This window comes from Pseudomonas rhizozeae (assembly GCF_031583775.1).
Taxonomy (GTDB): Bacteria; Pseudomonadota; Gammaproteobacteria; order Pseudomonadales; family Pseudomonadaceae; genus Aquipseudomonas.
The window spans coordinates 1-56775 of the sequence record NZ_JAVLSB010000019.1; the positions used below are offsets into that span (position 1 = coordinate 1).

At 61.7% G+C, this 56775-nt stretch carries 42 protein-coding genes and 1 rRNA gene; 8 read left to right on the forward strand and 35 right to left on the reverse strand.

All coding sequences use genetic code 11. From position 1 onward, the window contains the following. Window positions 1-817: 817 nt before the first annotated feature. The 6 genes from RG836_RS03625 to RG836_RS03650 form a co-directional block, all read right to left on the reverse strand. Window positions 818-1456: an NADH:ubiquinone oxidoreductase subunit N gene (locus RG836_RS03625; RefSeq protein WP_310843276.1), complete on the reverse strand. Its 639-nt coding sequence runs from the start codon at window positions 1454-1456 to the stop codon at window positions 818-820. Window positions 1457-1549: 93 nt separating this feature from the next. Further along, the gene (locus tag RG836_RS03630; RefSeq protein ID WP_310843278.1) at window positions 1550-2998 is read right to left on the reverse strand and encodes an efflux transporter outer membrane subunit; all 1449 of its coding nucleotides are present in this window, start codon (window positions 2996-2998) and stop codon (window positions 1550-1552) included. Continuing rightward, a complete protein-coding gene (locus tag RG836_RS03635) occupies window positions 2995-3885 on the reverse strand; it encodes an HlyD family secretion protein (RefSeq protein WP_310843279.1) in 891 nt (296 codons plus the stop codon). Before RG836_RS03635 ends, RG836_RS03630 begins: the two co-directional genes overlap by 4 nt. Then, a complete protein-coding gene (locus tag RG836_RS03640; RefSeq protein WP_310843280.1) occupies window positions 3882-4091 on the reverse strand; it encodes a DUF1656 domain-containing protein in 210 nt (69 codons plus the stop codon). The genes RG836_RS03635 and RG836_RS03640 overlap by 4 nt, the downstream gene beginning before the upstream one ends. Further along, entirely contained in the window at window positions 4088-6169 is a 2082-nt protein-coding gene (locus RG836_RS03645) for an FUSC family protein (RefSeq protein WP_310843281.1), read from the reverse strand. Before RG836_RS03645 ends, RG836_RS03640 begins: the two co-directional genes overlap by 4 nt. Then, a complete protein-coding gene (locus RG836_RS03650) occupies window positions 6166-6594 on the reverse strand; it encodes a MarR family winged helix-turn-helix transcriptional regulator (RefSeq protein WP_310843283.1) in 429 nt (142 codons plus the stop codon). Before RG836_RS03650 ends, RG836_RS03645 begins: the two co-directional genes overlap by 4 nt. A gap of 197 nt (window positions 6595-6791) precedes the next feature. On the opposite strand from RG836_RS03650, the gene RG836_RS03655 reads away from it, so the two are divergent. Further along, complete coding sequence (locus RG836_RS03655; protein ID WP_310843284.1) at window positions 6792-7070, forward strand: antitoxin of toxin-antitoxin stability system; 279 nt, start codon at window positions 6792-6794, stop codon at window positions 7068-7070. Window positions 7071-7075: 5 nt separating this feature from the next. After that, complete coding sequence (locus tag RG836_RS03660; protein ID WP_310843285.1) at window positions 7076-7351, forward strand: type II toxin-antitoxin system RelE/ParE family toxin; 276 nt, start codon at window positions 7076-7078, stop codon at window positions 7349-7351. On the opposite strand, the gene RG836_RS03665 is transcribed toward RG836_RS03660, so the two are convergent. The 18 genes from RG836_RS03665 to bcsQ form a co-directional block, all read right to left on the reverse strand. Further along, entirely contained in the window at window positions 7348-7599 is a 252-nt protein-coding gene (locus tag RG836_RS03665) for a DUF2789 domain-containing protein (RefSeq protein WP_310843286.1), read from the reverse strand. The two genes, RG836_RS03660 and RG836_RS03665, sit on opposite strands and share 4 nt — an antisense overlap. A gap of 106 nt (window positions 7600-7705) precedes the next feature. After that, window positions 7706-9139, reverse strand: a complete 1434-nt coding sequence (locus tag RG836_RS03670; protein WP_409078052.1) for an efflux transporter outer membrane subunit — start codon at window positions 9137-9139, stop codon at window positions 7706-7708. 26 nt (window positions 9140-9165) lie between these two features. After that, entirely contained in the window at window positions 9166-10230 is a 1065-nt protein-coding gene (locus RG836_RS03675; RefSeq protein WP_310843288.1) for an HlyD family secretion protein, read from the reverse strand. 20 nt (window positions 10231-10250) lie between these two features. Then, window positions 10251-11786 (reverse strand): MFS transporter, encoded by a 1536-nt coding sequence (locus tag RG836_RS03680; RefSeq protein ID WP_310843290.1) that lies wholly within the window; start codon window positions 11784-11786, stop codon window positions 10251-10253. A 277-nt stretch (window positions 11787-12063) separates the two neighbouring features. Next, window positions 12064-12984: a LysR family transcriptional regulator gene (locus RG836_RS03685; protein ID WP_310843292.1), complete on the reverse strand. Its 921-nt coding sequence runs from the start codon at window positions 12982-12984 to the stop codon at window positions 12064-12066. 197 nt (window positions 12985-13181) lie between these two features. After that, window positions 13182-14036 carry an ABC transporter permease gene (locus RG836_RS03690; protein WP_310843294.1) on the reverse strand — a complete coding sequence of 285 codons (855 nt, stop codon included), beginning with the start codon at window positions 14034-14036 and terminating at the stop codon, window positions 13182-13184. A 20-nt stretch (window positions 14037-14056) separates the two neighbouring features. Then, on the reverse strand, window positions 14057-14917 hold the full coding sequence (locus RG836_RS03695) for an ABC transporter ATP-binding protein (protein ID WP_310843297.1): 861 nt from the start codon (window positions 14915-14917) through the stop codon (window positions 14057-14059). Between the two features lie 5 nt (window positions 14918-14922). Beyond that, window positions 14923-15948, reverse strand: coding sequence for an ABC transporter substrate-binding protein (locus RG836_RS03700; protein ID WP_310843298.1), 1026 nt, complete (start codon window positions 15946-15948; stop codon window positions 14923-14925). A 15-nt stretch (window positions 15949-15963) separates the two neighbouring features. Further along, window positions 15964-16860 (reverse strand): TauD/TfdA dioxygenase family protein, encoded by an 897-nt coding sequence (locus RG836_RS03705; protein WP_310843300.1) that lies wholly within the window; start codon window positions 16858-16860, stop codon window positions 15964-15966. A 243-nt stretch (window positions 16861-17103) separates the two neighbouring features. Continuing rightward, on the reverse strand, window positions 17104-18243 hold the full coding sequence (locus RG836_RS03710; RefSeq protein WP_310843301.1) for an alginate O-acetyltransferase AlgX-related protein: 1140 nt from the start codon (window positions 18241-18243) through the stop codon (window positions 17104-17106). 11 nt (window positions 18244-18254) lie between these two features. Beyond that, on the reverse strand, window positions 18255-19670 hold the full coding sequence (locus RG836_RS03715) for an MBOAT family O-acyltransferase (protein WP_310843303.1): 1416 nt from the start codon (window positions 19668-19670) through the stop codon (window positions 18255-18257). An 18-nt stretch (window positions 19671-19688) separates the two neighbouring features. Beyond that, window positions 19689-20357 carry an alginate O-acetyltransferase AlgF gene (locus RG836_RS03720; RefSeq protein WP_310843304.1) on the reverse strand — a complete coding sequence of 223 codons (669 nt, stop codon included), beginning with the start codon at window positions 20355-20357 and terminating at the stop codon, window positions 19689-19691. Next, on the reverse strand, window positions 20354-20977 hold the full coding sequence (locus RG836_RS03725; protein WP_310843342.1) for an SGNH/GDSL hydrolase family protein: 624 nt from the start codon (window positions 20975-20977) through the stop codon (window positions 20354-20356). Before RG836_RS03725 ends, RG836_RS03720 begins: the two co-directional genes overlap by 4 nt. A gap of 54 nt (window positions 20978-21031) precedes the next feature. Then, the gene (locus RG836_RS03730) at window positions 21032-25042 is read right to left on the reverse strand and encodes a cellulose biosynthesis protein BcsC (RefSeq protein ID WP_310843305.1); all 4011 of its coding nucleotides are present in this window, start codon (window positions 25040-25042) and stop codon (window positions 21032-21034) included. Next, window positions 25018-26256, reverse strand: a complete 1239-nt coding sequence (gene bcsZ / locus RG836_RS03735) for a cellulose synthase complex periplasmic endoglucanase BcsZ (RefSeq protein ID WP_310843307.1) — start codon at window positions 26254-26256, stop codon at window positions 25018-25020. Before bcsZ ends, RG836_RS03730 begins: the two co-directional genes overlap by 25 nt. 10 nt (window positions 26257-26266) lie before the next feature. After that, window positions 26267-28537: a cellulose biosynthesis cyclic di-GMP-binding regulatory protein BcsB gene (bcsB, locus tag RG836_RS03740; RefSeq protein ID WP_310843309.1), complete on the reverse strand. Its 2271-nt coding sequence runs from the start codon at window positions 28535-28537 to the stop codon at window positions 26267-26269. Next, on the reverse strand, window positions 28537-30759 hold the full coding sequence (bcsA, locus tag RG836_RS03745; protein WP_310843311.1) for a UDP-forming cellulose synthase catalytic subunit: 2223 nt from the start codon (window positions 30757-30759) through the stop codon (window positions 28537-28539). Before bcsA ends, bcsB begins: the two co-directional genes overlap by 1 nt. Continuing rightward, window positions 30756-31994 carry a cellulose biosynthesis protein BcsQ gene (gene bcsQ, locus RG836_RS03750; protein ID WP_310843313.1) on the reverse strand — a complete coding sequence of 413 codons (1239 nt, stop codon included), beginning with the start codon at window positions 31992-31994 and terminating at the stop codon, window positions 30756-30758. The genes bcsA and bcsQ overlap by 4 nt, the downstream gene beginning before the upstream one ends. Window positions 31995-32597: 603 nt before the next feature. Here bcsQ and RG836_RS03755 point away from each other — a divergent pair. Then, the gene (locus RG836_RS03755) at window positions 32598-32936 is read left to right on the forward strand and encodes a tryptophan synthase subunit beta (protein ID WP_310843315.1); all 339 of its coding nucleotides are present in this window, start codon (window positions 32598-32600) and stop codon (window positions 32934-32936) included. Window positions 32937-32981: 45 nt separating this feature from the next. Here RG836_RS03755 and pelG read toward each other — a convergent pair whose 3' ends face one another. The 10 genes from pelG to lapG all read right to left on the reverse strand — a co-directional run bounded on the left by pelG (window position 32982) and on the right by lapG (window position 49257). Further along, window positions 32982-34352, reverse strand: a complete 1371-nt coding sequence (pelG, locus tag RG836_RS03760) for an exopolysaccharide Pel transporter PelG (RefSeq protein WP_310843317.1) — start codon at window positions 34350-34352, stop codon at window positions 32982-32984. Continuing rightward, window positions 34353-35870, reverse strand: coding sequence for a GT4 family glycosyltransferase PelF (gene pelF, locus RG836_RS03765; protein WP_310843319.1), 1518 nt, complete (start codon window positions 35868-35870; stop codon window positions 34353-34355). Further along, on the reverse strand, window positions 35867-36856 hold the full coding sequence (locus RG836_RS03770; protein ID WP_310843321.1) for a HEAT repeat domain-containing protein: 990 nt from the start codon (window positions 36854-36856) through the stop codon (window positions 35867-35869). Before RG836_RS03770 ends, pelF begins: the two co-directional genes overlap by 4 nt. Beyond that, window positions 36834-38198, reverse strand: coding sequence for a PelD GGDEF domain-containing protein (locus RG836_RS03775; protein WP_310843323.1), 1365 nt, complete (start codon window positions 38196-38198; stop codon window positions 36834-36836). Before RG836_RS03775 ends, RG836_RS03770 begins: the two co-directional genes overlap by 23 nt. 5 nt (window positions 38199-38203) lie before the next feature. After that, window positions 38204-38722 carry a penicillin-binding protein activator LpoB gene (locus RG836_RS03780; protein WP_310843324.1) on the reverse strand — a complete coding sequence of 173 codons (519 nt, stop codon included), beginning with the start codon at window positions 38720-38722 and terminating at the stop codon, window positions 38204-38206. 26 nt (window positions 38723-38748) lie between these two features. Then, window positions 38749-42354, reverse strand: coding sequence for a tetratricopeptide repeat protein (locus tag RG836_RS03785; RefSeq protein ID WP_310843325.1), 3606 nt, complete (start codon window positions 42352-42354; stop codon window positions 38749-38751). After that, complete coding sequence (locus RG836_RS03790) at window positions 42332-45145, reverse strand: bifunctional glycoside hydrolase 114/ polysaccharide deacetylase family protein (RefSeq protein WP_310843326.1); 2814 nt, start codon at window positions 45143-45145, stop codon at window positions 42332-42334. Before RG836_RS03790 ends, RG836_RS03785 begins: the two co-directional genes overlap by 23 nt. 57 nt (window positions 45146-45202) lie before the next feature. Further along, window positions 45203-46135 (reverse strand): NAD-dependent epimerase/dehydratase family protein, encoded by a 933-nt coding sequence (locus tag RG836_RS03795; RefSeq protein WP_310843327.1) that lies wholly within the window; start codon window positions 46133-46135, stop codon window positions 45203-45205. Window positions 46136-46603: 468 nt separating this feature from the next. Beyond that, window positions 46604-48550, reverse strand: coding sequence for a cyclic di-GMP receptor LapD (lapD, locus tag RG836_RS03800; protein WP_310843329.1), 1947 nt, complete (start codon window positions 48548-48550; stop codon window positions 46604-46606). Window positions 48551-48564: 14 nt separating this feature from the next. After that, window positions 48565-49257, reverse strand: coding sequence for a cysteine protease LapG (gene lapG, locus RG836_RS03805; protein ID WP_310843331.1), 693 nt, complete (start codon window positions 49255-49257; stop codon window positions 48565-48567). Window positions 49258-49473: 216 nt separating this feature from the next. On the opposite strand from lapG, the gene RG836_RS03810 reads away from it, so the two are divergent. The 5 genes from RG836_RS03810 (at window position 49474) to RG836_RS03830 (ending at window position 56530) form a co-directional block, all read left to right on the forward strand. Continuing rightward, window positions 49474-50166, forward strand: a complete 693-nt coding sequence (locus tag RG836_RS03810) for a GntR family transcriptional regulator (protein ID WP_310843332.1) — start codon at window positions 49474-49476, stop codon at window positions 50164-50166. 739 nt (window positions 50167-50905) lie between these two features. After that, on the forward strand, window positions 50906-51682 hold the full coding sequence (locus RG836_RS03815) for a DUF3050 domain-containing protein (protein ID WP_310843334.1): 777 nt from the start codon (window positions 50906-50908) through the stop codon (window positions 51680-51682). Continuing rightward, window positions 51679-52608 carry a diiron oxygenase gene (locus tag RG836_RS03820; RefSeq protein WP_310843336.1) on the forward strand — a complete coding sequence of 310 codons (930 nt, stop codon included), beginning with the start codon at window positions 51679-51681 and terminating at the stop codon, window positions 52606-52608. Before RG836_RS03815 ends, RG836_RS03820 begins: the two co-directional genes overlap by 4 nt. Window positions 52609-52621: 13 nt before the next feature. Further along, on the forward strand, window positions 52622-56050 hold the full coding sequence (locus tag RG836_RS03825) for an amino acid adenylation domain-containing protein (RefSeq protein WP_310843338.1): 3429 nt from the start codon (window positions 52622-52624) through the stop codon (window positions 56048-56050). A gap of 30 nt (window positions 56051-56080) precedes the next feature. After that, the gene (locus RG836_RS03830; RefSeq protein ID WP_310843340.1) at window positions 56081-56530 is read left to right on the forward strand and encodes an SRPBCC family protein; all 450 of its coding nucleotides are present in this window, start codon (window positions 56081-56083) and stop codon (window positions 56528-56530) included. 67 nt (window positions 56531-56597) lie between these two features. Here the strand turns inward: RG836_RS03830 and rrf are convergent. Continuing rightward, window positions 56598-56713, reverse strand: a 5S ribosomal RNA gene (rrf, locus tag RG836_RS03835). Window positions 56714-56775 lie beyond the last annotated feature (62 nt).

Sequence of the window (56775 nt, forward strand, 5' to 3'; positions counted from 1 at the left end):
AGCGGAACCTATATCAGCCATCACCAGAGAAATGGATATGTACACTTGCCAAATATCTAGCGCCTGATCAAAAGTCATCGCTGGCAAGCCAAGCTCCCACAGGTTTCGGAGACATCCGCTTTAACTCACCAGCAGGGAGATAGCCTTCGTCGGAACGCCGCCCGGAGCCGGCTCGCTCCCACAAGGGGAACGCGTAAAACCCGAACCCAGGTCGGCTACTAGGCCGCCTCGGCGCATAGCTTTTGATCTGGCTTTTGATCTGCTCTGCCCCGTTAACCAGAGGCTGAACGCAGGTCTTGCGCAGTGGGCAACCCGGCAGGACGCTGGGTTAGCCGCCCCCGGCCAGGGATGTCCGATGGCGGCGGGCCCACGGAGCAAGGCCGGAGTGAAGGCATGCCGAGCCTAGGCGAGGCACCGAATGGAGGGGATTAAAGCGCTTGGTTACTTGGCGCTTTTCCAAGTAACCCGCTGTAAGAGCGGAACCTATATCAGCCTTCACCAAGGGAATGGATATGTACACCTGCCAACTCTCTAGTGCCTGAACAGAAGTCATCGCTGGCAAGCCAAGCTCCCACAGGGTTTTGGGCCATCCGCAATTTACTCGTCAGCAGAGAGATAGCCATCGCTGGCAATCGAATTGTCGCACCGCAGGTCACAGTGTTCTCGAACATCCGCAATCTATTCGTCAGCAGGTAGATCGCCTTCGTCGGAACGCCGCCCGGAGCCGGCTCGCTCCACAGGGAAACGTGTACAACACGAGAGCAGGTCGGCTATACGGCCGCCCCGTCCGCAAAAACACCAAACCAGAAACAGGCACTCAGGAATACTGCAGCTCAATCTCATCCAATTGATGATCGAAACTTTTCAGCCGCGCCGTCCAGGTGTACACCAGCACCTCGAAGTCACGGTTGATCACCGCACTGCCGTTGGCGTTATCAGCCCGCGGATCGCAGAAATCCAGTTGATAGCGCTCGCGGGCCATGGCCGTGGCGACGTCGGCCAGTTCGCGGGCGTTGTTGAGCCAGTGCCAGCGGTCGTCGGTGACTTGCTGATCCAGCGCCAGGCATTGGACCTTCAGCGCTTCGAGGCTTTTTTCCAGCGGCGTGCCGGTCAGTTCGCCCATGACTTCCTGAAACGTTCGCCCCGGTTGCCAGTAGCTGCCCCAAAAATAGCGATCGAACACGGTTTCGACCCGGCGCAACGCGACCTTGGTATCCCAGATCAGCACCCGCGTCTTGCCTTGTTCGAGTTGTCGTTTCTTGATTTTCTGGCCCTGGACCGAAGCCCAGGCGACGACCACGATGGCCATGACCGCAATCAGCGCCGCCGCGCTGTCGAGGAACACCATGGCCTTGTCGATCTGGTGGGCCAGCATGATGCCGTAGAAGTAGGTGGCCGACAGCAGCACGAGCGCTGCAATGGCGCACCAGAAGCCGAGAGCATAAGGGTTTTTCATTATTGGAGTCCCCATGACCTGCGCGAGCCTTGTGCGTGGGAACAGCGCTTTGCACGGGGCGCCGTTCCAACACTTCAAAGCATAGCAACGGCCTCAGGGTTTGCCGGCCTGTGACGCTTGCGTTCGTCCGCTTTCCCAACCGCCGCCCAGGGCGAGAAACAAATCGATCTGGCTCATGGCGACCTGGGTGTTGGCCGAGGCCAATTGCGCCCGCACATCGGTGTAGGTGCGGGTGGCTTGCAGGTCGGCGAGGAACGACGCGCGACCGGCGGTGAAAAAGCGGTGGGTCTGGTCTGCCGCCAATTGCGCCGATTGCTCGGCGTCGGCCAGCGCATCTCGCCGCTGCAGCAGTGCCGAATACTGCGCCAGGCCAGTCTGGGTTTCACGGATGGCGTTGAGCACCACGCCATCGAAATGCGCCAGGGCGCCCTGGGTCGCCGCTTCGGCTTCGCGGATGCGCGCCCGGGAGCCATTCGACGGCACGGTCCAACTTAACAGCGGGCCGAAGCCCCAGCGATTGGTCGACGGTTTGCCAAGGTTATCGAGAATACCGACCGTGCCCACGGTGGCGCCGATACTGATGTCCGGGTACAGCTCGCCGGTGGCGATGCCGATCCCGGCGGTGGCCGCCGCCAGGCGTCGCTCGGCCTGGCGCACATCCGGCCGACGCTTGAGCAGCGTGGCGCCGTCGCCCACCGGTAGCAGTTGTGCGATCTTCGGCAGCTCGGCGCAATGGTCGGTGCCGGCCGGCAACTGGTCGAGGGGTTTGGCCAGCAGCATCGACAGGCGAAACAGCCCGGCCTGACGCGCCGCTTCGTAACGCGGCAAGTCAGCGCGCAAGGATTTGAATTGGGTTTGCGAACGGGTGACCTGGGTTTCATCGCCCCGGCCGGCGTCGCGCAGGCGCTGGGTCATTTGCGTGCTCTGGGCTTGCAGGTCGAGGGAATGCTCAGCGATCTCCCGCTCCTCGTTGGCGGCGCAGACCTGGGTGTAGGCCCGCACCACATCGGCCACCACAGTAATGCGTGCGGTATCGGCCGCCGCTTGGGTAGCGTCGGCGTTGGCCTTGGCGGCTTCGATGCCGCGCTGCAAGGTGCCGAACAGATCGAACTGATAGGAAGTGGTAATGCCGACATCGCCAATGTTGGCCACCGGCACTTTCTCGGTCAGCAGGAAGGCTTCGCCGGATTCCTGCAAGCGCTGCGCGCTGAGTTTGACCCCGCCGCTCCAGCCGCCGGCCGCTTGCGCTTCGTCGACCTGGGCCCGGGCGCGGGTCAGGTTGGCGGCAGAGACCCGCAAGTCGGTGTTGGAGGCCATGGCCTGCTCCACCAATCGATCGAGCCGCGGGTCTTGATACAGCCGCCACCAATCGCCAGGCACCGGCGCCGAGACCACGTTGGGATTGTCGCCAGCGACATGACCCTGCAAGTCCTGGCGCTGCACCGCGGCGTCCTTAGGCAACTGGTAATCCGGGCCGACCACTTGGCATGCCGACAGCAGCACACCTAAGCCAGCCAGGGCGAACGTCGCTGCCCGGTTCATGGCGTCGGCTCCCGCCGGGTCTGGTCGTCAATGATCGACACCGTGGCGGTGCGCCCGGCGATCATGCGGAAGTCCGCCGGGACGTCATCGAAGGCGATGCGCACCGGAATCCGCTGCGCCAGGCGCACCCAACTGAACGCCGGGTTAACGTTCGGCAGCAGGTTGGAACCGCTGCTGCGATCGCGGTCTTCGATACCGGCGACGATGCTCTCGACATGCCCGCGCAGCCGCGCACGGTCACCGATCACGCGGATGTCGACGCTCTGGCCGACGTGGATGCCGTCGAGTTTGGTCTCTTCGAAATAGCCGTCGATGTGAAACGAATTGCTGTCCACCACCGACAACACCGCGCGCCCGGCGGTGACGAACTCCTGGGCACGCGGGGCGCGGTCGTTGACGTAGCCGTCCACCGGGCTGCGGATCACCGAGCGGTCGAGGTTCAACTGGGCGCTGTCGACAGCCACCTGCGCTTCGGCCAGCGCCGACTGCGCACGGGCCACCCGCGACTGGCTTTCTTCCAGTTGCTCGCCCGGCACCAGATTGCCCAGGCCACGGTTACGCTTGGCTTCGCGTTGCGCCTGGGCCAGGGTTTCCTCACGGTCGGCCAGCGCCGCTTTCGCCTGGCGCAGGGCCAGTTTGAAGCGGTCCTGATCGATGCTGAACAACACCTGGCCGCGCTGCACCAACTGGTTGTCGCGCACCTGTACGTTCTGGATCAGCCCGGACACGTCCGGCGCGATCTGCACGATGTCGGCGCGAATGTGCCCGTCGCGGGTCCAGGGCGCGAACATGTAATACATCACCATGCGCCAGACCACGACAACGGCGAAGGTCACGATCAGCAGCGTCAGGACGACGCGGCCAAGGGTCAAAAATGGTTTTTTCATGTCATCAAATATCGACTGAGTGAATTCACGGCGCCCAGCAGCAGGGCGTAGAGAGCAACGTTGAACAGCGCCCGGTGCCACACCAAGCGATAAAAGTGCAGGCGCGTCAGCAGCCCGTGCACCAACAGGTACAGCACGTAGGTGATGCCCATCAGCACCAGCAGCGTCGGCAGGAACACCCCGCTGATGTCCAGATCACCGATCATAAAGGCGCTCCATCGATGCCATGGGGCAGCGGCGCTTCATGCTCGCCGCCGCCGACAAATTCCACCCCAGGCAACAGCGCCAGGCGCAAACCGCTCAAGGCGTGCAGCAAGTGCAGGCGGGTTGGGTGATCGCCCTGCGCGGCCTCATGGTTGAGCGCCCGACGCGTGCGGTCGAGGGTCATCAGCAACGGACTCCGCGCCGGCAATCGCTCGCCGGCCTTGAGGCAAGCCGAAAAGTAGTCGCCGACTTCGCTTACCACTTGCCGCAGCAAGGTGTTCGGGATGCCGATCACGCGCGGGGTGTAGGTCAGCAAGTCCAGAAGATTCAGCGCCACCCGCAACTCACGCAGGGCGATGCCGGTGTCTTGCCCGGTCAGCGCCAGGCGCGGCAAGTGTTGCATCAAGCGATCGAGCATCTGCACGCCCAGCCGCCGATGCTCGGCCAGGGAGGCGGGCTCGGTCAGGTCGACGATGTCGCGCCAACTGAACCGCGTCAGGCGCTTGGCCGCGAGTTCCGCACCGAACGGCCGCGCGATCAGGGTCCAGACAAAGGCAAACAGCAGACCCACCGGCCCCGCCAGATTGTTGTTGGCGAAGCTGAGAAAATCAGCGTCGTAGGCGCCCTGAATGCTGATGAAAGAGGAGGTGTTGACCAGTGTCAGCAGCATGCCGAGGTAGAAGCGCGGCTGCACGGTCAGGGTGCCGATGCAGATAAACGGCACCGCGAAGGCCAGCACCAGCATCGGGAAATCGTGCAGGTTCGGCAGCACCACAAACAGATACAGGCTGGCGAACAGCACCGACATCCCGGTCCAGAAAAAAAAGCGGAAAATCTGCGGCGCCGGGTCGTCCATGGAGGCGAAGAAACTGCACGCCACCGCCGCTAGAATCACCGCGCTGCCGCCGTCGCTCCAGCCGAGCAGAATCCACAGCACCGACGCGACGATGATCGCCGACACCGTGGACGCGGCGGAATAGAGCATCAACCCGCGGTCGAGAAACGGCGTCAAACGGCCCAGCCGCCAATGGCGATACACCGCGCGCCAGTTGTCCTGGCTGTCGCTGGCGATGGCTTGCTGCAGACTGCGACAGTCTTGCCACAGGTCGATCCATTCGCCGAGGCGGTACAGCGCGTTGGAAAACAACAGAGCCTTGCGTTCATTGAGTTCGACGGCGCTCGGTTGCAGTGCGTCGAGTTGAGCCCTCAACGCTTCCCAGGACTGCAGCGAGCCTTCGTTTTGCGCCAGCCACTGACGGGTGGACTCGAGCACTGGCGCGAACTTGTCGACCAGCTCCGGGGTGCGGCGCTCCAGGGCGTAGAGCGCATCATCGAGGGCGTCCACCACCGGCAGCAGATGAATCATCCGCCCGCGCAATTCCTTGGTATTGCGCACGGTTTGCGGCCGGGCGCCTTCGTGGGGCAATTGGCCGATCATCAATTCAAGCGAGTTGAAGGTCGCGACCATGGCTGAGCGCAGGTTGCTGACCTCTTCCGGCTGCACGTCGCGGTTGAGGAAACGCAGGCTGTAGGACGAGGCATCGCTGAACCACTTGTCAACCGAGTCGCTGAACACCGGCATCAGCCGACGCGGCCAGAAAATCGCCCCGACCACCGCCGCGCAGGCGATGCCAAGGAAGATTTCTTCAGTGCGCGCCTCGGCCACATCCCACACCGCGAGCGGGTTATCCACCACCGGCAAGGCAATCAGCGGCAAGGTGTAACCGGCGAGCATCAACGCGTAGCTGTTGGCGGTGCGCAAATGCAGTGAGAGGAACAGCAAGGTGCCGGTCCACAACGCGATAATCACCACCAGCAGATAAGGCGTCTGGATAAACATCGGCACGAACAGCACGGCGGCCGCCGCGCCGATAAACGTACCGACTGCGCGGTACAGCGCCTTGGAACTGGTCGGTCCGACAAACGGGCTGGCGACGATGTACACCGTGGCCATCGCCCAGTACGGACGGGGCATCTGCATCAGCAAGGCGATGTACAACGCGATCATCGACGCGGCGAACGTGCGCACGCCGAAAAACCAGTCGCGGGCCGGCGGTACGCCCGTGAAAAACCCGTTCACGAGCCGACCACCGGTACGTACTGCGCCGCCTCAAACGCCCGCAGCACACGCAAGGTCGCCTGCAAATCCGCCTCGTCGATGCCTTCGAGCACTTCATGGCGCAGACGCACCAGTTCGACTTCCACTGCTTGCACCAACTCGCGACCGCGCTCGGTCAGGCTCAGGCATTTGGCCCGACGATCGTGCGGATCTTCGCTGCGTTGCACGTAGCCGGAATGGCACAACTGATCAAGCAGACGCACCAGCGATGGGCTCTCCATGCCAGCCGCCTGCGCCACAGTGACCTGCCGCACGCCCTCGCCCAGCCGTCCGATCATCAACAAAGGGACCGCGCAGGCTTCGGAAATGCCGTAGTTGACCAGCGTGGTCTGGCAGATTTTCCGCCAGTGCCGCGCAGCCACCACCATGGCACTGCTGATGTTCATTTGAAGAGCGTCGAGAGACTGAGACACGTGAAAGCTCGGATACTGTTAGTTTGCTAACTATCAATATCGCACTGCATGGGAAATTCAGTCAAGTTTTGAAACATATCGTTCCGCCCAGCGGCCGCCAGAACCGCAGCAGAGGCAAAAGGTATGAACGACATATACACTTAGTTATTACATTCGCTAGGAGGCAGGACATGTCAAAACAAGCGGTCTTTACGATGAAGCTTGAATCCGATTTGCGGGACCAGTTCATGGCGGAAGCAGAAGCCGCACATCGACCTGCTTCTCAGATTGTTCGGGAACTGATGCGGCAGTACGTGCAGACGCAACAAGAATCCAGGGAATATGAGGCTTTTTTGCAACGCAAAGTCGACATCTCTCGTGAAGCCGTCCAAGCCGGACAAGGGTTGACGCATGACGAAGTAGAAACCGCTTTTGCCCTGAGGCGCACGCAGGCGGCTTCGCTTAAATGAGGATTATGTGGACGCCGCAAGCTGCACAGGATCGTGCTGACATCTGGGATTATCTGCATGCCTTCAACCCTCGAGCAGCCATCGACATCGATGCTCGGATCAGCGGCTCAGTCAGCCGTCTGATCCAACACCCACGAGGTGCACCGTTGGGGTTGATTAAAGGCACACGAGAGTTAAGCCCTCATCCCAATTACCGAATCGTTTACGAAATTGACCAGGAAATCATTTGGGTACTAGCCATTATTCATACCGCTCGCCAGTGCCCCCCGGCAGCGCGCTAAACGGGACGCCCTCGCCCCTTGCGCAACATCACGTCCAGTTGATCCACCACCTCCGCCCAATCCGCGTCCTCGAGAATTCCATCGCGCAGAAATTGCGCTTGGCTTTTGCTCCAGAAAAACGCGTTGGCCAGGTGCATTTTTGGCCGCAGCGGCGAGTGGCTGGCAATGAATTGGTCGATGCTTTCCGGGTCGTGCTCGAGGCCAAGTTGCTTGAACAGCGACGGCAGGCTGTGGGTTGGGGTGTGCATGGCGGGGCTCCTGTGGCGGGCAACGATGAGCGGACGCTGACTCTGCAAAGTCTAGGCGCACCCACCGTCGCCACGAAAAAATCCGCCCGCCGGGCACCGGCGCCGCTCAGCGTTGCGCGGTCTGTGGCAACGGATAGACCGACTGCCAGCCACCCCCCAGAGCCTTGTACAAACCGACCATGGCCAGCGACACGCCGGTCGAGCTTTCGACCAGTTGCTCCTGCGTGCTCAGCAGCGCCGCTTGCACCGTCAGCACGTTGACGAAATCCACCACGCCCTCGGTGTATTGGCGTTGTGCGGTATGCAGGGCGATCTGGTTTTGCCGCACCGCTTCGGCGAGGCTGTCGCGGCGCAGTTGGCTGGCGTTGTACGCGGTCAACTGATCGTCGATTTCATGCCAGGCGCGCAGCACGGTCTGCTGATAGGCCACCGCCGCTTCCTGTTGTTGGGCTTCACGCAGTTTGAGCACGCCGCGCAGGCGTCCGCCGTCGAACAGCGGCAGGCTGAACTGCGGGCCGATGCCGAACGAGCGCGAGCCCCACGAGCCGAAATCGCTCAACTGCATGGCTTGCGAACCCAGGTTGCCGGACAGGGTGATGCGCGGATAAAAATCCCCCTTAGCCACGCCGATGCTCGCCGTGGCGGCATGCAGTCGGGCTTCGGCCTGGCGAATGTCCGGGCGCCGTTCGGCCAGCTGCGAGGGCAGACCGATCGCTACCTGACGCGGGGTTTGCGGGATCGGCGCATCGGCCGACAGCTCCGCCGCCAAGGCCTGCGGCGGCTCGCCCATCAGCAGGCTCAGCGCGTTGATCAGTTGGGCCTGGCGTTGTTGCAAGGCGGGCAGTCGCGCCTCAATGGTGGCCACTTGCGCGGCGGCTTCGGCGACGTCCAGATCAGTGGCCACGCCATCGGCCAGGCGCAGTTGCGAGAGCTTCAGGCTGTGCCGAGCCACGTCGAGGTTCTGCTCGGTGACGGCGCGGGTGTTCTGCACGCCGCGCAGTTGCAGGTAGTCCTGGGCGGTTTCGGCGAGCACCGCGATCAGCACCCCGCGCTGATCGTTTTCTGCCACTTCCAGGGTGGCGTCGGCGGCTTCGGTTTGACGTCGCACGCGGCCCCACACATCCAGTTCCCACGCCGCCGAAAACCCGGCATCCCACAGGTTGAAGGCCTCACGCCCGCCCTTGCCCGACGGGTCGCTCAAACCCTTGGTACTGTTGCGCTCGCGGCTGTAGCTGCCGCCGACGGCGGTGTCCGGGTATTGCTCGGCGGTCACCACCTGGCGCGCGGCGCGGCTTTGCTGCAAGCGGCTGCTGGCCAGTTTCAGGTCAAGGTTGTCGCTGAGCGCGCGCTGGCTCAGGGCTGAGAGTTTGGCGTCCCGGAATACCTCCCACCAACGCTCGTCCAGGGTCGTTGCCACGGCCTGGCTGCCGGCGGCTTTTTGCGGCCTGGACCATTCGCTGACTTGCAGCGGTTGCGGCCGCTGAAAATCCGGGCCGACGCTGCAGGCGCCCAGCGACAGACCCGCCAACGCTAAAACCATTGAGCTTCCTCGCCGTAGAAACAGGCTCATTGCTGCACCACCTCAGTCCGGCGAAGGACCGTGTCGATGCTCGCCTCCACCGACATCCCCACGCGCAAGCGTTCGGCCAGTGGCTGGCCCGGATCAAGGATGATTTTCACCGGGATACGCTGTACGACTTTGGTGAAGTTGCCGGTGGCGTTGTCCGGTTTGATCGAGGCAAACGTCACCCCGGTGGCCGGCGCGAGGCTGTCGACGCGACCATGCAGGATCGCCCCGCCGAGGCTGTCGACCGACACCTGTACGTCTTGCCCTGGCTGCATGTCGATCAGCTGGGTTTCCTGAAAATTGGCCATCACGTAGGCCTGCTGCAACGGCACCACCGCCAGCAGTTTACTGCCCGGGGTGACGTAGGCGCCGACCCGCACCGCGCGCTCGCCGACCATGCCGTCCTGCGGCGCGACGATGCGAGTGTAGGACAGGTCGAAACTGGCGATTTCCAGCGCTGCCTGCGCGCGTTTCAAGTTGCCATCGGCGGCATCGCGCTGCGCAGTCAGAATCTCGACCTGTTTGCGTTCGGCCTCCAGCACCGCGCTGGCCTCCGCCGAACGCGCCATGGCCTGATCGATGCGGGTGCGCGCCTGTTGCGCGCTTTGCACGGTGCCCGCGCCTACCCCGGCGAGGTGGTTGTATCGGGTCAATTCATGTTGCGCGAAGGCCACTTCGGCTTTGGCCGACACGACCTTGGCCTGTGCCTGGGCGATCACCGAGGTCTGCCGCTCCAGGGTGGCCTGCGCGTTTTTCAATTGGGCCTTGGCCACCAGCGTTTGCGCGTCCGCCGCCTGGGCCGCCGCGCGCAAATCGCGGTCGTCGATCAGCGCCAACAACTGCCCGGCCTTGACCTGCTGATGGTCCTCCACCAGCACCTCTTTGATAAACCCGGCAACCCGCGGCACCACCAGCGTGAAGTCGGCCGAGATGTAGGCATCGTTGGTGCGCTGGTGCGTGCGCTGACCGAACACACCCGGCGCCAGCCAGTACGTCAGCACACCGATTGCGACTACCGCCGCGACCACGCCGATCACGGTTTTCTGTTTGGATTGGAGCGTCATATACAACCTCGATGTAGCGATCAGGTCGGCGCGCGCGGCGGATACATCCGCGTCGGCAGCCAGAAAATCAGCAGGATTAGCGCCAGCGCAATGCCGGCCATGCACAGGTAAAGGTCCGAGGACGTCAGCACCAGCGCCTGCATATGAATGCGGTGGGCAAGCCCGGCGCTGTCGCTGTCGGCCAGCGGCGAATTGCCGAGGCGGTCCACCAGCATGGTCGAGTGCAAGTGCTGGCGCGCCGTGGTCAGGGTTTCCAGCACGCCAGTGGCGATTACCGCCGCCAGGCCCTTGACCGTGTTGAACCACGCCGAGGCGAACGGCCCCTGCGTCGGGTGGATGCTGCCAGTGGCGAGCATCAGCAGCGGCAGCACCGCCATGGGCTGGCCAAAAATCTGCAGCAGTTGCAGCACGTAGAAATCATCGCGGATCCACACCGACGTAATCTGCGAGCCGCCAATGCATGACAACGCCAGCATGCTCAGGCCGATCCCCAATACCCAGCGGCAATCGACCCAGCGCAGGTTGCACAGCGCCGCCACCAGCGGCAGAGCGATCAATTGCGGGCCGGCCATCAGCAGCATCACCGGCGCGGTTTGCCATGGCCGATAACCCTGGACCTGCGCCAGGTAACTGGACGGGATCAGGATCACCGCCAGCAACACCACCAACACGCCTGCCAGGGTTATCAGCGCGAATGACAAGTTGCGGATGCCGAGCATTTGCAGGTTGAAGAACGGCACCTCTTGCGACCATTCGTTGACCATGAACAACACCATCAGCACCAGGCCGCCGGCGAGCAAAAAGCAGATCAGCCCAGACTCGAACCAGTCCAGGCGATTGCCCTGGAGGATGCCGACCACCAGCATGCAAATCGCCGGAAAACCCAGCAGCAAACCGCGCCAGTTGAAAGCCTTGAGGCGTTCCAGGCGCACCGGGTCCTGGGGAATGCCGTAGCCCACGGCGAGCATGGCGATCAGCGCCGGAACGATGATTTGCCAGAAGGTCCATTGCCAGCCGACGTGCTCGGTCCACAACCCCGCCAGGGGTGTACCGATGCCGGGGCCGAAGGTCGCGGTCAAGGCATAACCGGCCAAGCCATAAAGCTTCACGCCGGGCGGCAGGAAACGCAGGGCCACGGTCATCAGCATCGGCGGCAACGCACCGGCGGCCAGCCCTTGGACGATGCGCAGCACCAGCAAGCTTTCGAAACTCGGCGCGAACGGGCACAGCACCCCGAGCAGCACAAACACGGCGATGGCGGCCAGGGTGAAACGGCGCAGGGAGAAGGTCACCGCGCACCAAGGCGCGAACGCGGCGGCGGCCACCGACGTCGCGGCGTAACCGGCCACCAGCCAGGTGCCTTCGTCGTAACCAATGCCGAGCCCGCCGCGAATATCCGCGAGGGCGACCTTGATTACCGTTTCGTTGAGGCCTGCCACCAGCACCGCGAGCAGCACGCCGACCAGGCCGGTGATGATCCGACCACTAAACACCGGTGGCGCCGCTGCGGTGGAACCGGCCACGGTCGCCGGACTCGTGACCGTGAGGGAGGTCATGGGTTGCCAACTCCAGATGAATAAGTCCGGAGCAGTGTATGAAGATCAACCCGTGTGGAAAACTGACTTATCGACAACTTATAAGTGCGTCAGACGCACGAATTAAACGCGCCGCAGTTCCCCTGTGGCGAGGGAGCTTGCTCCCGCTGGGTCGCGCAGCGGCCCAAAATTTTTGCGAGCGCTGCGCACTCGAGCGGGAGCAAGCTCCCTCGCCACAAAAGCATTTCACTATCACTTACCACAGCACCGCACCATTACTCACCACGGCAATGCGCAATCAGTCAGGCTGCGACTCTTTCCAAGTCGCATCGCAGCAAGCCTTAAGCGTTTCGCGCAGCCAGCGGTGCGCCGGGTCATTGTCGTAACGGGGGTGCCAGGACTGGGTCAGGATGATGGTCGGCAGCGCCAACGGCAGTTCGAACCAGCGCAAGCGCAAGCCCAGCCGCCGTACGCTCCGCAGAGCCTCCTTGGGCACCGGCAAAATCAGGTTGGAATCGGGCAAAGCGAACATCGCGGCGTGGAAACTTGGCGCGATCACCGCCACCCTTCGCTCCAGCCCCAGGGCGTTGAGCGCGGTGTCGATCGGGCCACGGGCGATGCCTCGGCGCGACATGCTGATGTGGGAAAACCCGGCGTAGCGCTCGGCAGTGATTTCCTCTTCGAACAGCGGATGATCCTCGCGCACCAGGCCAACGAAATGGGTCGAGAACAGGTTTTGCACTTTGACTTCAGGCATCAGTGGCCGGTTGTTGCTGACGTTCAGATCAATCCGCCCTTCGCGCAGCGCCTCGTCGTCGCCATCGCCTTCCGGGACGAAGCGCAATTCGCAATGCGGGGCCTGGCGGTCGAGAGTGTCAAACAGCTTGCCGCCGTACACGCCGACGAAAAAGTCATTGGCGCGGATGCTGAAGCGTCGGCGCAAGCTGCCGAGTTCAACCTGATCGGCTGAGCGAAAGAGCAGCGCTGCTTGCTCGACCAGGTCGCGCACCTGTTCCCGCAGGGCCAGGGCTTTGGGGGTCGGCACCAGGCCACGGCCGGCGCGCACCAGAATCGGGTCGCCTATGGCGTCGCGAATTCGCGTGAGGGTGCGGCTCATCGCCGCCGGGCTGAGGTTCATCCGCCGCGCCGCGCCCACCACACTGCCCTCGTCGAGCAAGGCGTCGAGGGCGACCAACAGGTTCATGTCCGGGAGTTGCATGCAGAGCACTCATCGACGACCGGGATTGAGTCGGGTGCAATGCTAGCAAACATCTTCAAGATAAGCGGTTCCAGATCGGGCCCTATCGCTGGCAAGCCAGCTCCCACAGTGATCGGCGCCGAACAAAAGATAATGGCCAGCCACAAAACCCTGTGGGAGCTGGCTTGCCAGCGATGAGGCCAGCAGCAACACCCAACCTACCGCTGCATCCCCCAGCGCTTGACCGTCACCCGCTCAAGGATGTTGAACACCAGGTTCTCCACCAGCAAACCAATGAGGATCACAACCGCCAGCCCGGCGAATACTTTGTCGGTGTACAGCTCATTGCGGTTCTGGAAGATGTACCAGCCGAGGCCGCCCTTGCCGCTGGTGGCGCCGAATACCAGCTCGGCGGCGATCAGCGTGCGCCAGGCGAAAGCCCAGCCGATTTTCAACCCGGCGAGGATCGACGGCAGCGCCGCCGGGATCAGGATGAACAGCACAAAGCGGATGCCCGTGAGGCCATAGTTACGCCCCGCCATGCGCAGGGTTTCCGACACCCCGAGGAATCCGGCGTACATGTTCAGCGCCAGCGCCCACAGCACCGAATGCACCAGCACGAAAATCAGGCTGTTCTGTCCCAGGCCAAACCACAGTAACGCTAGCGGCAACAACGCAATGGCCGGCAACGGGTTAAACATCGAGGTCAGGGTGCTCAGCAAATCGCGACCGAACTGGCTCGACACTGCCAGCGTGGTCAGGCCGAACGCTAACACGATGCCGAGCACATACCCCTTGAGCAACACCACCAGGGAAATCCACACCTTGCCCAGCAACTCACCACTGGCCAGACCGTCGTACAGCGCGATGCTGGTCTGCAGGAAACTCGGCAACAGCAAATCGTTGTTTTGATACCGCGCCGCCGCTTCCCACAGCACCGCGAGCAAAATCAGGATCACACTTTTACGCAACCAGCCCTGCTGCCACAGACGCTGGCCCAACGGTAATTCACGCTCCAGAGGCACGCTCAACAGCGGCTCCAAAGCAACTTCGTATTCTTGGCGGATGCTCATCGCATTACCCTCTTGAACGCTTAGTAAGCGATGCGAATGTCGTTGAAACCCAGCTCACGCTCGGCATCGCCCACCGGGCCTTCATCAAACAACAAGCGATGAATGCGCTGCGCGGTGTGCTGGAAACCCACGCCACCGAGGCTGTGCAAGTCGTACTGATGGCTGTGGATTTCCGCGCGCACCCGACCCGGATGCGGCGACAGCAACAGGATGCGATTGCCCACCACCAGCGCTTCTTCGATGGAGTGCGTGACGAACAGCAGGGTGAAGCGCACCTCTTCCCAAAGCAGCAGCAATTCTTCCTGCATCTTGCGTCGGGTCAGGGCGTCGAGGGCGGCGAAGGGTTCATCCATCAGCAGGATTTTCGGCTGCATGGCCAAGGCGCGGGCAATCGCTACACGGGCCTTCATGCCGCCGGACAAAGTATGCGGATAGGCATCGGCGAACGCCGCCAGGCCCACCTTTTCCAGGTAATGCAGCGCCCGCTCTTCGGCATCGCGACGGTTAAGGGTTTTCGACGCCAGCAGCGGAAACATCACGTTCTGCTTGACGGTTTTCCACGGTGGCAGTTGATCGAATTCCTGAAACACCACGATGCGGTCCGGCCCCGGGCCGTGGACCACTTGGCCGTCGAGGCGGATCTCGCCTTCCACTGGCTGGATAAAGCCGCCGACCGCTTTGAGCAAGGTCGACTTGCCGCAACCGGACGGCCCGAGCAGCACAAAGCGGTCCGCCGGGTCGATCTCAAAACTGACTTGGTGAGTGGCCCGCACCACCCGTTGCGGGGTGCGATATTCCAGGCTGACGTTATCCACCGCGAGCAACGTGCCGGTGGCTGAAACAGGGTTGCTGGCCGTGTGGCCTTGCAAAGACGCATTCATCTAGATCAGCTCCCCTGCAACGGTTTGGTGTCCTGGAAAAAGTAATCCTTCCACGATTCCGGTTTGTTTTTGATCGCGCCCACGCGGTGCAGGAACTCGGCCAGTGGGTAGGTGTTTTTCGGCGTGACGCTGAATTCGAATTGCGGGTTGTCGATGATTTTCAGCAGCGCCGCACGGTCGATCTTGGCTTTGGTCACGCGGATGTAAGTGTCCGCCGCCGCGCCTTTGTCGTTCTGCGCGAACTCGGCGGCTTCGCTCAGTGCCTCGACGAACGCCTTGTAGGTTTTCGGGTTGTCGTTGCGGAATTTTTCGGTGGCGAACAGCACGGTCGGCGAGTTCGGGCCGAGCAAGTCGTAGGTGTTCAACACCACGTGCACGTTGGGATTTTCCAGCGCCTGATCCTGGAACGGCGGGTTGGAGAAATGCCCGGTCAACTCGGTGCCGCCAGCGATCAGCGCCGCAGTGGCGTCCGGGTGCGGGACGGCCACGGTGTATTTGTCGAGACGATTGAATTCCTTGTCGCCCCATTGCTTGGCCGCCGCGTATTGCAAGAACCGCGACTGCACCGACACGCCCACCGCCGGCACCGCAATGCGATCCTTCTCGGTGAAGTCGGCGATGGTTTTGACCTTGGGATTATTGCTCACCAGGTAGTAGGGAAAGTTGCCCAGCGAGGCGACAGCCTTGACGTTCTGCTTGCCGTGGGTGCGGTCCCAAATGGTCAGCAGCGGCCCGACGCCGGCGCCGGCAATGTCGATCGAGCCGGACAGCAATGCATCGTTGACCGCCGCGCCGCCGGACAGCTGCGTCCAGTCGACCTTGATGTCGATGCCTTCTTCCTTGCCGTGCTTCTCGATCAGGTTCTGATCGCGCACCACGTTGAGCAGCAGATAGACGATGCCGAACTGTTCGGCGATGCGGATTTCACCCTCGGCGTGGGCCACGGTCGGCGCCACCAGGCTGCCGGCCAACAGGCTGAAACCCAGGCCGAGGGCCGCCGTCAGCGGCGCCCATGGAAGACGTTTGGACATGCTGAATCTCCGGAATCAAAAAGGCGCGTCGCCCTGTATAGTGGTGCGATAGAGCTTGCGGCGCAGATGACTCGGGCAACCGGCGGCCAGGTGGATCAGCGAGCGGTTGTCCCAGAACACCAGGTCATGGGGCTGCCATTGATGGCGGTAGATGTTCTGCGGCAACACGCTGTGGGCGTACAGCTCCGTGAGCAGTTGCTGGCTCTCGTCGTCCGGCAGACCGACGATGCGGGTGGTGAAACCTTCGCTGACGAACAACGCCTTGCGCCCGTTCTCCGGGTGCGTGCGCACGATCGGGTGGACCACTTCCGCCACTTGGGCGAGTTGTTCCGGGGTCAGGGTCGGGCGCCAGTTGCCTTCGAATTTGGTCTCGCTGTAGCGCGCCGTATAAGAGTGCGCGGCCGAGCGACCTTCGACGGCTTTACGCAGCGCGTCGGGCAGGTTGTCCCAGGCTTTGTGCATGTCGGCGAACAGCGTGTCGCCGCCCTCGGACGGCAATTCCTGGGCATGCAGCATCGAGCCCAGGCTTGGCAGCTCCTTGTACGACAGGTCGGAATGCCAGAACTTGCCCGCGTCACCCAGGCCGATGTTCTGGCCGTTCTCGACAATGTTAGAGACGATCAGGATTTCCGGGTGGTTGGCCAGCAAGAACTGTTTGAGCACGTGAATCTGCAGCACGCCAAAGCGGCGGCTGAAAGCAATCTGTTGTTCGGGGGTGATGCGTTGATCGCGGAACACCACGACGTGGTAATCCAGATGAGCGCGGTGGATGCGCGCGAAGTCCTGATCGTTGATCGGGCGGGACAGGTCCAGGCCGATGATCTCGGCGCCGACGGCACCGCTGAAAGGACGGATGTCGAAACTTTGCGGCGCGTTGGTCGCGGCGCTTGGGGTAGCAGTGGCTGCAGACATGTATCACTCCCACGCACGTCGCGCTCACACGGCGCGCACGTCGATCAAGAAACTCACGGAGGTCCCGTGTTGGTTCGTGTCGTGCGGCGCGTCGATTGGTCGACGGGTACGCAGGAGGTCAACTTTATAGGTATAAGAACTGGAATTTAAATACTGTTATTGAATAACCATATGGCTTTTGGGCAGTAGGGAAGTACCCAAAACATGTGGGAGCGGGGCTTGCCCGCGATGAGGCCGGCCGCCTCACTGCAACTCGATCGGCTCAACGTAAGGCGTCTGCAAATCCCGCTCGGGAATCTCCCAGACAATCAGCTTCGGCGGCGTTTGCTTGAACGCCGGGTTGCTGAAGTAGCCATTGGCGCCCCCGGAGAACTCGCCGCCGTCCTTGCCGAAGTTGCCGATTGGCGCACCGAGGGCCTGTTGCAGGAAGCCGGCGAAGTTGGAGTTGCGCGAGAACGAGGTGCCGATCAGCGCCACGTTCGGCAAGTTGTCGTCGCCGAACAGGTCATCGAGATTATCGCCGCCATCCTGGGCTTCGCTGGCCTGCTCGCTGATCAGGGTCGCGGCGACGCTTTCCGCCGTCGGTTGCCAGCTGACCGGCAGCCATTCCAGGCCGGCCAGACGCACCAGGTCGCCGGGACGCCGGGCCGGGTCTTGCACGCGGGCCTCGAATGCTTTCTGCGGTGTGGCGCTGATGCCCAGGGTGTTGACCCGCGTGGCCACGGCTTTGGCCGCCGCCGCCGCGCCGGTTTCACTCCAGTGCGTGTCCGTGCGCAGGTAGGCGTCGGCACCCAAAGGTTGCAGGCTCGGCGCCAGGTCCAGGGTGGCAACGCCAGCCTTGTTCAGCCCGTCGACCCAGACTACGGCGCGATCCTGCAACTGCGCCGGGCGCGTCAGATCACACAACTGCGCACTGGCGATACGGCTCTTGTCCGGCACCACCGCTACCAGCAGCGTGATGCCTCGTTTCGCCAGGCGTTGCTGGACGTCGCGCACCACAGCTGCCTTGCGCTCGGCGTTAGCCCGGGCGTGACGGTTGATGCGCATCTCGTCGGTCAGGAACAACCAACCGGCACAACCCGGACGCACCCGCGGCCCGGTGTCGTGCAGCACCAGCCAACTGCCGGCGCGTTCGAGGTCGGCGGCGTATTCCGGTACCGCAGCCTTGGACAATTGCTTGGCAATCTTGTGGGTCACGTCGCCCTCAAGCGCCGCTTGCCGGGTGAGATTGGCCGGCAGCAGCTCGACCTTGCCGCTGAGCAGTAGCCAGGAACAAGAGACAAAACCAACCGTAAGAAACGCGACGAACACCGCGCCCGCCACTTTACTGATGCGGGCGTTGAGTTCACTCGGTGGAGCCGGAACGTGGGATGCAGAAGACATGGGCGCGGCCATCAGAACTGGAAGTACAGGAAAGGCACCGCTTCACGGCTCGCGATCAACGCGAACGAAAGCAGGAAACCCGCCACCGGCCACAGGGCCGCAATCGGTGCGAACAACGCGTTGCCACCGAAGCGCTGCTCGTAACGGCTGTGCAGGAGCGGCGCGACAATGCACGCCACGCCCAGCAACGCAGCCAGGCCGTGGACCGGACGCAGGGTCACGGCCAGCGCATCGCCCAAGGCGAAACCGTGCAAGCCGAACTGGCCGGCGTACATGGTCATCGCCGAATGGAAGTCCGGCGCGCGAAACAGGGTCCAGGCCAGGCACACGAATAGCAGCGTCAGGGTGTGCGACAACAGCGGCGGCACGCTCGGCAGGCTGGAGCGCGACCACAACCGATCGACGCACAAGGCAATGCCGTGCGCCGAACCCCAAAGCAGGTAATTCCAACTGTCGCCGCCATGCCACAGACCGGCGATGGCCATGGTCAGGAACAGGTTGCGATAGGTTTTCCACGCACCGTTGCGGTTGCCGCCCAGGCCGATGTACAGGTAGTCGCGCAACCAACTCGACAGCGACAAGTGCCAGCGCCGCCAGAAGTCCTGGATGCTGCTGGCCAGGTACGGCCGGTTGAAGTTTTCCGGGAAGTGGAAGCCGAGCATCAGGCCCAGGCCGATGGCCATGGCGCTGTAGCCGGCGAAGTCGAAAAACAGTTGCAGCGAGTACGCCAGGCAACCGATCCAGGCATCGACGAAGCTCGGGTTTTCCAGGTGAAACGCCACGTCCACCAGCGGCGACAACGTGTCGGCCACCAGCACCTTCATGCACATGCCGATCATGAACCGCCGCGCGCCGAGGGAGAAATTCTGCCAACTGAAATAACGCTGCACCAACTCGCGGCGCACCCAGTCGTAGCGAATGATCGGCCCGGCGATCGAGTGGCCGAACATCGAAATGTAGGTGGCGTAATTGATGAAGCTGCGCTCCACCGGCACCGTGTGCCGATGCACGTCCACCAGGTAGGAAATCGCCTGAAGCACGATGAACGACAGCCCCGCCGGCAACGCCACCCGCTGCCACTCCAGCGGCAGGGCGCCGTAGTAGGTGATCAGTTCACTATAGGTGCCGGCGAGAATATTGGCGTACTTGTACCAGCACAACACCGCGGTGTTGAACACGATCAGCGCGATCAACAACCGCACGCGGCCCTTCGAGTCCTCGCGGGAGCGATCCACCAGCAAGCCGCCGACCCAGGCCACGATGGTCAACACCACGTGCAGGGTCAGGAACAGCGGGCTCAGCCAGCCATAGAACAACCAACTGCCGATCAACAGGATGACGTTGCGCCAGGCCGGTTTGCCCAAGGCATAAATCAGCAGGAACGCAGGCAGGAACAGCGTCAGGAACTCGAGTGAGGCGAAGACCATGGCGGCGGCAGAATCCGATCAGTGGGACAGAGTGTCGGTGGCGTTCAACAGACGCGGCCCGCTGGCCGATGGCAGCAACAGCACGCTGTAACGCTCGCCCGCTTTCAGATCGCCCAGGTCCAGCGGCGCCCCGACGTTGGCGTTGGCGCACACCAGTTGCACCGACAGGCTCACCGGGTTGATCGAGCGCCGTTGCAGGCTGTCGACCGGCACAGCCTTGAACAGGTCAGCGTTGCGCCCGGCCGGACGCAGGCTGGCGTCGACGCAGGACTGGTCGACGTTGAAAAACCCCAGCGAAGCCTTGAGGCCGTTGAAGTCGTCCGGCTGCTCGCGCACCACCACTTGCTTGAGGCTGGCGCCGTCCGGCAGGGCGATCACGGTGGCGAATTCCCCCGGCTCGATCTTCAGGTCCATGGCCAGTTTCTGCTGACCGCTGAGCAAAGTGCCGGTGACCGCTTTGGTCGAATCCACCGGGAAAAACAGCGACACCGGGCGCGCGGTTTCCAGGCGCAGCGGCGGTTGCCCGGCCTGGGCGGTCACGTCCAGCGGCGCGGTGCCGGCGTTGACGAAGCGGATGAACGCCGCGTCTTCGCTGGGGCCGGTCGGGTACAAAGCCACTTCCGCTTGCGCCAACGCACTGATCGACAACGCGGGCACGGCGACGAGCGCCGCGATCAGCTTGATCATTTCTTGGCTTCCTTGACGGCAGGGGCTTCGAGCAGGGCTTTGCTGATGTCTTCGCTCCAGGTTTTGTAGCCCGGCGCGGTCAAGTGCTGGCCGTCGACGGTGGCCCACTGGCCTGGCTTGGAGAACGCCAGCGAATCGATGTAGCTGCACGGCGCTACGTTGGCGGCGAGGAACTTGGAGGTCATCTCGACCCGCGCAAACGTCTTGCCGTATTTGCCACCTTCGGTGCCCCAGTTCGGGCCGACCCAGGCGCAACGGGTGCCATTGGCGGAGATTTCCTTGGTCAGCGCCGTGGTCTGCTGCCACAACCAGGCTTTCGGGAAGGCCGGTTTGGTGTAGCTGGCCATGGTGTCGCCCATGACGATCAGCACCAGGTCCGGTTTGTCGGTGGCCAGCAATTGACTGATCGGCACGGTCGCGGCCTTGCCGCCGAGCACCACGGTTTTTTCCGTGCCACGGCGCTCGGCACCGCCACAGGCGCCGGGCGTGGCTTTCAGCCAGTCACCGGCGTTGGCGCCGCAAATCCCCAGGGTGTGAACCTTGGCGCCTTGCGCGACCAGATTGTCGTGCAAGGTGGAAATCAGGTAATCCGGCGTCGCCAGGTGGCTGTCGCCAATCATCAAAATAGTCATGCCCGCGAGAATCGATACTGCCACGGTGAACACTCCTGCTGCTTAATTCGAATAAGGGGAACGGTAAGGACTCACCGGCATCGCCATGCGCCCGGTGAAATCCTCAAACATGTAGCGCAGATACAGGCCGCCGGTCCATTGCTTGTAGTCCTGGGCGTTGTCGAGCCCGAAGCTGCCGCCCAGGAAAATGTTGTCGCCGAAACGGTACTCGGCGGCGGCATTCAGGTTGTAACCGATGCCGGTCTTGTTCTGGCTCGAATACCGGGTCGGCAGCGAGGAGCCGAACCCGGCGTAAGCTTGCGACGTCTGCTCCAGCGCCGCTTGCAACTCGCGGTCGTTGGGGAAATACGGCGTCGATTCCTGCTCGATGTGTTGCAGGCCCACCGAGCCCTTGATCGAGTAGCTCAAGCGATCGGTACGCTGCGACCAGCCGATCGGCACGCCGATAGAGAAGAAGTTCTGTGGGCTGAAATAACCGCCGTTGCCGTAGGTGAAGTTGCCCTGGTTATTGTCGTAGCTGATGCCGGTGACACTCAGGCCCATGGTCAATTGGCGGGTGTCGTCATTGAGCAAGTACCAGTACACCCCGGTACCGCCCTCGACACGGGTGTTGTCGTCGACGTTATTGCCCAGCAGTTTGTGCACGCCGCCGTAGCCGTACATGCCGTAGTCGCCGTTGTCGTAGCTCAATTGCAAACGCCCGCCATTGGCCGTGACGCCGCCCCACTTGAGACCACTGCGCGCATCCCGGGCGCCGGCGAACGACACCAGGCTGTCAGTCACTGCACGGCGCGACAGGCTCAGTCCGTAGCGGAAATCACTGCCTTCGCTGAACGAACGATCGATGCTGATCCCGCCGACTGCCGTGCTGTAGAGGAAGCCCATCGGGCTGGTGCCGAGGTCGGTCTTGAGGCCGAGCGACGGATTCTCGTACGCCACGGCCAGGCCGATGCCGCTGTCTTTCTGGCGGCCGACCGGGCCGTTGAGGCCGGCGCTGAAGTCGTCCAGTTGATCCCGAGTCGGATTGCTTGCGAGCAAGCTTTGCAGCGCGGCGGTTTGCGCGTCGTTGGCGCCACCGAAACGGTTCTTTGCCGAATCGCTCAAGCCGCCGGCATTCAACGACACCGGTGTCACGCGCAGGGCGATGCGGTCATCGCCCACCGGCAGGCTGATCTCCAGCGGCGTTTCGACGTCGGTCATTTTGCTCAGGCCCGACTCGCTGTCATTGCTGCGAATGACCACGCCCTGGGTAACCTTCGGACTGCGTTCCTGATCGATTTGATCGAGGGCGCTTTGCATCGCCAGGCGGGCCTCGGCCTGTGGATCAATCGGCTTGGCCACCGCTACGCGAGGGCTGTCACCGAAGTTGCCGCGCGCGGGCGACGGTGCATAGCCGCCGTCATTCGGCGCCAGGTTGTTGGCCGCGAGCAGGCGCGGGGCCGGTTCGGCGTCCGCGTCGGCCGCAGCGACTTGCACCTGCGCCGGCTCCGGGATCTGCGACAAACTGGCCTCGGACAAACGCGACTGACCGCGCTGGCCCGACTTGCCCACAAACGGATTCGCCGCCACCGTGCCGGCAAACGGATTGGCATCTTCCTTGGCCGGCGCCTGCAAGGCCAGGGCCCGGGCGTACAACTCGGCAGCCTTGGCGTTCTTGCCCTGGGCGCGATAAATGCTCGCCGCGCTGGCCAGCACCTGCACATCGTTGGGCGCCAGTTCCAAGGCTTTGTCAGTCGCTTTTTCAGCCCCGCGATAGTCGCCGGACTTGCTCAACGCCTCGGCCATGCCGATCTGCAACTGCGGATCGTTCGGCGCCTTGTCGAGCAATGGCTGATACAGCTCGATGGCTTTCTTCGGGTTGTTGTTGGCCAGGTACATGCGCGCCAAGGCGCCGACCGCCAACGGGTCATTCGGGCGCGTCGCCAGGGCGGGCGCGAGGGTGTCGTAGGCCGCGACCAAGTCACCCTTCTCGCGCAGCAAATCGGCCTGGCGCACGGTGTAGAGGTACAGCACCTGGTCATAGCTGCGCTGATCGGCGGGGGCCAAGGGCTGATTCTGCAAATCGTGCAGCAGTTGATTGACCTGCACATCGTCGCCGGTCTTCAGTAACACGCCGGCGTAGGCCAGACGCAGGGCGGGTGACGGTGTGCTGCTTTGCGCGATCGCGTTGCGCAGCATCGCCAGCGCATGTTCGGTGTCGCCGGCATCGACGTAAGCCGAGGCCAGCAGACCGAGGGATTCCGGTTTGCCGTTGGCCGCCAGTTCGGCGCGGCGCAGCAGAGTCAGCGCCTGAGCGCGTTCACCCTGCTTGGCCAATGCCGAGGCCTGGCTCGCCAGGGACTGCACCTGAACTTCGTTGGCCAGTTGCTGCATCGGCACCGTGCGCTGGCTGACCGGGATGCGCTCCAGGGTGGTTTGCGCCGCCGACCATTCGCCCAACTCGCTCGACAGCAAGGCACTGGCATACAGGGCTTCGATGCGCTGCGGGTCAGCCTTGAGCAAGTCCGCCAGGGTCTGCCGGGCTTTGTCCGGAGCCTTGGCTTGCAGGAAATAACGCGCTAGGTCGTAGCGGGTCCAGACGCTTTGCGGATCGTTGCGCACCGCTTCCTGCTGGGCGGCAATCGCGCCTTTCAGGTCACCGATGCGCTCGGCGTTTTTAGCCTGGCCCACCGCCACCGCCGCCCGCAACGGGCGCAGATCGCCCAGGCGTTGCTGTTGGGCCGGGTTGAGGCTTTCAACCAGTTTCAGGCCTTGGCTGGCCTGGCCGTTTTGCGCCATGACCGTGACCAGCCCCAGCAAGGCGTCGGGGTTGTCGTTGTCCAGATTCAGGGCTTGGCGATAGCTGGCCTGGGCGTTGTCCAGCTGATTCTGCTCAGCCTGTACGCCGCCGAGGGCGACGTAGCCTTCGACCTGACGCGGTTTGCTGGCGATGGCTTGCTGCAGCAGGCTGCGGGCCTTTTGCAGGTCGTGATTGGCCTTGGCTTTGTCGGCCTGACCAAGCAAGTCCCAATAGCGGTTGCTGTCGAGTGCCGCTTGCCAGCGCGGATTGCCAGCACGGCCGACCGCGCGGGTCAGCAGTTCGTTGGCGTCGCTGAAACGTCCCTGACGCTGGCGGACCACGCCGAGGCCACCGAGGGCGTCGGTGTCCTGGGGCTGTTCCTTGAGGCGGGCGAGGAACGCCTGCTCGGCGACGTTCAGTTGGTTGTCTTGCAAGGCTTTAAAACCACGCACCAGATGCGGGCTCTGCTGCGCCGCCACGGCTGCGGCACCGCGACTGTTCATTTGCGTGCGGATCTCGGCGTCGTCCGGGTTGGCCTTGAGGTAAGCCTCGAACAATGGAATGTCCGATGGCCGTGGCGAGCCCAGCCACACCAGACCTTCGCGCCAGCTCTCAGTGGCTTCGCCACCCAGCTCCGGCAAGGTCGACAGCTGCGCCAAACGCTGCAAGCCTTCCGGGCGCGTGGTTTCGTTGCGGATCAGCAATTTGGCCAGCGCCAGTTTGACCTTGGCGTTGCCCGGCGTCTGTTGCAGCAAACGCTCCAGCCCTTGGCGGGACTCGCTCCAGCCGCCAGCGGTGTAACCGAGGTAGCTGTAGAACTCCAGGCCGAGCTCACCCTGAGGCGGTTTGCCAGCGAACAACTGCCGATACGCCGGCACGGCTTTGTCCAAATCACCTGCCGTCGCCAGTAGGCGCGCCTGTTCCAATTGATCGGCGCTGTTGCCCGTTTCCAGAGCGATGGCTTGCTCCAGCAGCAAGGTCAGCGGTGCGCCCGGATGCGCCTGCTCCATCTGCGCCAAGTAATGGTTAGCGCCCGCGATGCGCTTGCCCTTGAGCTCCAGCAGCCCCAGGCCATAAAGCGCGTCCGCTTGCTGCGGATCGATCAGCAGGAGCTTTTTCCAGACTTCGGTGGCCCGGCCTTTATCATCCTGAGCCTGCCAGTATTGCCCTTGCTGCAGCAGCGCCTTGCCCGCCGCGCTGAGCTCGGCATAGCTGCTGTTCTGGATCAGGGCGGCAAGTAGCCCGAAGGCTACGGCGTGACGGCGCGCTGACATTGCTTCTCCCACATCGGTTGCAACTTCCCGTGATCGAGGAAGTGATAACGGTTGTCCATGTAGCCCAGCGAAAACAGGCTCAGGACAAAAAAGTAATAGGGTGGCTGAGCGAGCTTGACCGCCTCGGGCGTCAGGCTCTGCGCCATCAACTGCTCGACCCGCAGCGCCTGCTGCTGTTGCAGCGCGGTATTGCCCAAGGCTTTGAAATACGGCAGTAGCGCGGCGGAAAAGCCGAAGGGCCCGGCGCCGCTGTACTCGCCGCTGAGGACCTGGACTTTTTCCGGTGGCACGCCATCGGCGGCGGTGGCGCGGCGCATGCCGTCGAGGCTGTCGAGCAGCGGTTTGCGCAAGCTGTCGCGCTTGGGCATGACACCGGCCCAGAGGTAGGTGCGGATCGCGTCGTAACTGCCCAACTCGCCCTTCACCGGGTCGACGATAAATTCGCCGCTCTTGCTGCCGGTGCTGCGGTAACTGACCCAGTCAGCGACGAACCCCTTGTAGCTGACAGCCTTGATCAGGGTCGCGGTGTTGTTGGCGATTTCCGCCCACGGGCCTTGGCGATCAATCTCGGCAAAACGCCGCAGCAGCGGGATCGGCAGGTAACTGGGGTTGAGTTGCCAATGATCGGGCTTGTCCAGATTCGGCTTGATGAACCCGACCTTGCCTGGCATCAACATCTTGCCCAGCCCCGGCAGATCGGCAACTTCCTGGGTGGCGATGTTGTGCAGTAACTGACGCGCCGCTTGGGTGTAGTCGTCGCGCTGCCACAGGCGCCCGGCTTCGAGCAGTGCGTAGGCAAACCACAGGTCGGCATCCGACGCCGAGTTGCTGTCCAGCAAGCGCCAGGCGCCCTGCTCGTCGAGGCCCCAGAACCAGCCCGGCAAGTTGTTTTTGATGTCGCCCTGGGCGAGGTTGTCCTGGCTCCAGCGCCACAGCTTGTCGAACGCCGCCCGGTCATTGGCCACCAGGGCAAAAAACATGGCGTAGGACTGGCCTTCCGAAGAACTGTGCTTTTGCGGCGTGCTGGCATCCAGCACCCGACCGTCGGGCTGCACGAAATGCTCGGCAAAGGTTTGCCACAGCGGCCAGGTCGGCGCGCTGCAACTCTCGGCGCGCGCCGACGTCGGCAGCAGCCAGGTCAGCAGCAGCGCCAACACGCCAATCAGCCGGGAACGGCGCGCTCGGGTCTGGCCAGCGGTGGCAGGCGTGATCATCACGGTGCGCTTACCCTCGCAGACGTTTGTTGGCGCGCGAGCGCAGCGACAGATACGCCACGCCGCTGAGCAGCAGCACGCTGACACCGGTCAGCAACAGCACCAGCAGCGGATGGCGCGACATCAGCCATTGCAGGTATTTCACCGGGCCAAGGTGGCCGATGTAATACTGCTCGTCCGCCACCAGCGGTTCGATGGTTTTGCCCCGCACCACCACCAGGCTGCCCTGGATCGACTGGGTGTAATCCTCGCCGCCGATCAGCGCTCGGGTCGCTTCCGCCAGGCCTTGCGGCTGGCCGCTGGCAATCACCACTACGCTGCGACCGCTCTTGAGCGGCGACTCGAAACCGGTCAGGTAGGTGCTGCGCTGTCCACCGGAAAACGCCATCGCCAGGCGCGCTTTGCGCTGGTTGGCCGCCGGATCGGGGCTGAACCAGTCACGCACACGCATCGGCAGGTCGGACAACTGGAAGCTCTGCTGGCCGCCCGCGTCAGTGGCCGGCAGGCGATCGGCCCATTGCGTGAGCAACGGCTGATTGCTGCCGGAAGCCAGCACTAGCAAATCTTTATCGGCGGCGCTTGCCACTTGGTCCGCTTGCGTCACTTGCACGGCCGTGGCCGGGTAACCGGTGGACTGGCCGAAGCGCCCGAGCACCGTCAAGTAAGCGTCCAGCTCGGCGGCGCCGGCGTTGTCCGGCAGGACCACGGCGGTTTGTGACAGGTCAGCCATGCGGGTGAACGGGAAACCGGCGTCCTTGAATACACCCAGGTTCGGCATGGCCATGAAGTGGTCGTAGCCGCTGAGGTCAAGGGTCGATTCCGGATCGATGCTGCCGCGCATGTTGTCGATGATGATGTCGCCGCATTCGCCCTGCTTGATGTAATCGAACATGTAGCGCAGTTGCAGCCGCGATTGCAGGGCCACCGAGTTCAGCGGCAGGCGCACCTTGGTTTCGCGGCCCAGGGTGTCGTTGGTTTTCAGCGCGCTGAGAATGCCGCTGTCGAGCTTGTCCTGGGACAACAGGTTCTGCGACTGAATCAAGCCGTCGTTGAAGCTGATGATGAACGAGGAGTTGGTCGACTTCTCTTGCGGCGTGTAGCGGTACTTGAGGGTCAGCGGCGCGCCGTCATCGCGCCAGGTAAACAGGTCTGGCGGGAAATTCAGCGGCACGGTGATGTCGCCAGGGTTGTAGCCAGCGACGTTGAATTGCTTGGCCGGCAGCAATTCGCCGAGTTTGACCGGACGGTCGGTGGGCAACCAGTTCGGCGCATCGTACGGCTTGCGCGGCTGCACGGCGTCGAGCCGATCGATTACCACGCTGCTGCCGGACAAGGCCTGGCTGCCAAGGACCAACGCGGTGGTGGCGCGCTTGAGTTCCACCGCGTCGCGCCCGCTGACCACCAGCAATTTGCCGTTGGGGTCGTTTGGGTTAGCCATTACGGTCAGGGTCGGGCCTTTGGCCGCCGGCAGGCTGAGGCCGCCGACTTGCAACGCCTCGGGCCCGCTGACCAGCACCACGGCATTGCCGCTGGCCGGGATCTGGTTGACGCTGGTGGAGAAGGTCGCGCTGCGATAGCTGGCCTGCGCGCCGAACCACGACGACAGCGCGCCGGCGGCTTCCAGGGTCGCGTTGTCCGGTGCGCTGGCGAACACAAACGGCAGGTTCAACGCCCGCGCATCGCGACGATCGAAGAACGGCAGCGGCATGATCGACAAGTCATTGGGCAGCGCCAGCGGCGTGACCTGGATGCTCAGTTCGCTGCTGTTGCTGATCTTCGCCCACAGGCTCGAGTGCTGCGGGTCTTCGCAACTCATGGTGTAGTGCCCGACGAATTGCAGGCTCAAGCGGTTGAACTCGGTGATCAGGTGCGGCGGGATCTCGACCGTCTGCTTTTGCAATTCACCGGCGTGTTCTTTTGGCAGCGGCAGGCTGGCGGCCACTTCGTCGTTGACCATCACGTTGATCTGCGACAACTCCGCCAGCAGTGCCGGCGAATAGGTGTACTGCAAGTTCAGCCTGGCGCCGGTGACAATGGAATCGGCGCGCACATCGAAGTTGACGCTGTCGGTGGACTCCACGCCGCGCAGGCTCATCGGGTAGGCCCGGCCGAGCTGCTTGAGGGTCACGCTGTAGCTGTTGCTGCCCGGCTCGCTGGACGCCGGCGCCGTCTCGGCCAGTGTCGCCGCGCTGCCAACTAGGGCCAGCACCGCGCACGCCAGGCGCGTCAATGCGCGGCGAGGGGCGCGCAGGTTACCGAAAGCGAAAGACTTCGAGTTCATCACTTGTCCAAAACGTTTTCTAAGGAAGGAGGGGCGACGCGGCGACGGCTGAGCAGCCGCTGCAATTCCATGACGGTGGCTTTGAACAGTTCACGGATACCGCGCAGGCCGATGCCGCTGACATCGCGCAGCGCCACCAGTGGCGTATCGACCTGGCCGTTGCCCCAGGTCGAAGCCCAGGTGTCGGCGCGGGAGAAGGTCAGGCGCACCAGCTCACTTTGCTGGCGCAGCGTCAGCGCTTCAAATTGCGCGCCCAGCAAGGTGCCACGGCTGAACGCGATCACCGCCGGGAACACGCTCAATTGCTGGTTGCGGAACAGGGAAATGTGCACGCGCTCGCCTTGCGGCACATTCGCGCCTTCCGGCAAGCGGAAGCCCAGGCCTTTTTGCGAGAAGTCCTGGGTCACGCCATCGATCACCGTGCCATCGGCGCGGGTCAGGCGCATCGGCAACGCGGCGGCGACGCGGGGCTCGGAACGCACCTGGCGGGTTTCGCTGGCCACCGCCACCGAGGCGCTGGTGATAATGATGTTGTACACCGTCCACGCCAGGTTGATCAGGATGGTGGTGGTCGCGCCCTCGGCGCCTTCGCTGAGTTTGACCAGGCCGAAGATCATCCCGGCGACGTTCAGCGACAACAAAATGATGTACGGCCGGGCGAGTTTCCATTCGAAGAATTTCTTGTCGATGATCCCGCCCTTGTCGGTCACGTTGAAACCACCGAACTTAGGGTTGACCAGCGCCATCAGCACCGGGCCCATGATGTACCAGGCCAGCACGGTCTCGTAGACCTCGTTCCAGAACGAGTGGCGGAACTGCCCCTGGATGCAGGAGTTGGTCAGGCTGGCGTGGAGAATATGCGGCAGCACGTAAGCGGTGATCATCAACGCCGAGGCGTGAAATATCTGCGCGTCGAAAAACAGGAAGGCCAGCGGCGCGGTGAGAAACGCCAGGCGCGGCAAACCGTAGAAGAAGTGCAGCATCGCGTTGAGGTAGCACAGGCGCTGGCCGAGTTTCAGGCCTTTGCCGAGCAACGGGTTATCGGTGCGGAAAATCTGCGCCATGCCCCGCGCCCAGCGAATCCGCTGGCTGATGTGGCGCGACAGGCTTTCAGTCGCCAGGCCCGCGGCCTGCGGGATTGCCAGGTACGCGGTGTTGTAGCCGGCGCGGTTGAGCTTGAGCGCGGTGTGCGCATCCTCGGTGACGGTTTCCACCGCCACGCCACCGACTTCCAGCAGCGGCTCGCGACGGATCACCGCGCAGGAACCACAGAAGAACGTGGCGTTCCACAGGTCGTTGCCGTCCTGCACCAGGCCGTAGAACAACTCGCCTTCGTTCGGTACCGAGCGGAAGGTGTTGAGGTTCTTCTCGAACGGGTCCGGCGAGAAGAAGAAGTGCGGCGTTTGCAGCATCGCCAGCTTCGGGTCCTTGAGGAACCAGCCAATGCTCACTTGCAGGAAGGAACGGGTCGGTACGTGATCGGCGTCGAAGATGGTGACGAACTCGCCGCTGGTGACCTTCAACGCTTCGTTGAGGTTGCCGGCCTTCGCGTGGCGGTTGTTGTCGCGCACGATGTAGTTGACGTCGATCTGCTCGCAGAAATCGCGGAAGTCATCGCGGCGACCGTCGTCCAGCACATGGACGCGCAGTTTGTCCTTGGGCCAGTCGATGGCCTGGGCGGCGAAGATCGTCACCTTCACGATGTCCAGCGACTCGTTGTACGACGGGATGAACACGTCCACCACCGGCCACTCGCTCGGCGGGCCGCTCAGCAATACCGGTTTGCGGCGCAGCGGCCACGCGGTCTGCAAGTAGCCGAATACCAGCACGATCAAAGCGTACAACTCGGCCGCCACCAGCCCATAGCCAAACAGCATGTCGACCCAGCCTTCGAAGCCCAGGGTCGCCGTCAGGCGCCAGTACATGTAGCGCAGTGAGGCGGTCAGCGACAGGCCGATCAGCATCAGCACGGTCAGGCGCCCGGGAATTTTGCGCAGGATCAGCGCGGTGACGAAGCAGCCGGCGGCGAAGAGGCACTGCGAATACAGATCGAACGGCGCCATGATGATGAACAGCGCCAGCAACGAGCACAGCACTGTGGTGATGACCGTCAGCACCCGCCGAACGCCGCCGGGCCAGCGATCAAGACGCTCGGACAAGGAGTGCGCCCAACGCTGGGAACGGGTCGGCGCAACAGTTGGTTCGGGGGACGTAGTAATCACGAGGCGAAGAACTCTGCAGCACGGGTGGATTCGAATCGGGCCTTGAGTTGCTCGCCGAGCAGCAACAAGTCCTGGCACGCCGGCGATGATCCGGGCGTCGCGAGCGGGTTGTGGCCGTAAGCCAAGGCTTCGCCCAAGGCGTGATCCAGGGGAATGACGCTCAGCAATTGCGCGCCCAGACGCCGCTTGAGCACTTCCAGCATGTCGCGGGAGAACTCTCGGCTGGCGTCGAATTGGTTGACCACGTAGCTGCATACCGAGAACGGCGCCCGCGCGTCGGGGGCGCTGAGCAAGGCGTCCATCTGGTCGAGCGTCATGAAACTGGCGGCATCGGCGCTGGTCACCACCAAAACCTGGTCGGCCACATCCAGTGCCTGCTCCAGATAAACAGTGCGCCCAGGAGGCGTGTCGAGGATCACCACATCGTTGTCGCTCAGGGTCATGCGCCCTAACTGGCGAGCCAGCCAGTGACGGTCGTTGCTCATGTACTGCTCGAGGGTGCGGCGCTCTTCCTCGCTCAATGCGCCATAAGGCAGCAACTGCGAATCGGCGGTGCCGGGCAGCAGCAGGTCGCTCCAGTTTTTGCCGGTCAGGCCCGCGCTGCCCATGCCCGCCACATCGGGCTCAACGCCGAGGTGGTGCTGAAGGGCATTTTGCGGGTCGAGGTCGATGGCCAGCGTCTGCCCGCCAACAATGCGCAAGCTGCTGGCCAGCGCCGCGCTGAGGGTGGTTTTACCGACGCCGCCCTTGGCCGAGACCAGCGCAATCACCCGCGCCTTGCACTTGGCCGGGCGACCTTGCGGCAACGCCTGGCGCAGGGCTTCATCGTTGCGCGCCTGGGCTTCGGCCTGACGGGCCAACGCCACTTCGGCGAGCAGGTTGCGCAACGGTGCCGGGACTGTGGCGGCCCTGGTCGGCAGCGCGTCAGTGGCGGGAGTGGCAACGGCCGGTTCTGGGTTGAATGCGACGGGCTGCGGAGTCAGCGGCACGATGGCGGCGCTGATGCTCGGAACGGACAGTTTGACGGGCGCGACGGCAATCACCGGTTCGACGGTTTCCTGCGCGACCACATCGGCGACCGCTTCGGCCAACGGCTCAAGCTCGGCCTCTATCAACGGTTTCACCGGCGTCACGGACGGTTCTTTGTAATTGAACTCACTCTCGAACTCGAGATAGTTGCCCGCACTTGCTCCGAACCGGCTGAACAGGTTCGATATATCGTCTGTACGATTCATCGGAGAGTTTCCGCGACGCTGCTGAAATAAAAGCACTTGGCTCGAGACGATCCGTCGCGGTGAGCCATCAAAATGATATCGTCAATATTTTGAACTGTGCAAGGACAAATACTGGATCGCGATAAAAAAGCCGTGTTTATCGCCGTGTTCTTGACGAGTTATCGTCGCTTGTTATTTGACGCTGCCATCGTTCACTCTCCCCCGAGACTCCACTCAAACAGCGCGCCGACGGTCTGCAAGCACCGTACTAGGGGGGCCTGCGGACGCGGCGCGGGATTATCCAGCAAGTGACTTTACCGCGCACACGGTTTGCGCCGAGTGGCACTTCTTTTTATCTAAGCCAAATAACCGTGTAATGAATCACCACAAAGCAATTCGCGGACCAAATGGAGTAACTGTGTTCGCATAACGCCGACTACTTGCCGATAAACCTTGTGAATCAGCAAGTTATTGATACCGGCCATTCGCCTGCTTAGTTCGAATGTAACAGTGGATCCAAATTAACCCGCTGACGGCTGGTTGTTTAAAAGGCAACTACGACGTAAATCGCACCATTAGCTATGCTGCTGAGCATGACTCGGTTCATAACTGGAGGGATGTGCGATGTTTTACGTGCAACGGGACGCGACCGGTCAACTGATCCGCGCGCAAACCATCGCCTACGCGGGCGCCACTGAAACCCTGCCAGATGACCACCCGGACATCCAGGCCTGGTATTCCAATAACCTGGTGGAGAGTCGACTCAAGCAGTTGCGCCAGAGTGACCTGGAGATGATCCGGGTGCTCGACGACTTGATCCAGGTGCTGACCGCCAAAGGGGTGATCCGCGTCACCGATCTGCCCGCGGCCGCCCAGGCCAAACTGATGGACCGCTCCCAGGCTCGGGAGGATCTCGGCGGACTGAATCACTTGGTGGACGATGAGGAAGGCGGGTTGATCTAGGTTCTTCACCTTGCGTGAAGAACCTATTGAGTGCTGACTGTGGCGTTAGCGCGACATCATGAAGGTGTCGTACTCGAGGTCTTCCAGGGCCGTGGACAGGCGATGCAGCCCCAGCAATACGCAGATCAGCAACGACAGGGTGAAACCGTAGCCAAAGAAGCTAGGACCCAAGTGCATGCTGAGCAACGTCAGGATGGCGTTGAGGATGGCGAACAACACGCATAACTCCAACACGACCTTGCGTTTATCCAGGTAGAAAAACACGTTGAGCAGGGCCATGAACACCACCTGGATGCTTACCCCGATCAGGTCGATGTAGAACAGCGGCAGGTAATAACTGGAGATGCCCAACCACTCCAGCAGACGCGGCGCGAACAGGTACAACAGCACCACGGTCAGCCCCTGAACCTTGCAGATTTCCAGCAGGCCCTGGCGGATCGACAACGTCATCTCGGTTTTCAGCGAGCTGATGTGTTGCAGGGTTTCGCCTTCGCGGATCGCCCGGAACAGTCGGTCGTACCACTCGGCAAAGTCAGTTTCGATGCGCACCAGGAACACCGCCATGCCCGGAATAATCGCCAGGTACGCGAGGAAGATCGGCATGTCGTACAGAATCGACGCGCGCAACGGGCCGACCACTTCGCTGGACGTGCCTGGGTTGAACCAGAACAGAAATTTGTCGATCCAGATCCCCAGGTTGTAGAAGAACCCGGTGGCCAGCAGGCTGAGAAACACCTGGCGGCGCTGGAGAAAATCGAAAGCGATCAGTTTCTCGGCGCGGTACTCGCGCAAGATGTCGTAGAGGAACAGGAACAGCAGTGTGCTGTGCCCGATCAACAACGCCAACAACAGGCCCGGCATCTGCAGGAAGCTCAGCACATAGGCACTCGCCACCATCAGCGTGTAACCCACCAGCATCACAAACAGGATGCGGTTATAGGCCTTCATCCCCGAGAGGAAGATGATCACCAGCCACAGGTTGCACAGCACTACGAAGTTGGCCAGCACCAGCACGCGGTACAGCAGCGGCTGGGTGAACAGGGTCACCAGGATGATTGTGCCAAGCACGCCGGCGGTGATTGTGACGAGTAGCAGGATGCCCAGCAGGTTCGGCAGGATCTGCTCGAATTTCTGCTCGAACAATCGATCGGACACGAACCGGGTGAAGAACAGCTGCAAACCGCCGGTGAGGATCAGCGAGGTCGCCATCAGGTACGTCACCGTGACCAGAAACTGCCCGACCAAGACGTTTGGCAGCAGCAGGCCAAGGCTGATGATACCCACCAGCATCACGCTGATGATCGACAGCACCCACGGGCCGGAACTGATCAACCCGGCATACACGTAAGCGTGCAAGGTTGCGGTGTAGGAATCGCGCGAAAGGATCTTGCGCAGTTCGAAGCCAATGCCGGCCATTTAACTGTTCTCCATGGCTGCTTGATACAAATCGCGGTAGCGCTGCAGCATCAAGGCTTCGGTGTAATAACGGTTGACCCGCAACAAGCCGCTGGCCTGTGCCGACTCCCAGCGTTGCGGGCTGCGCAGCAGTTCGAGGATCGCCGCGCAGGTGGCTTGTGGATCGGCGATCGCCACCACTTTGCCGGCGTGGCCGAGGTCACGGTCTTCGGCAATACCGCCTTCGATCAACTCGCGGCACGAACCCACGTCGCTGCTGACCACCGGCGTACCGGCGGCCCAGGCTTCGAGGATCACCAGCGGCTGGGCTTCACTGATCGAGGTCAGCACCATCAGGCCCAGTTGCGGCAGGATGTCCTGGATGCGCTGGAACCCGAGGAAATGCACCTTGCCCTCCAGCCCGAGGCTGGCCATCAGGCTGCGGCATTCGCTGACGTATTCCGGGTCTTCCTCTTCCGGGCCGACGATCCAGCCTTCGGCCTGCGGCATGGCGCTGATAACACCACGCATGGCCCGCAGGAAGGTTTTCACGTCTTTGATCGGCACCACGCGGCCGATCAGGCCGACCACCGGGGCAATCCCCGGCGCACGGTTTTCCAGGGCGCTGGTCCACTGCGACAGGTTGATGCCGTTGGGGATGATCTGCGTGCGATGAGCCTCGGCGCCATCCTTGATCTGCCGCTGACGGTTCCCGTCATACAACGAAATGATGTTGTCGGCGCTGTTGTAGGTCAGTTGCCCGATACGCTCGAAGAAACGCACCCAGAGCATCCGGATGTATCCCGAGCCGACATCGAGGCTGCGGTTCAGCGCCTGACCTGAGCTCTCGGCAATCCAGCTGGCTTGCGCCAGGTCGATCTTGCGTTCCTTAGTGTAGATACCGTGCTCGCTGAGCAGATAAGTGCAGTTCCAGCGCTGCTTGAGAATGCAGCCCACCAACCCGGCGTAACCGGTGGAAATCGAATGCAATGCCCGCGCTCGCGGCATCCGGTACGACGCCTGAGCGAGTAACAGCAGCGGCGACTGCATGGAGCGCAGGGTCCAGAAATAGTTGACGAACGACGGGTCGGCGCAATGCTGGCGATAACCTTCGCTCAACACATCCCAACTTGCACGGCTGCGCAGCACATCGTCGAGGGTCAGCTGACCCTGGGCGATGTAATTGAGCAAACGCTCGCCCAGTGCCGGCTCCGGCGCGTCCGGGTGATGCAGGAACCGATACAGATCCTGCAACTGTTGCGGGTTGGCGTCGCGCGGCGTGCCATGGCTGTCCGCGGGGTGCGTCGCGTCTTCGAGGAACACTTCTTCGATGTGCAACACATTGGGCGGAATTTCGTAGCGACGGGTCGGATACGCCGAGCGCTGGCCGCCGATGAACATCACCGAGAAGGTGACTTCCGGCAGGCCAAGGATCATCTGGTGAATCCAGCCCGACACACCGCCACGCACATAAGGCCAGGTGCCTTCGAGCAACAGGCAAATGTCGGCAACCGGTGCCTCTTCCTTGTGACCGATCATTTCCAGGTCCTCACCAAGTCAGCAAAGGGTGGCCGCTGACGGGTTTTCTCCGGAAGGCGCGCGAGCAACTTCGGGATTTCTTGATAGTGGCCGGCTTCGAACGCCAGCTCGGCGCGGAACGGCAGAACCTGAGCAGCGCCCATGCCGTTTTCCTGAGCCTGGGCCAGCAGCGCTTCCGCGCGTTCGATGTCGCCGCGCTCCAGCGCAATACGCCCGGCCAGCAGGATCAACTCGCCGCCTTCGCCCGCTTGCAGTCCCAGCTCGGCATGCTCGCTGGCTTGACCAAGTACGTGTTCAAGCACGCTGCCTTGAGCCAGGCCCAGGTAGGCCAGCTCCCAATACCAACGGGCCAGGGTGCCGTGTAACGCACCAGCGGCTTTGATCTTGGCGCCAGGCAGTTGCCCGAGCGCAGTCTGGATGCGCAGGTTGATGTCGCTTTCCTGCTTGTCGAGCATTGAATAGGCCAGCAGCCGCACGTCGTCGCTCGGGTCGCCGAGCGCCAGTTTCAGAATCGGCACCGCTTCCTTGCCCGGCATCCGGCGGGTCGCCAGCAACGCGGCCAGGCGTTGGTCCGGGTCGGGCGCGTGACGCAGCACATCCTGCAAGCCGCCATCGGCGAAGATCGGCGAATGCAGTTGCTGCTGCGCACTGAACGGCAGACTCGGAATGCCCACGGCTTGCCAGGCTTGTTTGTCGCGTTTACGCGGCAGGTACAACGCCGGGAAAATCGCCACCACCACGCCCAGCGCACCGATCACCGGCACAAAGAACGCCAGGCTGAAAATAAACAGCGGGCTCCACGGCAATGGCGCGCGGTAACGTGCCGGCAACAACAGCCACACCGCCGCGCACAACATCACGCACGCCAAGGTATGGCTGAGCAGAAACACCAGCAATTGCTGCAACTCGGGCGCTGGCAACCATAAGCCGGTCCAACTGCCCGCCTCTAACAACAAGGCTCCGCTAAACAGCCACTTGCTGATCATTCAGTCCACACTCGTTGAACAGGAAGTTACGCAGCCCGTTTTGGTCGCCAGGCTCCAGGTTGAAAGGCAGCACACGAACGCCAAGGCTGTTCATGTCACTTTCAATGCCAAAGTGTTCGTGCAGCAGTGTGTTGATGCGCGCCAGGTAACCCTCGGTGCCTTGCGGGCTGGTCAACGGCAGCAGCACCAGCAACAGATGGTGGTCGCGGTTGTTGCGCAGCGGCAAATGCAGGTCGAGACCACGCTGGCTGCGCTCCAGCAGACGCGTCAGCTCATCGTTGGGACGGGTCAGTTCGAAGGCGAACAGGCCGGCCGACAATTGATGCTTCTCGACATCCACCAGCGAGCGCTTGAGCTGCAGGGTGAAATGCTGTGCGTCGGCATCGGCCAGTTGCAGCACCTGCGTGTCGCGGCGCAACAGGTCGGCGATGTGCCCGGCCAGCAATGCCAGCAGGCTCAGGGTCCGATCCTGAAACGCGAAGAACGGCATCTGTCGCACGGCCAGAATCGCCAGCAGACGACCTTCGGCATCGATCAACGGGATGCACGCCTGCAACGACGAGAACTGTTCAGAGCCGCCCACATCGAGCAGTTCCTGACGCACGCTCACCAGTTCTCCACGTTCAAGGCACAGCTTGACCAGACCGTCGTTGGTATCCAGTGGCCCCATCACGCCGATGGTCGCCAACGGCTCGGGCAACAGGCGTTCTTCACGCTCGTCGACCCTATACAGTCCGGCCACGCGCAGCGAGCCGTATTGGCCAAGCACCGCCACCACCGGATCGGCCAGGACCTTGAGCGCATCGTCTTCGTCTGGCAGCACCCGCAGTTTGTCCCGCAGGCCGAGCAAGGAACTGCGCAGGCTCTGGTCACTGCCGGCCACGCGTTGTTCCAGCAGATCGTGGGACACCCGCAGAATCTGGTGCGAGCGAGTAAATTCGTCGAGCCGGTACTGCCGGTAATCGTTGGCCATCTGCAGACGCTGCATGCGCCGCTCCCACAGATCACGCACCTCGCCCACCAGCATGCCGCAGACTAATACCCCGACGATGAACGATGGCTCAAGCTGCGCGTAGCCTTCGTGGCCATTGAAGCGCAGCACGAACACCGCGATCACCAACAGGCTCGCGCTGACCAGGCCGCGCACAAATCCATAGCGCACACCTAACAGCAGCGGCGCCAGCACCGACCATGGGAAACCGCCGTGCATTTGCAACGGGTCCTCGGGGGTCAGCCACAGGCCCAGGCCAATGACCGCACCGGTGACCAGGAACGTTTCCAGCCAAGACACCGGGCCGCTGGCGCGAGGCGCCAGGCTGTAATCCATGTGTGGAGAATTCATTGCGATCACTCGAACCGAAGGGCGCCAACAAGTTTGTCGAGCACCGTTTGCGCAGTGCCAGCCAGGCTTTCACGGGACCAGCCGGCACGCGCGCCACTTTTGCTCCAAAGCACGCGACCGGTGCTGGCTTCAAGCACGCGCAGGCTGATACCTACTGCGGGCTCGCCGTCCAGGCCGTTCTTGTATTGCCACTCTTCAACGGAGCCGGACACCACATAGTCGAGCTTCTGCTGGCGCGCCCAATCCAGTGCGCCGGCCAAACGTTCGTTATCGTCCATCAGCGCTGATTCGCCCTGGGTGTTCGACGGGTATACCCGCGGCTGCAGACCGTGGCTGCTGAGCACACTGAGCAAGATCTGCTCACTGCGCTCACCGGCTTGCGGTGTCTGCGAATAGTTGACCATCGGCACGACACCCCATTGGGCACTGCGGGACAGGTTCGGGCTGGCTTCGTCGGTGAAGCTGGCGCAGCCGGCGACGAACAGGACCGTCAGGGCCAAACTCAAATTACGAATTGCTTGCATAGTTTTTCTCCGTAGACATTCCATGATCAGCGCCCAAACCGCACGCCGTAGCTCACACCCAGTGTTCCGCCCGACTTGCCATCCCCGCCTTGTGGCGCGGATTGATAGCCGAAGGTCAGGGCCAGTTCGTCATCACCCAGCACTTCAACACCGATCCCGGTATTGAGGCCGTAGTTGAAGGTTTGATCGGTCCATTGCCAACCCGCCGTCAAATCCACCAGCCAGGTGTATTGCGGACGGGTTCGCACCAAGGCGCCCGGCAAGCCACGCCGCCAGGTGGTGCCGACATACAGCTGGCCATAACGGCTTTGCAGCAGATCGTCGCCAGTGACAGTTTGCGTGTCGTTAGGATCAAGGACCCCGTCCTCGTCCACCGATTGCGGCGTGACGAATATCGGGCCGCCATTGCGACTGGATAAATAATCCAGATTCCGATCCTTGACTTGGTTGTTCTGGTAATCGACACCGCTGCGCACTGTCCAGTTGGGACCGGCGAACTCCAGTGTGTGGTTGTATTCGAACTTCACGGCCTGACCAGTGCCCAGGTTGTCGCCGGCACGGGTCGAGAACGACTTCTGCGCCACTTCCCAGCTCAGTTGGTCGCGCGCCGTCAACCCGTGACGCCCGCCCAGCCAGAGACTGTCGTGTTGGCCGAATGCACGCATGTAGCCACTGTCTTCGCTCTTACGGTGCCAGTCAAAACCCAGCTCGAATTCGTCGCTTGGACTCGCCTGCCACGTCCGCGACAGACCCAAGCCATTGCGGTCGTCGTCGCTGCGCTGGCTGGTGTCGGCAAATAATTTGTAGCTGCCGTTCTCGACCGCACGCACGAGGGTCAAGGCCGCGTTACGCTCCTCGCCGATTTTCGATGATTCGATATCGTCGCCGCGATATTTGCCTTGCTCCAGCTCAACGTCGGCGTACCAGTTGTCACCCAGGTTGTGTGCGATTTTCAGGCGAGGCGCATTGAACTCCAGGCCGCCGAAATCTTGCTCACGCCAGGAGATCTGTGCGCCCTGAGGGGTACGCTCGTGAATTTCCACAGCCTGGCGGCGCAATTGCTCGCGCACGGCCACCGGCTGCTCATCACCCAACGCCGACAGGCTGGTGTCGAGTGCTTCACCGAGGCGGCCCAGTCGATTGAGAGCCTGGGCCCGTTGCGCCGGGTTAAGGTCGCTGCTGGCCAACAGTGTCTCGACCTGTGCCTTGTTACGACTGCGCAAGGCTTCCTGGATCTGCTCGTAACGCTCGACCTTCAGGCCCTGACTGCGCGCCCACTCCAGCCACTGGTCTTTTTGCGTTTCCTGGTTCGTCGCATCGAGGCGCGCCAGTAAACGTTCGAACCACAACTGCAACATGGAGGGAGAACCGTCTTTCCACTTGGACACTTCCTGCTGTGCCTTGCGTGGTGAATAGCTGCTAGCCATCAGACGCAACCAGATCGCATAACGCTGGGACGAGGGCTGAATATCGTCAACTTCGGGGCTGCGCAACAGTTTCAGCCGCAGGCGTTGAGCCGCATCTTCGTAGCCGGCGCTCTCCAGCGCATCGGCATAAGCTGCTCGGACCAACCAGTCGTTCGGGGTGCCCTTGAGGTACATGCGATACCAGGCCAAAGCTTCGGCATCACGACCCAGCATCTGGCTGGCACTGGCAAACGGTAGCCACAGAAGCCGGTCTTCACGGGCGTGGGCACGCCATTTGACGAGCAACGTTTTCAGTTGCGCGGTGTTGGCCTGATCGACATACAGCCAGATCAGCCGCTCGCGGAACAGATTGTCGTCGGGGTAGCGTGACAGCCCCAACTGATACAAGCGTTCAGCTTCGCCTGGCTGGCCTTGCTGCACGGCCAGTGCACCGCGTACGGCCAGCACCTGAGCTTGCTCATAGGCCTCCGGGAATTGCTCGGCATCCTCGAGCAACGCCACGACCTGTGACCATTCTTGCAGGTCCTGGGCTTGCTGAAGTGCTTCAACCAGGCGCTGGGGATCTCGGGTTCGCTGCCAGCTGGCGATCGTCAGTTTCAGCGCCCGTTGAGGATCGCTGACGCGATAAAGCGTGATCAACTGGCTTTCATCACCGCTGGTCAATTTGCCATTGATGGCGAGCAATTTCTCTAGAGACACCCGCAAATCTTCATCGCGCTCCAGATCCCACGCCAGGGACGCCCGCGCACGCCAGTATTCTTCGTCGTTAATCGACTGATCATCCGCCTGCAGGACTTCCCATGCCGACTGGTTATCAAACAGCTTCAGGTAGGTATTGGCGAAATCGACCTGTTCGGTGCTATTGAGCTTGAAGCGTTTGGCATAGTCCCTGTAGAGCTTCGCTTTGCTTGCGAACTGCCCGGTGTTCTCGAGGTTTTGCAGCAGTCTCGACCACGCCAGCCGATGTTGTGGGTACTTGCGCAAGTACTTACGCAACCAGGCTTCCGCCTCATGGGGCGTGCCGCGTGATTCGTGACCGTAGATCAGCGCATCGAGTTCGATGTCGGTCAGGGCGCGCTGATCCATGATTTCTTCAAGCAACGGAATCGAACGGTCAAAATCGAATTGCTGACTCGCCAAGCGCCAAGCGTGCTCGCGGATGGCCGGGTCTTCACGCAGCTTGAGCAAACGAATCCAGTAGCCCAACGCTGCTTCGTTCTCGCCGCGCCATTCACCGAGTTTCGCCATTTGCTCAAGCAAGAGCGGATCTTCGGGATGATCGATGACCAACTGCTGGCCGGTTTCCCAGGCCCCCGCCAAATCCCCGATGGCCAGGCGGACATGGAATGCCTTGAGCGGGATTTGCGGGTTATCCGGTTGCAAGACTTGCCACTGCTTGAGTACACGTTGCGCCAGGTCAAAACGCTTGCTGGCAACCGCAACATCTACGCCTTGCTCAAGCCACGGCGCATCGGTTTGAGGGTTGTTAAGCTGTGGTAATTCGTCGGAGAGCACCTGAGCGGCCTGGTCGCCCTGGCCCGCGGCTAACAAGCTTTTGAACGCCAGCTCCGCGTATTCGCGGCGCTCGGCGGGCACTTGGGTTTCGCGCTTGAGCTGAAGATAGATTTCGGCGGACCGTCCCGGCTGCTCGGCCGCCAGATACCAGCGGGCCGCTGATTTCAGCGACTCGATACGCAGCTTCGGTTCGCGGTCGGCGATCTCCTCATACACACTTGCCGCGAATGCCGGCGCCTGTAATGTCAGCGCCAGCTTCGCCAGATTCTGCAATTGCGGCAGCTGCAACTTGCGGTGGTCGAAGCTCTGAAGACGCTCGACCAATGCCTGCTGGGCGATCAGATCGTTTGTGCTCGCCGCCACCAACGCGTCGAGTTCCAGGCGATAGTAGGCCTGAACCTCCGGGACCGGCTTCGGCCAGGCCTCCAGGTGCTTGCGCGCCTTTTCGTAATCGCCCAGACGAATCAGCAGATCGACCAACTGCAACCGCAGGTGGTCATCATCCGGGTGGGCTGCCAGGAGCAGTTCGGCATAGTTGGCCGACACCGCATCAGGCTCGCGTCCATCGGGCTGGAATACTTCTTCACGCTGGAAGGTCGCCCACAGGAGACCTCCCACAGCAACCGCCACTACCGCCAGTGCCCAAGGATTGAGCAGGCGGCTATTTTTAGTTGCAGAGGAGCTGACCATTACTCACCTGCTTCATTGGTAATTGAAAAACCCACAGGCCGGCGGATGCCTTGCCTGCAAAACGTTGTCCGTCCACTTCGACCCGGCACGCGCTCGAAGAGCGAACCGAGAAGGTCAGATCGAACTGCCCGGCGAACGAAAAGTTCACGCGCCGATCATCCAGGTAACGCCAATCCACCAACGGCAGATTGGCCTCCTCCAGTGCCGGCCTGTCATCCCTGTCGGGACGCAAAACCAGCAACGCACTGTCGCTGCTCAAATGCACGTAGCGCCCTTCCGGCAAGTCGCGGACCCCGGCGATCCCCTGCGAACGCAGCAGATCCGGCCAGCCCATTTGCGGGTCCAGGCGCAGGGTGCGCAACGCGTCCATGCCCCGTACCTGCCAGGCGCCATCGGCTGTCCGTGCCAGGCTCGACTGATACAGACCATGGAGACGGTCGATGTAATCGCTCATCCACAACGACATTGGCTGCTGATCACGCATGTAGCCGTAGATCTCGTACATGGCCTTGATCGAAGCTTGCTTGGTGCTGGAGTAAAAGTGGTAGTAAAGGTGCAGGCCACGCAGACGCCGCGGTTTGTTAGTCAATTCGAAGGTATCGATAACCTCACGGAATCCGTAATACGGGCCTTTCCAGAGGTTGGTGTAGAGATTTTCATTGATGATCGGCGCGTAATACTGCAACCCACCTTCAGTTGGCCGGATAAGCGGATTGAGGCCCGTCAGCGACGGATTAGCCTTGGTCATCATGGTTTCGGCACCATTGACGTTTTTCAGACCCGCGTCATAGGCCAGCTTGAGCGTGTCTGCCGACGGCAACGCATCGCCCGGCCAGAAGACCATCTTCACCGGTTTTTCAGGGGTGGTGAGGTTCTGATTGATGTAATCCCGCGAACCAAAAATTTCGCGACGGAAATCGATTTTGTCGTAGCCGGGGATCTTCATATTCAAGCCGTATTCGGGCTTGAAATTCTCACGTTTACGCGCCTTTTCCGGCTGCATGAAAAACGGGTGACTGAAGGTGTGCGTGGCGACTTCGACCTTGGGGTTGGCGAACAGCTCGCGAGCGATGGGCTCCAGCTCACGGGCCAGATGCGGGAACATGCCGCGCGGCGAAATCTCGCCCTCGACGATCGAGACCGACGTCAAAAACGGATAGGGCTTGATGAAGTCTTCCAGCGTATGACGGCCGGCGTAGGGCGTGCCTCGAACTTCGGCTCGGGACGGGAAGCCATCACCATCGATGTGCACCGTAGCGATTCGACGACCGTTCTCGGTGGTGGTATCCGGGCGCGGCTGTTCCGGCAAGCGAAGGCTGGCTTTCAGAAAAGCGAACGGATCGAGAATCCAGCGGCTGCGCTCGTTGTTCACTTCCAGAATGTACGGCGCCAGCGCCAGACCGCCCCAATCGCCAACGACTACCGGCGTGAACACATCGCCGCTGTTATTGACCAGCGAGAGTGCCGCTTTGGGGCCGTTGGGTAGCGTGGAAACAGCGGTCAAGTCACGGGATCGGGGTTGCACCGGTGCTTCGAACGCCCCCAGCAGCGTGTTGTCCTGGTGCGTGATGGTCAGGGCCTGAGTGCCTGGCGGTGCCTCACGATTAAGGCCGATGCGCTTGAGCAAAACCTTATCTTCGATAGGCAAACCAGCAAAAAACACTACGGGGACATGCTCATCCAGTCGCTGGCTGATAAACCGATTGAAGGCCGGGCTGTCCTGTGGCGGACCGCTGGTCATCCATGTAATCACCCCAGCGTACAAACCGCTGAAGCGATACGCCGGCATGGCGCTGGTGGCAGGAAGGTAATCGACGCGATAGCCGAGATACTCGAGCAACCCACCGAGCAACGAGTGCCCCGCGTTGTAGGCCAAGTCCCCTTCACGCGGGTCGTAGACCAGTGCAACCCGACGCGGCTGCACTTCGACGTTACTGATGCCCATCGTGTCCAGCTCAGGGGTGCTGATGAAAGGAATGTAGCCTTCATCGCGCAACCGCTTGGCCAGTTTGCGTGCTTCTTCGCGACGCTCAGGCGGCAAGTAGTCAATGGCTACCAGCGGGATACCCTTGGCGCGCAGTGGCTGCAATTGACCCAGCAACCATTGGCGATCGGCTTCCGGGACCGGACGATAGCGCTTGGCGGCGGCATCCCAACCGGCGTACAGCGACTCGAAGGCCACGGCGGCGGCGACGCCGTCGAGCTCGGGCAGGACTTCAAATCCACGGTTGAAAAACAGTTTCAGGTTCGGTTGGCGCTTGTGCATTTCACGCAGCAGCGAGGCCAGGCCGACGCGCTGGGCTTCGCGGGAGGCTTCCGGCAACAGTTGGAAACTATCGAGCGTGTCGAGGAACAGGCCGGCATACCCTTGGGCCTGCAATGCTTTGGCGCGACCGAGCAAATGCTCGCGCCAGGCAGGTGAAGTCAGGTCCATGACCTGGCTGTCCCAGGAATCGTTGCGCACCGGGGTAACGGCTTTAGTCAGGCCGGCCTCGTCGATGTCGGCCTTGGTGCCGTCGAACTCACCGATGGAGACATAGGCGAACGGTTGGCTGCCGAGTTTGCGCAGGGTTTTGACGTCCGCTGCCGTCATGTGGCCGGGTTCGACCACCGACCATTCGAACTGCGACAGCTCGGCCAATGGCGGCTGATCGGCATACCAGAACACCACACTGGAAGGTTGCGGCAGGCCAGCAGCATGCACGGCAGGGCCGCCGACAAAGAGTGCCAAGGCTGCCAGCAGTCGCTTGGCGACCGCGCTGACCCGCGTATTGCGAAATACGATTTCCATAACTCACTCTTGAAATGACTGAACCGATACCGCGTGAAACGTCGGACAACTGCCGAGTTACAGACTGCGGATAAGCTGCGCCAGGCCTGCGCCGATAGGCGTTGGCGCGGTCAGCGCGAAACGCTCGAGCAGGCGATTATTGTTGGCGCGCGAGTGGCGAATGTCGCCCTGTCGTGGCGCATGGTGGGTGACCGACAACGGACTGCCGGTTGCGGTCCCGAGTTCAGTAATCAAGTCGTTGAGGCTGGTGGCGCGGCTGAGGCCGACATTCACGGCCCCCGGACCTGGTTTGTGCGCATGAACGGCCTGGACCAGGATGCTCACCAGGTCTTGCACAAACACGAAGTCACGGGTCTGTTCGCCGTCGCCGAATACCGAAATCGGCTGCTGCTTGATAGCGCGCTCGGCAAAAATGCTGATCACGCCGGAATACGGCGAGGACGGGTCCTGGCGTGGACCGAAGATGTTGAAGAAACGCAGGATCACTGGTTCCAGGCCGTGCTCGCGGCGATAGAAATCCAGGTAATACTCGCTGGCCAGTTTGTCGCTGGCGTAGGGGGTAAGCGGCGATTTCGGCGTGTCTTCGTGAATCGCCGTGCCTTCGCCGTTGTTGCCGTAGATCGCCGCGCTGGAGGCAAACACCACACGCTTGATCCCGGCCTTGAGCATGCTTTCGCAGACGTTGAGCGTGCCGACGAAATTGGCTTGGTGGGTGCTGACCGGATCGTCGACCGAGGCTTGCACTGAAGCCACCGCAGCCAGATGCACGACGGCATTGCAGCCGCTCATGGCTTGTGCCACTACGCTGGCGTCAGCAACGTCACCGACGATGAGCTCCAGATCAGCATTGTCGATGGGCAGATTACTGGTTTTGCCGGTCGACAAATTGTCCAGCACACGAACTTTGCAGCCCTTGCCCAGCAATGCGTCGACAAGGTGGGACCCGATGAATCCGGCTCCGCCGGTGACCAATACGCGCTCAACTACCATGAAGTTTCTTCCTGAAGATTCAATCGGCAACTAGTGTCAGAAGTCCGCTACAACGTACTTCGTTAAATCTTTACCCCTGATGCCACGCCAATCGTGTCCAACTCGCGCCATCGCCTGTAGCCCCAACCGAGGGGGCATAAGACAACAATCCGTAACAAAGGACGTCACTTTTATGGCTTAAGGCCATTAAAAAGCCATGAAATCATCGGAGATTGCCACCCCACTGTCAATAGATTGTCTAAAATGCCGCTGAGCGGTCAAAAATAGCAAAAATAGTCATTTATTTGGCGATCGAAAGGGGTCCATCTGTAATGACTTGGAATTCATGACGATAGTGAAAAGACTGACCGTTTCAGCTATGAAACACCCAGTTAAGCATCGAATTTTAGAGTTTGCCTGCTGCGGCAAAAAAAACTCGGAGGCGGCTGTATGAGGCGCGCACGCCAGTATTGGTTCCTTTTTCTGGCCTCAGGCCCACGGCTTTGGCTCACCGAATAACTGCCCTTGTGCGCCGTACAACCCCATCTCCCGGATCACCGCCAACTCGCCTTCGGTCTCGATCCGTTCGGCAATCAGCGGCAAGTCGATGCTGTGGGCGGCGCGCTGGACGGCTTCGATAAACAGACGCTTGTCGCTTTCTTGATCGATCGCACGGATGTAGCTGCCGTCGATTTTCAGATAGGCCAAACCCAGCCGCGCCAGGTTGCCAATCATGCTGAAGCGCCCGCCGAAGTGTTGCAGGCTGAGAGAGAAACCCAACTCGCGCAGGCGCCGGGTGAGTTGTTCGAGTACAGCTTGGTCCGGCAGTTGTTCCTCACCGATCTCCAGGGTGAGGCGCGGCCCGAGGTGGGCGTGGCTGCGCAGCAATTCGACGATACGGTTCAACGCTTGCGGATCGTTGAAAGTGGCGGACGACAGGTTCAGCGCCAGCGAAGCGTCGTGCCCGGCCATTTGCGCCAGCACTTGCTCAAGCATCAGCCGATCCATCCTCGCCATCCAGCCAAAGCGCTCCAGCCACGGCAGGAAGCGCCCGGCAGGCAGGGTATGGCCGTGATCATCCACCACCCGCGACAGCACTTTGTAATGCAGCACCAGGCTCGGATCGCCACAAGCGACCACTGGCTGGAAGTACAACTCGAAACGCCGCTGTTGCAGTGCCTGGTCGAGCAAGGAGTGCCAGGCGTGATGGTCATCGCCAACCTCCTCGAGCGCACTGTGGTCGAGGCACACGAAGTGGCTGTCATTGCCCGCCTCGGCCTGAGCCAGGGCTTCGTCACCCAGTGCCAGCAGCGCTTGCGGCGCGTCGCCGTGGATGAACGGCACCAGGCCGATCGAGGCCACGGCGGCGCGGTCGGTGGCGCCGGTGCTGTGCAGGGTGGCCAGCGCCGATTCCAGCGCCTGGGCCAGGTGCAGGGCTTCCTCGCGCACCAGCCCTGGCGCCAGCACGGCAAATTCGCCGCCGCGTATACGCGTCACCAGGTTCTGCGTTTCCGGGTACCTGGCGCACTCACGGGACAGCAGTTCGCCGACGATTTTCAACAAGGCGTCAGTGCGCTGGCCCCCTAGGCGCTGGTTGAGGCCGGCCAGGTCCTGCACCCGCAACAGCAGCAAGTAACCGGAACTGGCGCGCTCGGTGCTGCTGACTCGTGCATTGAGCTGCATTTCGAAATAACGCCGATTGGCCAACCCGGTGAGCGCGTCCTGATATGACTCGGCACGCAGCAATTCGCTGCGCTCGGCCTGCTCTTGGAACAGCGCCTTGAGTTTCTCCACCATCTGGTTCATCGCTTGCACCACGCGGCGCAATTCCGGGGTACGCGGCAATTGCGGCAAACTGAGGAATTCGCGCCGGGCGATGGCGTGCGACTGCTGCACCATGTAATCCAGCGGCTTGAGCTGGCGGCGCAGCAACAGCGCGCCGAGCACTGCGCTCACAGCGCCGCACAGCACCAGCCAGCCGAGACTGCCGAGCGCGCTCTGCCACAGCTTGGCCAAGGCAAACATCGGATGGCTGACCACTTCGACTCGCGCCGCCTGCTCCCAGCCGCGACTGACAATCGCGTCGCCGCCGGCGGGCTCCAGGCCGATCAAAAGGACAAACCAGTTCGGCACATTGCCGGCATCCGGCGCGCCGCTGCGCTCCACCAACGGCTGGTTGGTCTTGAGGTCGATCACCCGGATGCTTGCGTAGTAGCCGCTGTCGAAAATCGAACTCACCAACAGCTCGACCATCGCCGGATCGTCGATATTTGGCGTCAGTGACAGTGCCAGCGCCGTAGCGGCGTCCTGTGCGTGCGAGCGCAATTGATTGACGTACTGCGCCCGAGAACTTTCGAGGCTGACCATGAAGCTGCCGCTGAAGGCGACCACCAGGAACAGGCAGATGGCGAGCAACAATTGCTTGAACAATGACATTGGCGCGCGTGCTCCTACTGAGTCGTTTCGAGCGGGAATCCTTCCGCCTGCATTTTTTTCAGCACATCCTGCCAACGGGACAGGCGTTTGGTGTCGCTGACTTTTTTGTTGCCCTGCGCACCGGGCAGCCAAACGCCTTCAGCATTGAAAGCGTAGACCGGCAACAGGTCGGTGCGCACGCTGGCCGGCTCGATCGCGTCAATCAGGCTATCGAGCACCAAGGGCATGGCGTCTGGGCTTGAATAGTAGGTCAAGACCATGTGCGCGCGATTGAGGCGCACGGCTTTGACGTAGGTAATGCGCAACTTGTCGGCGGAAACCCCGAGATGGCGCAGGCTGAAATACTTGGCGATCGCGTAGTCCTCGCAGTCGCCGGCGCCTTTCCACAAGGATTCGATGGGCGTTGCCCAGTAGTCGACCTGATGCCAGAGATCCGTGTCTTCTCGATAGCGCAACTGGCGGTTGAAGAACAGGTTCACCACTTTGAGCTGCTCTGCCTCGCCGAGGGACTGGCGCGATGCCAACAATTGTTGCCAGTCGTCGATACGCTGTTGCCCTGCGCCCAAGGGTCCGTACAGTGCCTCAGCCTTGCGGCTGATTTGCGAAAAATCCCAATCAGCGTGCAAGCCGCCCAGCATGATGCCGGCCAGCAACAGTGCGCTGCACAACCAGCGCAAGGGCTGAGGGATCGCGAAACGTGGCGCCAAGGCAGGCCATCCGGTGTGGGCGGAGAGGAAATCGATCGATGGTGCAGCGCGCCCGGTCAAAAAACAATGGCACGCTGCGATCACCGCAGGCACGCTAAACTTTAGCTCATGCGTCAGCGCACCTACGGCGTCGGGACGGTTTGACAAGCGCAGTGGCCGTTACTAGGGTCCATTGGATCCAACATTTCTATTGATCAAGTCCAGGGTGGCGTAGTCGTGACAAAGAAGTCGAATCCGTTGAACAGTATCGAAGTGAATGGCCCCATTGAGGCCCACCGGGCGCGCGCGATCATCGAGGAGACCCTGCGCCAGGCCATTCTCGACGGTCGCCTGCCCTGCGGCACCGCGTTGCGTCAGCAAGACCTGGCGGATCTGTTCGGCGTCAGCCGCATGCCGGTGCGCGAAGCACTGCGCCAACTCGAAGCCCAATCGTTGTTGAATGTGGTCCAGCACAAAGGCGCGGTGGTAGCCCCGCTGATCAACAACGACGCCGTGGAAACCTACGCGCTGCGTTCGTTGCTGGAATCGGAGGCATTGCGCCTGTCCATTCCGCTGCTTGAAGCCAGCGACATCGCCCAGGCCCGGGAATACATTCGCCAGCTCGATGTGGAAACCGACTATGCCGAGATTGGCCGGCTCAATCGCCTGTTCCATATGTCGCTGTACCACCGGGCGCCTAACAGCAAATTGCTGCGCATGATTGAACTGGAACTGGCCGAAGAAGAGCGCTTCCTGCGTTTTCATCTGTCGTCCATGGGCCTGGGCAAGTTGACCCAGGACGACCACATCGCACTGGTGGACGCCGCCAATGACAAAGCGATCGACATCGCGGTGATGGTGTTGCAACGCCACCTGGAAAATGCCTCCGTGACTATTCGGCGTTACCTGGAACAACGCTCCGCGCAGTGACCGGGCCACGGCCCGGTTTCACCTGATGAATAACCCTCTTACAAATCCCCGCCACACCTCACGGCACGAGCGCCCGCCCGCCGGGCAAGCTTGTGCGTCGACTCGCCGCTGCCACCCCGCTGAAACCTTGCCCTCGCTTCGATAGCGGTGCCTGCGATTTGGGCACACTCTTGCATTTGCCGATTAAATCTAACCCCGAGACGTCCGACCCTGGCCCTATGGCTCAGGAATCGAAATCACTGTGCAAGGAGCATTGTCGACCCGGAGAGACGTGATCGGACTCCCGTCCCGCGCCTCGTCCACTCAATTAATCAATTACCACTTCCGACACTAAGAATTGCTCCGAGTGAGGCATTCGCTCAATCAATAAAATTCTGATGAGTTTAAATCGGAAGGAGCAACTTCGCGCCGACAAAACTTAACTTATAAGTTTTATTAGGCAACTTCGCGCCCGATAAATAGCAACTAACTAATTATATAAAAAGTACTTGCAGCGCACTTGTTCGCTGTATTAGTTTTTTGCTCGTCGACGCATTGTCGACCGTCTTGAACTTGTCCACGCCACGCTGCCATTCTGGGTCAACCCCAGCCATAAGGCGCTGTGCGGGGTCATGCGGCAAACCAGGGACGAGCATTTCAAACCGTTTAACTTCTATGAACTTCGGTTCAGGCACTTGCTCGCCTGTTACAACTAAGAGCCAGTGGCCTGCCCCACGACATCCAGGATGAGGCCGTACCGATGAAAGCCAATAGAGAGCAACTTATCGCCAAGAAAAATGAACTCGGCGAACATCCAATCTTTGCCGAAATTACTTCATTGAGTGTGCTCCAGCGGTTTATGGAAGCGCATGTATTTGCAGTGTGGGACTTCATGTCGCTGACCAAGCGTCTGCAACAGGAACTGACCTGTGTGCGCCTGCCATGGCTGCCGCCGAGTGATCCTCATGCGGCACGGCTGATCAATGAAATCGTGTTAGGCGAGGAGTCGGATGATCGGCCGGCGCACGGGCATTACAGTCATTTCGAGCTGTACCTGGACGCCATGCGCGAAGTTGGCGCCAGCACTGACGCGATCGAGCGCTTCATTGCCCTGCAGCAGGACGGCGTGAATGCCGACACCGCGTTGCAGAGCGTCGAGGTCGATCCGGCCGCAGCGGTGTTCGTGCGCCACACCTTGCACACCGCGCTGCACGCACCGGCGCATAGCGTGGCTGCCGCGTTCGTGCACGGTCGCGAGAGCGTCATCCCGCTGATGTTCCAGCGCATTCTGGATGATTGGGGCATTGGCCTCGAACAAGCGCCGACCTTCCGTTACTACCTGGAACGGCACATTGAGGTCGATTCCGAAGACCACGGCCCGGCTGCCGAAGAACTGCTGGCCCGACTGGTGGCCGGCGACGAGCAACGTCAGCACGAGGTGTATGCCGCCGCGCTCGCCGCGGTGCAGAGTCGCATCGCCTTGTGGGATGGCCTGCGGGTGAGTATGCGTGAGCCGCTGGCCGAGGTGGCGCCATGATCGCCGCCGACTATCGCTCCTTCGCCGACGCTTGGGAAAGCCGCGCGACCATTCGCACTCGGCCCCGGCGCTGGGTGGAAAACGACGATCAGTTGATTTTCCCGCTGAGCCGTCAGCCACTGGTGCACAGCCAGACCTTCCTCAGCCACTGCCCACAGCACCGCGACTTCGCGCTGGTGCAGAGCCTCTACAAATTCATCAACGACGTGGTGATTTTCGAGACCGAGCTGGTGGACCACACCGCGCGACGCATCGCCAAAAACAGCTTCGGCATCGTGTTTCCGTTCGCCTGCCGCTACGACGCGATGACCGTGGTGATCGATGAGGATTACCACGCGCTGGTGGCGATGGACTTTATGCAGCAGACCATCGACATGACCGGCATCCTGCCGATCCCGTTGCCACAGCAAATCGAACTGAGCCGCGCGATCCCCGCGACCCTGGCCAAGGCCCCGGCGCATTTGCAAAGCGCCGTGGAATTGATCTGCGTGGCGATTGCCGAGAACACCGTGACCAACGACGTGGCGGCGTTCGCCAAGGATGCCTCGGTCAAGCAATCGATCAAGGGCCTGATGGCGGACCATTTGCTCGACGAGGGACGGCACTCCGGATTCTGGACGCGGCTAGTGCAGATTTACTGGCACGACGCCCCGGACGCGGATCGCCAAACCATCGCCGGCTTGATGCCAGGTTTCATCAACCACTACCTGAGCAGCGACCTGCAACAGCAGTTCGACTTCGAACTGATTGAGCATTTGCCGGTAGACGCGTCAGTCAAGCAAGCGTTGCGCGACGAAGCCTGCGCGCTGGTGTACCCGATCAATCGTTTCCATCCCTTGGTGAGCAACATCGTGCGCTTCTTTCGCGGGAGCTCGATGTTGAGCGCCCCGTGCGTGCGCGATGCCTTGGCCGACTACCTGGTTTAGCGGAGGAACCCTTATGAGACGCCTAGAAATTGCAGTGTTCGGCCACAGCCCGGCGATGGCCGGACTGGTGGCCGAACTTCAACAACATGGGCATGGCGTGGTCGGTCCGGGCGCGGTAAGCACCTTGGAGCACGCGGTGGATCTGCTGATCGATGACGGCAGCCTTGGCCCGTTGCCCGAAGACATGGCGGCCGCGCACTTGGCGGTGCGCGTCGCGCTGATCGCTGAATCTGGCGACACACTACCGAAGGTTGAACTGATTTACCGGCACGCTGGCGGGGTGTTTCTGCGCCAGGAACTGGCAGCTGAAACCTCGGGCAACGGCCAGGCGCTACGGTTGCGCGCGGTGGCCTCGGTGGTGGAGACCTGTGCGGCGTTGGTCAGTCACTTCTCGCGGGATGCGGGGTACTTCACTACCTTGCCGGCGCAGGTACAGAACCCTTTCTCGCTGGCACTGAGCGACTTGCAAACGCTGGATCCCCTGGCCTTCATCCATCGCCACAATCAGCGGGCAGTGCCAGCGCTCTTGGCGGCGGCCGACATCCCGGTGATGCGCAAGATCAGCGAGAGCTTGCTGCAGCATGCCGAACGCCCGGCGCTGTGTGTCGAGGGAGTCTTCGTCCGTTACGCCGAAATGCAAGCGCTGAGCCTGGCGTTGCAACAACGCATCGCCGCTTCGCTGCAGCCCAGCGTTCAGCCTTGGGTGATTGGCGTGAGCCTTGGCAAATCCACGGCGCTGTATGCGGCGATGCTCGCGGTGCTTGGCTGCGGCGCAGTGTATTTGCCGCTCGACCCGCAGCATCCGGCGGAGCGACGGCGCTACATTCTGGGCAATGCCGGCGCCGCGCTGCTGTTGCACGACGGCCAGGATGACTTGGCCGATCTCGACCTGCCGACGCTGGATGTGAGCACCGTGAATGCCCGATCAGCGGAGTCGACGACATCGCTGATCCGGCGCCCGGTGAACCCGAACGATCCTTGCGTGGCGATCTATACCTCCGGCACCACCGGGCGACCCAAAGGCGTGTTGCTCAGCCAGCGCAACCTCAGCCACTTCTGTGCCTGGTACGCCGGTCACGTCGGCCTGAGCAGCGAAAGTCGGGCGTTGCAGTTTTCCACCATCAATTTCGATGCGTCGTTGTTGGACATCCTGCCAACCTTTATCGCTGGCGGATTGCTGGTGGTGCCCAACGAAGATCAGCGTCGCGATCCGCCGCAACTGGTTGCGCTGATGCAGCAACAGCGCGTCAGCCATGCGTTCCTGCCACCTGCGCTGCTGAGTATCCTGCCGCTGGAGACACCGCTGGGCCTGGAGCATTTGATCACTGGCGGCGACGTGTGCGAGCCCTACGTGATCGAGCAATTGGTGCAGCAGTGCAACGTGCATAACATCTACGGGCCGACCGAAACCACGGTGCTCGCCACCACCCGCCACTTCCAGTCGGGCGACAGCAATCGCCTTCTCGGGCTGCCGATCACCAACAACCAAGTGCTAATCCTCGATGAACAGTTGCAACCGGTGCCGCAGGACACCGTGGGCGAGTTGTACATCGCGGGACCCGGCGTCGGGCTCGGCTACTTGAACGATTCCACCCTGACCGCCGAGCGCTATATCACGCTGACCTTGCCCGATGGAGAGTCGATACGGCTGTATCGCACGGGCGATTTGGGCCAGTGGAGGGACAGCGGCATCGAAATCGCCGGCCGGCGGGACAATCAAGTGAAGATCCGCGGCTTTCGAGTCGAGCCTGAGGAAATCGAGTATTGCTTGCGCAGCAGTCAGTTGTTTCGCCAAGTTGCCGTAGTGGTGGATGAACAGCGGCGGATTCGGGCGTTCCTGGTGCAACCCGAAGATCCCGAACCCGGCGTCGCACGGGAGGCCTTGCGCGAGCATGTGCAGCGCAGCCTGCCGAACTACATGCACCCCGGCGCCTACATCGAACTGCCGCGACTGCCCTACACCAGCAATGGCAAAGTCGATCGGCGGGCGCTGCTGAACCTGCCGGCCGGCTCAGCAGCGGTCGCCCGACGCTCGCCGGCCAATGCGCTCGAACAGCGTTTGCAGACACTGTGGTCGCAATTGCTGGAACTGCCCGAGCAAGAGATATCCACCGACGAAAGTTTCTTCAACCTGGGCGGTCATTCAATTTTGCTGTCGCGGATGCTGCTGGCGATTCGTGAAGAGTTTGGTCGTGGCCTGTCGATCAATCGCTTCATCGAAGCACCGACCTTGATCACCCTGGCGCATTTACTCAGCGATGACGCGCAGGTATTGAGCCCCGGTCCTTTGAGCGCTCAGGCGTTCATCGATGCCAACGCCGAACTCAATCTTGAACCGCTCCCGGTCAGCCAGATGGGCGATGTGCACAAGGTCGTGGTGACGGGGGCGAACAGCTTTCTCGGCGTACACATTGTCGAGGCACTGCTCGCGTGGGGTGCGAGCGAAGTGGTGTGCCTGGTGCGCGAATCCGGTGGTTACTCGGCGGCGGAACGTTTCGCCCAGTCGCTGCGGGAAAATCGTCTTGAAAATTTGGATCTGAGCCGCGTAACGGTGCATGCCGCCGACATCACCCAAACGCAACTGGGCTTGCCGGACCCGGTGTACGAGCGCATTGATCGCGAGTTCGGCGCGTTGGTGCACAACGCGGCCAACGTCAACCATGTACTGGATTACGAAAGCCTGGCGCGGGACAACGTCGAGCCGATCTTCGAGTGCCTGCGGCTGTGCGAGGGGCGCAGCAAAAAGATCTTCAACTTCGTCTCGACACTGTCGGCCTCCAGCAGTTTGTCGGCCGATGGCCAAGTGCTGGAGCAACCGGCGGCCCACACGCCACCGATCTACATCAAGAACGGCTACAACCTGTCGAAGTGGGTCGGCGAACGCATCCTCGAACGCGCCCGCGCCCAAGGTGTGCGGGTCAATCTGTACCGCCCCGGCAACATCAGCTTCAACAGCCTGACCGGGGTGTGCCAGCCGCACAAAAACCGCCTGATGCTGATGCTTAAAGGCTCGATTCAACTCGGCCAGGTGCCGGAACTGGCGTTGAATTTCGACCTGATGCCGGTGGATTTTCTGGCGCGCTTCATCGCCTTCCATGCCAGCCGCTATCAGCCAGAACACGCGGTGTTCAATCTGCACAACCCTGAGCCCCTGAGCTGGGAGGCGTACCTGGCGTCGTTCCGTGAGAGCGGGCGGCAGTTTCACATGGTCAGCGTTGCCGATTGGCAACGGCAACTGGTGCGGGTCGACAGCGACAACGCGTTATTCGGCGTCCTGGGCTTCTACCTCAACGGCTTCGAGGAAGACATCGGCGATATCTCGATGATCGGCCACGACAACGCTCGCGCCGGGGTCCGGCAAATGGGCGCGCATTACCCGCCCAAGTCTCCGGCGCTTTTGCGGCGCGGTTGCGACTACCTGAAAGCAATCAACTTCATCTGATTCACCCCAACGTCAACAAGGAGTTACACCATGAACACTCTGCACCCCGATACGCTGATCAAAAACCCGGCCGGCTGCGAAGTGGCGGCGTCGATTACGGTGCCGGCCGACGCACGTGAGGTTTGGAAAGTGGTGGGTAATTTTGCCGGCTTTCATCACTTTATCCCCGCCATCGAACGCATCGAGATGACCGGAGAAGGCGTCGGCTCCCTGCGTAAGAAGTTCTTCATAGAGGGCGGGCACATCGTCGTTGAACAACTCAACTCCCGTGATGACCAAGCGATGACCATGACTTGGACAACGCTTTACAACACGCTGGAAATCGGCAATTTGTGGGCATCGATGAAGGTGGTGACATTGCCTAATGATTCGGGTTGTACCGCGACCTGGACCATCCATGCGGAACCGGCGGAGCTGGCGGGTTTTCTTCAGGCATTCGCCGAAGGCGCGATGGACAATGTGCTGAAGCGCTTTGCTTGAATCTCGGGTTCAAACCCTGAAATGACAAAACCCCATCTGCTTTCGCAGATGGGGTTTCGGAATTTGATCTTGACGATGACCTACTCTCACATGGGGAAACCCCACACTACCATCGGCGATGCATCGTTTCACTGCTGAGTTCGGGATGGGATCAGGTGGTTCCAATGCTCTATGGTCGTCAAGAAATTCTGTAACCGGCCCGTTTGTATTGCCCAACGTACCGATGAAAATCATTAACTTCTACT

What these genes read in the sequence shown, in the direction of transcription:
- RG836_RS03625 (WP_310843276.1), bottom strand. Translation starts at nt 1,456, where the DNA reads ATGAAAAACCCTTATGCTCTCGGCTTCTGGTGCGCCATTGCAGCGCTC.
- RG836_RS03630 (WP_310843278.1), bottom strand. Translation starts at nt 2,998, where the DNA reads ATGAACCGGGCAGCGACGTTCGCCCTGGCTGGCTTAGGTGTGCTGCTG.
- RG836_RS03635 (WP_310843279.1), bottom strand. Translation starts at nt 3,885, where the DNA reads ATGAAAAAACCATTTTTGACCCTTGGCCGCGTCGTCCTGACGCTGCTG.
- RG836_RS03640 (WP_310843280.1), bottom strand. Translation starts at nt 4,091, where the DNA reads ATGATCGGTGATCTGGACATCAGCGGGGTGTTCCTGCCGACGCTGCTG.
- RG836_RS03650 (WP_310843283.1), bottom strand. Translation starts at nt 6,594, where the DNA reads ATGAACATCAGCAGTGCCATGGTGGTGGCTGCGCGGCACTGGCGGAAA.
- RG836_RS03655 (WP_310843284.1), top strand. Translation starts at nt 6,792, where the DNA reads ATGTCAAAACAAGCGGTCTTTACGATGAAGCTTGAATCCGATTTGCGG.
- RG836_RS03660 (WP_310843285.1), top strand. Translation starts at nt 7,076, where the DNA reads ATGTGGACGCCGCAAGCTGCACAGGATCGTGCTGACATCTGGGATTAT.
- RG836_RS03665 (WP_310843286.1), bottom strand. Translation starts at nt 7,599, where the DNA reads ATGCACACCCCAACCCACAGCCTGCCGTCGCTGTTCAAGCAACTTGGC.
- RG836_RS03670 (WP_409078052.1), bottom strand. Translation starts at nt 9,139, where the DNA reads ATGGTTTTAGCGTTGGCGGGTCTGTCGCTGGGCGCCTGCAGCGTCGGC.
- RG836_RS03675 (WP_310843288.1), bottom strand. Translation starts at nt 10,230, where the DNA reads ATGACGCTCCAATCCAAACAGAAAACCGTGATCGGCGTGGTCGCGGCG.
- RG836_RS03680 (WP_310843290.1), bottom strand. Translation starts at nt 11,786, where the DNA reads ATGACCTCCCTCACGGTCACGAGTCCGGCGACCGTGGCCGGTTCCACC.
- RG836_RS03685 (WP_310843292.1), bottom strand. Translation starts at nt 12,984, where the DNA reads ATGCAACTCCCGGACATGAACCTGTTGGTCGCCCTCGACGCCTTGCTC.
- RG836_RS03690 (WP_310843294.1), bottom strand. Translation starts at nt 14,036, where the DNA reads ATGAGCATCCGCCAAGAATACGAAGTTGCTTTGGAGCCGCTGTTGAGC.
- RG836_RS03695 (WP_310843297.1), bottom strand. Translation starts at nt 14,917, where the DNA reads ATGAATGCGTCTTTGCAAGGCCACACGGCCAGCAACCCTGTTTCAGCC.
- RG836_RS03700 (WP_310843298.1), bottom strand. Translation starts at nt 15,948, where the DNA reads ATGTCCAAACGTCTTCCATGGGCGCCGCTGACGGCGGCCCTCGGCCTG.
- RG836_RS03705 (WP_310843300.1), bottom strand. Translation starts at nt 16,860, where the DNA reads ATGTCTGCAGCCACTGCTACCCCAAGCGCCGCGACCAACGCGCCGCAA.
- RG836_RS03710 (WP_310843301.1), bottom strand. Translation starts at nt 18,243, where the DNA reads ATGTCTTCTGCATCCCACGTTCCGGCTCCACCGAGTGAACTCAACGCC.
- RG836_RS03715 (WP_310843303.1), bottom strand. Translation starts at nt 19,670, where the DNA reads ATGGTCTTCGCCTCACTCGAGTTCCTGACGCTGTTCCTGCCTGCGTTC.
- RG836_RS03720 (WP_310843304.1), bottom strand. Translation starts at nt 20,357, where the DNA reads ATGATCAAGCTGATCGCGGCGCTCGTCGCCGTGCCCGCGTTGTCGATC.
- RG836_RS03725 (WP_310843342.1), bottom strand. Translation starts at nt 20,977, where the DNA reads ATGATTGGCGACAGCCACCTGGCGACGCCGGATTACCTGATTTCCACC.
- RG836_RS03730 (WP_310843305.1), bottom strand. Translation starts at nt 25,042, where the DNA reads ATGTCAGCGCGCCGTCACGCCGTAGCCTTCGGGCTACTTGCCGCCCTG.
- bcsZ (WP_310843307.1), bottom strand. Translation starts at nt 26,256, where the DNA reads ATGATCACGCCTGCCACCGCTGGCCAGACCCGAGCGCGCCGTTCCCGG.
- bcsB (WP_310843309.1), bottom strand. Translation starts at nt 28,537, where the DNA reads ATGAACTCGAAGTCTTTCGCTTTCGGTAACCTGCGCGCCCCTCGCCGC.
- bcsQ (WP_310843313.1), bottom strand. Translation starts at nt 31,994, where the DNA reads ATGAATCGTACAGACGATATATCGAACCTGTTCAGCCGGTTCGGAGCA.
- RG836_RS03755 (WP_310843315.1), top strand. Translation starts at nt 32,598, where the DNA reads ATGTTTTACGTGCAACGGGACGCGACCGGTCAACTGATCCGCGCGCAA.
- pelG (WP_310843317.1), bottom strand. Translation starts at nt 34,352, where the DNA reads ATGGCCGGCATTGGCTTCGAACTGCGCAAGATCCTTTCGCGCGATTCC.
- pelF (WP_310843319.1), bottom strand. Translation starts at nt 35,870, where the DNA reads ATGATCGGTCACAAGGAAGAGGCACCGGTTGCCGACATTTGCCTGTTG.
- RG836_RS03770 (WP_310843321.1), bottom strand. Translation starts at nt 36,856, where the DNA reads ATGATCAGCAAGTGGCTGTTTAGCGGAGCCTTGTTGTTAGAGGCGGGC.
- RG836_RS03775 (WP_310843323.1), bottom strand. Translation starts at nt 38,198, where the DNA reads ATGAATTCTCCACACATGGATTACAGCCTGGCGCCTCGCGCCAGCGGC.
- RG836_RS03780 (WP_310843324.1), bottom strand. Translation starts at nt 38,722, where the DNA reads ATGCAAGCAATTCGTAATTTGAGTTTGGCCCTGACGGTCCTGTTCGTC.
- RG836_RS03785 (WP_310843325.1), bottom strand. Translation starts at nt 42,354, where the DNA reads ATGGTCAGCTCCTCTGCAACTAAAAATAGCCGCCTGCTCAATCCTTGG.
- RG836_RS03790 (WP_310843326.1), bottom strand. Translation starts at nt 45,145, where the DNA reads ATGGAAATCGTATTTCGCAATACGCGGGTCAGCGCGGTCGCCAAGCGA.
- RG836_RS03795 (WP_310843327.1), bottom strand. Translation starts at nt 46,135, where the DNA reads ATGGTAGTTGAGCGCGTATTGGTCACCGGCGGAGCCGGATTCATCGGG.
- lapD (WP_310843329.1), bottom strand. Translation starts at nt 48,550, where the DNA reads ATGTCATTGTTCAAGCAATTGTTGCTCGCCATCTGCCTGTTCCTGGTG.
- RG836_RS03815 (WP_310843334.1), top strand. Translation starts at nt 50,906, where the DNA reads ATGAAAGCCAATAGAGAGCAACTTATCGCCAAGAAAAATGAACTCGGC.
- RG836_RS03820 (WP_310843336.1), top strand. Translation starts at nt 51,679, where the DNA reads ATGATCGCCGCCGACTATCGCTCCTTCGCCGACGCTTGGGAAAGCCGC.
- RG836_RS03825 (WP_310843338.1), top strand. Translation starts at nt 52,622, where the DNA reads ATGAGACGCCTAGAAATTGCAGTGTTCGGCCACAGCCCGGCGATGGCC.
- RG836_RS03830 (WP_310843340.1), top strand. Translation starts at nt 56,081, where the DNA reads ATGAACACTCTGCACCCCGATACGCTGATCAAAAACCCGGCCGGCTGC.